45 protein-coding genes and 1 tRNA gene are annotated in these 57,082 nt (G+C 60.4%); 20 read left to right on the forward strand and 26 right to left on the reverse strand.

Annotated features, from left to right (window positions below; translation table 11 throughout):
- Positions 1–92: 92 nt before the first annotated feature.
- The 4 genes from rplT to thrS form a co-directional block, all read right to left on the reverse strand.
- A complete protein-coding gene (gene rplT, locus BN1119_RS00855; RefSeq protein WP_041992476.1) occupies positions 93–449 on the reverse strand; it encodes a 50S ribosomal protein L20 in 357 nt (118 codons plus the stop codon).
- Between the two features lie 14 nt (positions 450–463).
- Positions 464–661 carry a 50S ribosomal protein L35 gene (rpmI, locus tag BN1119_RS00860; RefSeq protein WP_005315535.1) on the reverse strand — a complete coding sequence of 66 codons (198 nt, stop codon included), beginning with the start codon at positions 659–661 and terminating at the stop codon, positions 464–466.
- A gap of 85 nt (positions 662–746) precedes the next feature.
- Entirely contained in the window at positions 747–1,295 is a 549-nt protein-coding gene (gene infC, locus BN1119_RS00865; RefSeq protein WP_041992478.1) for a translation initiation factor IF-3, read from the reverse strand.
- A gap of 3 nt (positions 1,296–1,298) precedes the next feature.
- On the reverse strand, positions 1,299–3,227 hold the full coding sequence (gene thrS, locus BN1119_RS00870) for a threonine--tRNA ligase (protein WP_041992480.1): 1,929 nt from the start codon (positions 3,225–3,227) through the stop codon (positions 1,299–1,301).
- A 376-nt stretch (positions 3,228–3,603) separates the two neighbouring features.
- Here thrS and BN1119_RS00875 point away from each other — a divergent pair, with 376 nt between their 5' ends.
- Positions 3,604–3,816, forward strand: a complete 213-nt coding sequence (locus tag BN1119_RS00875; RefSeq protein ID WP_041992482.1) for a hypothetical protein — start codon at positions 3,604–3,606, stop codon at positions 3,814–3,816.
- 4 nt (positions 3,817–3,820) lie between these two features.
- Here the strand turns inward: BN1119_RS00875 and BN1119_RS00880 are convergent, their stop codons facing one another.
- On the reverse strand, positions 3,821–4,411 hold the full coding sequence (locus BN1119_RS00880; protein ID WP_041992486.1) for a tetratricopeptide repeat protein: 591 nt from the start codon (positions 4,409–4,411) through the stop codon (positions 3,821–3,823).
- 176 nt (positions 4,412–4,587) lie between these two features.
- Between BN1119_RS00880 and BN1119_RS00885 the strand changes: the two genes are divergently transcribed.
- Positions 4,588–5,643 (forward strand): PA0069 family radical SAM protein, encoded by a 1,056-nt coding sequence (locus tag BN1119_RS00885; RefSeq protein ID WP_041992489.1) that lies wholly within the window; start codon positions 4,588–4,590, stop codon positions 5,641–5,643.
- A gap of 112 nt (positions 5,644–5,755) precedes the next feature.
- Here BN1119_RS00885 and BN1119_RS20990 read toward each other — a convergent pair whose 3' ends face one another.
- Positions 5,756–5,887 carry a hypothetical protein gene (locus BN1119_RS20990; RefSeq protein ID WP_280136458.1) on the reverse strand — a complete coding sequence of 44 codons (132 nt, stop codon included), beginning with the start codon at positions 5,885–5,887 and terminating at the stop codon, positions 5,756–5,758.
- A gap of 226 nt (positions 5,888–6,113) precedes the next feature.
- Positions 6,114–8,870 (reverse strand): DNA topoisomerase (ATP-hydrolyzing) subunit A, encoded by a 2,757-nt coding sequence (gene gyrA / locus BN1119_RS00890; protein ID WP_041992494.1) that lies wholly within the window; start codon positions 8,868–8,870, stop codon positions 6,114–6,116.
- Between the two features lie 186 nt (positions 8,871–9,056).
- On the opposite strand from gyrA, the gene ubiG reads away from it, so the two are divergent.
- From ubiG to yfaE, 5 genes are all read left to right on the forward strand, one after another.
- Entirely contained in the window at positions 9,057–9,773 is a 717-nt protein-coding gene (gene ubiG / locus BN1119_RS00895; RefSeq protein ID WP_041992496.1) for a bifunctional 2-polyprenyl-6-hydroxyphenol methylase/3-demethylubiquinol 3-O-methyltransferase UbiG, read from the forward strand.
- Complete coding sequence (locus BN1119_RS00900; RefSeq protein ID WP_041992498.1) at positions 9,773–10,459, forward strand: HAD family hydrolase; 687 nt, start codon at positions 9,773–9,775, stop codon at positions 10,457–10,459. The genes ubiG and BN1119_RS00900 overlap by 1 nt, the downstream gene beginning before the upstream one ends.
- 542 nt (positions 10,460–11,001) lie before the next feature.
- Entirely contained in the window at positions 11,002–13,269 is a 2,268-nt protein-coding gene (gene nrdA / locus BN1119_RS00905; protein ID WP_041992500.1) for a class 1a ribonucleoside-diphosphate reductase subunit alpha, read from the forward strand.
- A gap of 81 nt (positions 13,270–13,350) precedes the next feature.
- Positions 13,351–14,484 (forward strand): class Ia ribonucleoside-diphosphate reductase subunit beta, encoded by a 1,134-nt coding sequence (nrdB, locus tag BN1119_RS00910; RefSeq protein WP_041992502.1) that lies wholly within the window; start codon positions 13,351–13,353, stop codon positions 14,482–14,484.
- Entirely contained in the window at positions 14,481–14,813 is a 333-nt protein-coding gene (gene yfaE / locus BN1119_RS00915) for a class I ribonucleotide reductase maintenance protein YfaE (RefSeq protein ID WP_409337742.1), read from the forward strand. Before nrdB ends, yfaE begins: the two co-directional genes overlap by 4 nt.
- A gap of 162 nt (positions 14,814–14,975) precedes the next feature.
- Here yfaE and sstT read toward each other — a convergent pair whose 3' ends face one another.
- Positions 14,976–16,223: a serine/threonine transporter SstT gene (sstT, locus tag BN1119_RS00920; RefSeq protein ID WP_041992505.1), complete on the reverse strand. Its 1,248-nt coding sequence runs from the start codon at positions 16,221–16,223 to the stop codon at positions 14,976–14,978.
- A gap of 342 nt (positions 16,224–16,565) precedes the next feature.
- Between sstT and BN1119_RS00925 the strand changes: the two genes are divergently transcribed.
- From BN1119_RS00925 to BN1119_RS00940, 4 genes are all read left to right on the forward strand, one after another.
- Positions 16,566–18,494, forward strand: a complete 1,929-nt coding sequence (locus tag BN1119_RS00925; RefSeq protein ID WP_041992508.1) for a RecQ family ATP-dependent DNA helicase — start codon at positions 16,566–16,568, stop codon at positions 18,492–18,494.
- Positions 18,495–19,198: 704 nt separating this feature from the next.
- On the forward strand, positions 19,199–21,121 hold the full coding sequence (locus BN1119_RS00930; RefSeq protein ID WP_041992510.1) for a PrkA family serine protein kinase: 1,923 nt from the start codon (positions 19,199–19,201) through the stop codon (positions 21,119–21,121).
- 27 nt (positions 21,122–21,148) lie between these two features.
- Positions 21,149–22,420 (forward strand): YeaH/YhbH family protein, encoded by a 1,272-nt coding sequence (locus BN1119_RS00935; protein WP_041992514.1) that lies wholly within the window; start codon positions 21,149–21,151, stop codon positions 22,418–22,420.
- A gap of 8 nt (positions 22,421–22,428) precedes the next feature.
- Complete coding sequence (locus BN1119_RS00940) at positions 22,429–23,949, forward strand: SpoVR family protein (protein WP_041992517.1); 1,521 nt, start codon at positions 22,429–22,431, stop codon at positions 23,947–23,949.
- Between the two features lie 91 nt (positions 23,950–24,040).
- On the opposite strand, the gene fadR is transcribed toward BN1119_RS00940, so the two are convergent.
- Entirely contained in the window at positions 24,041–24,754 is a 714-nt protein-coding gene (gene fadR, locus BN1119_RS00945; RefSeq protein WP_041992520.1) for a fatty acid metabolism transcriptional regulator FadR, read from the reverse strand.
- Between the two features lie 334 nt (positions 24,755–25,088).
- Between fadR and nhaB the strand changes: the two genes are divergently transcribed.
- On the forward strand, positions 25,089–26,672 hold the full coding sequence (gene nhaB, locus BN1119_RS00950; RefSeq protein WP_041992523.1) for a Na(+)/H(+) antiporter NhaB: 1,584 nt from the start codon (positions 25,089–25,091) through the stop codon (positions 26,670–26,672).
- 84 nt (positions 26,673–26,756) lie between these two features.
- Positions 26,757–27,278: a disulfide bond formation protein DsbB gene (gene dsbB, locus BN1119_RS00955; protein WP_041992526.1), complete on the forward strand. Its 522-nt coding sequence runs from the start codon at positions 26,757–26,759 to the stop codon at positions 27,276–27,278.
- Between the two features lie 133 nt (positions 27,279–27,411).
- Here the strand turns inward: dsbB and BN1119_RS00960 are convergent, their stop codons facing one another.
- The 4 genes from BN1119_RS00960 to apbC form a co-directional block, all read right to left on the reverse strand.
- Complete coding sequence (locus BN1119_RS00960; RefSeq protein WP_041992529.1) at positions 27,412–28,881, reverse strand: inorganic phosphate transporter; 1,470 nt, start codon at positions 28,879–28,881, stop codon at positions 27,412–27,414.
- Between the two features lie 459 nt (positions 28,882–29,340).
- The gene (dcd, locus tag BN1119_RS00965) at positions 29,341–29,922 is read right to left on the reverse strand and encodes a dCTP deaminase (protein WP_041992532.1); all 582 of its coding nucleotides are present in this window, start codon (positions 29,920–29,922) and stop codon (positions 29,341–29,343) included.
- A 69-nt stretch (positions 29,923–29,991) separates the two neighbouring features.
- Positions 29,992–30,636 (reverse strand): uridine kinase, encoded by a 645-nt coding sequence (gene udk / locus BN1119_RS00970; protein ID WP_041992535.1) that lies wholly within the window; start codon positions 30,634–30,636, stop codon positions 29,992–29,994.
- A 109-nt stretch (positions 30,637–30,745) separates the two neighbouring features.
- Positions 30,746–31,828 (reverse strand): iron-sulfur cluster carrier protein ApbC, encoded by a 1,083-nt coding sequence (apbC, locus tag BN1119_RS00975; RefSeq protein WP_041992538.1) that lies wholly within the window; start codon positions 31,826–31,828, stop codon positions 30,746–30,748.
- Positions 31,829–31,991: 163 nt separating this feature from the next.
- On the opposite strand from apbC, the gene metG reads away from it, so the two are divergent.
- Positions 31,992–34,025, forward strand: a complete 2,034-nt coding sequence (metG, locus tag BN1119_RS00980; protein WP_041992542.1) for a methionine--tRNA ligase — start codon at positions 31,992–31,994, stop codon at positions 34,023–34,025.
- A 108-nt stretch (positions 34,026–34,133) separates the two neighbouring features.
- Here metG and BN1119_RS00985 read toward each other — a convergent pair whose 3' ends face one another.
- Together BN1119_RS00985 and yccX are read right to left on the reverse strand one after the other, a co-directional pair.
- On the reverse strand, positions 34,134–34,958 hold the full coding sequence (locus BN1119_RS00985; RefSeq protein WP_041992545.1) for a CHAD domain-containing protein: 825 nt from the start codon (positions 34,956–34,958) through the stop codon (positions 34,134–34,136).
- A gap of 52 nt (positions 34,959–35,010) precedes the next feature.
- Positions 35,011–35,283, reverse strand: coding sequence for an acylphosphatase (gene yccX / locus BN1119_RS00990; protein WP_041992547.1), 273 nt, complete (start codon positions 35,281–35,283; stop codon positions 35,011–35,013).
- A gap of 85 nt (positions 35,284–35,368) precedes the next feature.
- On the opposite strand from yccX, the gene BN1119_RS00995 reads away from it, so the two are divergent.
- Together BN1119_RS00995 and BN1119_RS01000 are read left to right on the forward strand one after the other, a co-directional pair.
- Positions 35,369–36,799: a methyl-accepting chemotaxis protein gene (locus BN1119_RS00995; RefSeq protein WP_041992550.1), complete on the forward strand. Its 1,431-nt coding sequence runs from the start codon at positions 35,369–35,371 to the stop codon at positions 36,797–36,799.
- 90 nt (positions 36,800–36,889) lie between these two features.
- Positions 36,890–38,083, forward strand: a complete 1,194-nt coding sequence (locus BN1119_RS01000; RefSeq protein WP_041992553.1) for a class I SAM-dependent methyltransferase — start codon at positions 36,890–36,892, stop codon at positions 38,081–38,083.
- A gap of 85 nt (positions 38,084–38,168) precedes the next feature.
- Here BN1119_RS01000 and BN1119_RS01005 read toward each other — a convergent pair whose 3' ends face one another.
- From BN1119_RS01005 to BN1119_RS01015, 3 genes are all read right to left on the reverse strand, one after another.
- Positions 38,169–38,570, reverse strand: coding sequence for a hypothetical protein (locus BN1119_RS01005; protein WP_244463656.1), 402 nt, complete (start codon positions 38,568–38,570; stop codon positions 38,169–38,171).
- Positions 38,571–38,701: 131 nt separating this feature from the next.
- A complete protein-coding gene (locus tag BN1119_RS01010) occupies positions 38,702–40,678 on the reverse strand; it encodes an alkyl/aryl-sulfatase (protein WP_041992559.1) in 1,977 nt (658 codons plus the stop codon).
- Positions 40,679–40,886: 208 nt separating this feature from the next.
- Positions 40,887–41,531 carry a glutathione S-transferase family protein gene (locus BN1119_RS01015; protein WP_041992562.1) on the reverse strand — a complete coding sequence of 215 codons (645 nt, stop codon included), beginning with the start codon at positions 41,529–41,531 and terminating at the stop codon, positions 40,887–40,889.
- 251 nt (positions 41,532–41,782) lie between these two features.
- On the opposite strand from BN1119_RS01015, the gene BN1119_RS01020 reads away from it, so the two are divergent.
- The 4 genes from BN1119_RS01020 to BN1119_RS01035 all read left to right on the forward strand — a co-directional run bounded on the left by BN1119_RS01020 (position 41,783) and on the right by BN1119_RS01035 (position 46,350).
- Positions 41,783–42,970: an acyltransferase family protein gene (locus tag BN1119_RS01020; protein ID WP_041992566.1), complete on the forward strand. Its 1,188-nt coding sequence runs from the start codon at positions 41,783–41,785 to the stop codon at positions 42,968–42,970.
- A gap of 554 nt (positions 42,971–43,524) precedes the next feature.
- On the forward strand, positions 43,525–44,565 hold the full coding sequence (selD, locus tag BN1119_RS01025; RefSeq protein WP_280136460.1) for a selenide, water dikinase SelD: 1,041 nt from the start codon (positions 43,525–43,527) through the stop codon (positions 44,563–44,565).
- Positions 44,562–45,677 carry a tRNA 2-selenouridine(34) synthase MnmH gene (gene mnmH / locus BN1119_RS01030; protein WP_041992572.1) on the forward strand — a complete coding sequence of 372 codons (1,116 nt, stop codon included), beginning with the start codon at positions 44,562–44,564 and terminating at the stop codon, positions 45,675–45,677. The genes selD and mnmH overlap by 4 nt, the downstream gene beginning before the upstream one ends.
- A gap of 28 nt (positions 45,678–45,705) precedes the next feature.
- Entirely contained in the window at positions 45,706–46,350 is a 645-nt protein-coding gene (locus BN1119_RS01035) for an MBL fold metallo-hydrolase (protein WP_041992575.1), read from the forward strand.
- Between the two features lie 137 nt (positions 46,351–46,487).
- On the opposite strand, the gene rplY is transcribed toward BN1119_RS01035, so the two are convergent.
- From rplY to BN1119_RS01075, 8 genes are all read right to left on the reverse strand, one after another.
- Positions 46,488–46,775, reverse strand: a complete 288-nt coding sequence (rplY, locus tag BN1119_RS01040) for a 50S ribosomal protein L25 (protein WP_041992577.1) — start codon at positions 46,773–46,775, stop codon at positions 46,488–46,490.
- A gap of 106 nt (positions 46,776–46,881) precedes the next feature.
- Positions 46,882–47,646 carry a hypothetical protein gene (locus BN1119_RS01045; protein WP_041992580.1) on the reverse strand — a complete coding sequence of 255 codons (765 nt, stop codon included), beginning with the start codon at positions 47,644–47,646 and terminating at the stop codon, positions 46,882–46,884.
- Between the two features lie 66 nt (positions 47,647–47,712).
- On the reverse strand, positions 47,713–51,627 hold the full coding sequence (hrpA, locus tag BN1119_RS01050) for an ATP-dependent RNA helicase HrpA (RefSeq protein WP_041992583.1): 3,915 nt from the start codon (positions 51,625–51,627) through the stop codon (positions 47,713–47,715).
- Between the two features lie 148 nt (positions 51,628–51,775).
- Positions 51,776–52,198, reverse strand: a complete 423-nt coding sequence (locus BN1119_RS01055; protein ID WP_041992586.1) for a CBS domain-containing protein — start codon at positions 52,196–52,198, stop codon at positions 51,776–51,778.
- Between the two features lie 72 nt (positions 52,199–52,270).
- A complete protein-coding gene (locus BN1119_RS01060) occupies positions 52,271–53,341 on the reverse strand; it encodes a helix-turn-helix transcriptional regulator (RefSeq protein WP_041992589.1) in 1,071 nt (356 codons plus the stop codon).
- A gap of 1,096 nt (positions 53,342–54,437) precedes the next feature.
- Positions 54,438–55,112 carry a pyrimidine 5'-nucleotidase gene (yjjG, locus tag BN1119_RS01065; RefSeq protein WP_041992592.1) on the reverse strand — a complete coding sequence of 225 codons (675 nt, stop codon included), beginning with the start codon at positions 55,110–55,112 and terminating at the stop codon, positions 54,438–54,440.
- 90 nt (positions 55,113–55,202) lie between these two features.
- Positions 55,203–56,696: a M17 family metallopeptidase gene (locus tag BN1119_RS01070; protein WP_041992595.1), complete on the reverse strand. Its 1,494-nt coding sequence runs from the start codon at positions 56,694–56,696 to the stop codon at positions 55,203–55,205.
- A 211-nt stretch (positions 56,697–56,907) separates the two neighbouring features.
- Positions 56,908–56,984: transfer RNA gene (locus tag BN1119_RS01075), tRNA-Met, on the reverse strand.
- Between the last annotated feature and the right edge of the window lie 98 nt (positions 56,985–57,082).

A 57,082-nucleotide genomic window follows, 5' to 3' on the forward strand; every position in this document is an offset into this window, starting at 1 on the left:
AGCAGAGAAGCAGAGAAGCCTGCGCCATAACTTGCGTGACGCCAACAAAAAAGGAGGCCTGAGCCTCCTTTTCGTTTCATAACAGAACCGGATTAGACCAGTGCTGCTTTAGCCTTTTCAACCAGGGCGGTGAAAGCCACTTTGTCGTGAACGGCGATATCGGACAGGATCTTGCGATCGATCTCGATAGAAGCTTTCTTCAGGCCGTTGATCAGACGGCTGTAGGACAGACCGTTCTGACGGGCTGCCGCGTTGATACGGGCAATCCACAGTTGACGGAACTGACGCTTCTTCTGGCGACGGTCACGGTAGGCGTACTGACCAGCTTTGGTTACCGCTTGTACCGCTACGCGGTAGACACGGGAACGGGCGCCGTAGTAACCCTTGGCGGCTTTCATTACTTTCTTGTGACGAGCGCGAGCGGTCACACCACGTTTAACTCTTGGCATTTTTCACATCCCCCTTATGCGTACGGCAGACAGGCAACAACACGTTTGTGGTCAGCAGCAGAGACCATGAACTTCGGTCCCAGCTTGCGCTTACGCTTGCTGCTCTTCTTGGTCAGGATGTGACGCAGGTGGTTATGCTTGCACTTGAAGCGGCCGGAGCCAGTCTTCTTGAAGCGCTTTGCAGCACCCCGGTTGGTTTTCATCTTCGGCATTTTATACTCCGCATTGTGAGTGACAACAAAATCGCAAGGCGAACCGACTCATGGGACGAACCCATGAGTCAATTTCTTGTGGGCCTTAAGATTTCTTCTTAGGTGCGAGAACCATCACAGCTTGACGGCCTTCGACTTTCGGGAACGACTCGACTACGGCCAGCTCTTCCAGATCGTTCTTGACACGCTCCAAGACCTTGATACCAAGATCCTGGTGGGCCATTTCACGACCACGGAAGCGCAGGGTGACCTTCGCCTTGTCCCCGTCTTCCAGAAAGCGAACCAGGTTGCGTAGTTTTACCTGATAGTCGCCTTCGTCTGTACCAGGACGGAATTTGATTTCCTTGACCTGGACAACTTTCTGCTTTTTCTTCTGTTCTTTGGTTGTTTTGCTCTTCTCGTAGAGGAATTTGCCGTAATCCATGATTCGGCAAACGGGCGGTTCAGCGTTAGGGCTGATCTCGACCAGATCCACTCCAGCTTCAACGGCTAAGTTCAATGCATCTTGGATACCAACGACACCCAAAGGCTCGCCATCTATACCAGTCAAACGAACTTCTTTCAGACGAATCTCGGTATTGATCCGGTGAGCGCGGGCTTGCGGTTGCTTGCCCAGTTTTTTTCCGCCTTTTATAGCTTATTCCTCCACTTTCTTTTGTCCGCGGGTCTGAACTTCCTGGGTCAACAGAGCAATCAGCTCTTCTACAGGATAAGTGCCCAGGTCAGCCCCTTTACGAGTCCGTACTGCAATCTTGCCAGCTTCAACTTCTTTGTCGCCGCAGACCAGCATGAAAGGTACTCGTTTCAAAGTATGCTCGCGGATTTTAAAGCCAATCTTCTCATTTCTCAAGTCCGCTTTTGCGCGAAGGCCCGCATCATTCAATGCTTTGGCCACTTTCACCGCATAATCGGCCTGATTATCCGTGATATTCATCACCACGGCCTGAGTTGGTGCCAACCAGGTCGGGAACAGTCCGGCGTACTCTTCGGTCAGGATGCCGATGAAGCGCTCGATGGAACCCAGGATGGCGCGATGTATCATCACGGGGACGTGACGCTCGTTGTCTTCGCCTACATAAGTGGCGCCAAGACGGCCCGGCAGGGCGAAATCGAGCTGCACTGTACCACACTGCCAGGCGCGATCCAGGCAATCGTGCAGGGTGAATTCGATCTTGGGTCCGTAGAAGGCCCCCTCACCCGGCTGCAGATCGTACTTCAGGCCGTTCACCTCGAGGGCTTCGGCCAGGGCGGCCTCGGCGCGATCCCAGGCTTCATCGGATCCGATGCGCTGCTCGGGACGGGTGGAGAGCTTGACCACGATGTTTTCGAAGCCGAAGGTACCGTAGACGTCATAGACCATGCGGATGCACGCAGACACCTCTTCCATCACCTGCGCTTCGCTACAGAAGATGTGGGCATCATCCTGGGTAAATCCGCGCACTCGCATCAGACCGTGCAGGGAACCAGACGGCTCGTTGCGGTGGCAGGAGCCAAACTCGGCCATGCGCAGCGGCAGATCACGGTAGGATTTCAGACCCTGGTTGAAGATCTGGACGTGGCCCGGGCAGTTCATCGGCTTGATGGCGTACTCGCGGTTCTCGGACTGGGTGGTGAACATGCCTTGCGCATATTTGTCCCAGTGACCGGATCGCTCCCACAAGACACGATCCATCATGGAGGGACCTTTCACCTCCTGATAGTCATACTCGCGCAATTTGGTGCGCATGAAGCTTTCCAGCTCGCGGAAAATGGTCCAGCCGTCGTTGTGCCAGAACACCATGCCCGGCGCATCTTCCTGCATGTGATAGAGGTCGAGCTGTTTGCCGATCTTGCGGTGGTCGCGCTTGGCGGCCTCTTCCAGACGTTGCAGATAGGCCTTGAGCTGCTTCTTGTCGGCCCAGGCGGTGCCGTAGATGCGCTGCAACATCTTGTTGCTGGAGTCGCCACGCCAGTAGGCACCGGACATCTTCTGCAACTTGAAGTGGTGGCAGTGACGCATGTTGGGCACGTGGGGCCCGCGGCACATGTCGATGTACTCTTCGTGATGATAGAGACCGGGCTGGTCATCACGGGCAATATTCTGATCCAGGATCTCGACCTTGTAGGTCTCGCCGCGGGCAGCGAACACGTCGCGTGCCTCCTGCCAGGAGACCTTCTTCTTGATGACGTCGTAATCCTTGCCTGCCAGCTCGAGCATGCGCGCTTCGAGCGCAGCCATGTCTTCTTCCGTCAGGGTATGGTCAAGGTCCACATCATAATAGAAACCATTATCGATGACGGGGCCGATAGCCATCTTGGTCTGGGGCCAGAGCTGCTTGATGGCATGACCCAGCAAGTGAGCACAGGAGTGGCGCAGGATCTCCAGACCTTCTTCGTCTTTGGCGGTGATGATGGAGAGCTGCGCATCGGCTTCGATCAGCTCGCAGGCATCCACCAGTTCACCGTTTACCCGGCCGGCAATGCACGCCTTGGCGAGACCGGGACCTATGTCCGCGGCCACGTCCATGACGGAAACGGCGTGGGCAAATTGACGTTGACTGCCGTCAGGCAGAGTAATGATTGGCATTGTGTGTTTCCTTATACAGTGGTGCCCCCTACCAAAGGGCACATGTAATAGTAAAAATTCCTTCAGATTCAAGCTCATCCCTCTGGTGTTTCACCGTAAACCAAACGGTTGGTACACAGAGAGATACCCAGGCTGTCGTGGGCCTCATGCTATCGCCTATCAGGATCCACCGAGGATTGTATCAGACGTGACAACTCAGACAAGTTACCCTGCCGATTTTGCATACCCTGTCGGGCCTGGCGCCGCCGCACATGTGCACTCTGCCGATCGGTGCGCGCACGATGACAATGCGCCTCGCTGACGACGGCCTCCTGGCGCCCTCGCCCCCTCCCTGTGCTACTTTCCAGGTAGGGACAGGCCCGAGAAGGAGAGCGCTATGTACACCTATGACGTATCGTTTGTGGAGCATGCGGAGAAGATCATTCACCCTGATCACCTGCTGACGACGCACTGCCCCGTTCATATCGGAGAGCTGGTGATCCTGAGCGATGGCAGCAAGCGGGAGGTATGCAGCATAGTGCACAGCGCCGATCGCAGTACCCTCTATGTCACCGACGTGACCCCAGGCAAGGTCAGCGCCAGTATCTGAACCCCTAACCGGCACTCAGGAAAGCGTGAGCGTCGAAGTCGAAGGTGCCGCGCCCCTCCTCGGCCAGCGCCAGCTCCTGCAATACCGTGAGTGCCAGCTTGTTGCCCTTTTGCGAGGCCTGATAGAGCCACTGCTTGGCCCTGGCCATGTCGACCCGACCGTTGACCCCCATCAGATGCAGCACCCCTACCTTCAGCATGGCGGGCACGTCGCCGTTTTGGGCGGCCTGCTCCATCCAGCGAAATGCCTCGTGCAAATCCCGCGTCACCCCTGCGCCACGCAGATAGAGCTCCGCCAGCCGATATTGACCAAAGGCATCCCCCGCCTCGGCGGACTGACGATAGAGGCGGATGGCCTGCGTCAGGCTCTGCTCGCTCCCCTGCCCCAGCTCATGGCTCCACCCCATCAGGGCCTGCGCCCTGGGTTGACCCTGCTCGGCCAGTGGCTGCCAGATACCGGTCGCCTGCTCGAAGTGACCCACCCGCCAGGCGCGATTGGCCGCTGCCAGCTCCTGCTCGGTGGAGAGCGGGATCAGACGCCAGGCGACCAGGGCGATGACGGCGATAAACAGCCAGCGGTAAGTAGTGGGGCTCATGATGATTTCCGTGATCCGGTTCGCATTTTGTCTATGTAAACGAAATGTAGCGACAGTTCAAGCAGGAGATCCCGCTCTTTGGCCGAGTGAAATACGGGAAGACTGGCCGGACTTGATGTTTGGCACTGTCCAGAGCAGAATGACTGTATATATAAACAGTATTCGTTGGTGATGTGATGGCAGGACGAAGCGCTACCCACAATATCGAGCACCGCTTCAGCGGCCCGCAGATCGAAACCGTTGACGACGGCTGGAGCCAGAGCGACTGGGACGCGGCATTTGCCGCCAGCGATCCCCGCACCGAGGTACGGGAGATAGAGGCTCGCAGCATCATCAGCCACAATCACTCGCCGGACGTCCCCTTCGGGCGCTCCATCAATCCCTATCAGGGGTGCGAACATGGCTGCATCTATTGCTATGCCAGACCCAGCCATGCCTACCTCGAACTCTCCCCCGGGCTGGATTTCGAGAGCAAGCTGTTTGCCAAGCTCAACGCCGCCGAACTGCTGCGCCGGGAGTTTGCCAAACCAGGTTATCAGCCGCAGACCATAGTGCTAGGGGCCAATACCGATCCTTATCAGCCCATAGAGCACCACTATCGCCTGACCCGCGAGCTGCTGGAGGTGATGCTGGCCCATCACCATCCGGTGGGGATCATCACCAAGAGCGCCATGATATTGCGCGATCTCGATCTGCTGGCCGAGTTGGCCCGGGAAGGGCTCTGCCAGGTGATGGTGTCGGTCACCACCCTCAATGAAACGCTGAGGCGACAGCTGGAGCCCCGCGCCAGCACGGGAACAGGACGGATCAAGGTGATCGAGAAACTGGCACGGGCCGGGATACCTGTGGGGGTGCTGGCGGCCCCCATGATCCCGCGCCTCAACGAGCCCGAGCTGGAGCAGATCATCAAGGCCGCCGTCGACGCCGGGGCGAGCTGTGCGGATTACATCTTGCTGCGACTGCCCCACGAGCTCACCACCCTGTTTTGCGACTGGCTGGAGGAGCACTACCCCGGCCAGAAGGAGGCCATCTTGAACCAGTTGCGGGCAAGCAGAGGGGGGGCGCTCAACAGTCACGCCTTCGGGACTCGTATGCGCGGAGAGGGGCAATTCGCCGACTTGCTTGCCCAGCGCTTTCGGCTCATCAGCAGGCGGCTGCAACTGGGCAAGCGCCATACCGCGCTCAACACCTCGGCCTTCATACGCCCCAACGAGCAGCTGCGCCTGTTCTGAACGTCGCCGTCAGCTTCGTGGTCTTGGCGGACAGGTACTTGCCGGATGGCGCTGTACAATCAGCTCCGCAGGCAGGCGCGATGGCTCGTGCGCCACCTCCTCCTCATCCACCCTAAGCTGCGCCTTCTCTTGCGATCCCCACATCCGGCTCCACCAGATCTCCCACATTGCCCAGCTCGTCATAACAGTGCTCCTGGCAGGCGATGCCTGCCTCTGTGGTGGTCTCATCCAACGCAGGCAGCATGGCTGGCCGTCATGACAGGGCCATGACAGCCGAGTGAAGAAACCGTGTTGATGACATGAGGCCATGCCCATCGCAAATCGGTATGGCCCCCCCAGACCATGCAAGGCTTGGGAGCTGACAGGTAAAAGGGAGAATGAACACCAGGATGGAGAGCGTCTGCAAGCAGGCGAGCCAATAAAAAGAGCGACCATCAAGGTCGCTCTTTTGCATCGGGTAAGGGGGGCGATTACTCGTCGCCCGCCTCCCCTGCATCGACGGCGCCTGTGTCCGCTGCGGTGTCTGTGCCTTCGGACACTTCACCCTCGGCGGCCAGGGCCTCGTTTTCCTCTTCGTCGCTCTCGGCGATGCGCTGCAGGCCGACCACGGTCTCGTCTTCACCGGTACGGATCAGACGCACACCGCCGGTGTTGCGACCTATGACGCTCACCTCGGCAACACGGGTACGCACCAGGGTGCCGCCGTTGGTGATCAGCATGATCTGGTCGGTATCCTCGACCTGGATCGCATCGATCACCTTGCCGTTGCGCTCGTCCACCTTGATGGAGCGAACGCCCTGGGTACCGCGGCTCTTGGTCGGGTATTCGTCCAGTGCGGTACGCTTGCCGTAACCGTTCTCGGTGGCGGTGAGGATGGCCCCTTCACCGCGCGGCACGATGAGGGAGACCACGTGGTCACCGGCGCCGAGCTTGATGCCGCGCACACCGGCGGCGGTACGACCCATGGGACGCACGCCCTTGAAGGTACCCTTGTTCTCGGTGCCTTCGCCGTTGTCGCTGCCATCCTCGTCGTTGCCGGCGTCGTCGTCGGTCTCGACCTCATCGCTGGCATCCGCATCGGCGGCATCGGCGCGGCCGCTGCCTTCATTGAAGCGAACCACCTTGCCCGCATCGGAGAAGAGCATGATCTCGTTGCTGCCGTCGGTGATGTCCACCCCGATCAGCTCATCACCCTCTTTGAGGTTGATGGCACGGATACCGGAGGAGAGCGGACGGCTGAAGTCGGACAGGCTGGTCTTCTTCACGGTACCGTTGGCGGTGGCGAAGAAGACGTACTTGTCGGCATCATATTCCTTGACCGGCAGGATGGCGGTGATGCGCTCACCCTCGTCCAGCGGCAGCAGGTTGATGATGGGACGACCACGGGCGCCACGGGACGCTTCCGGCAGCTGATACACCTTGAGCCAGTAGACCTTGCCACGGGTGGAGAAGCACAGAATGGTGTCGTGGGTGTTGGCCACCAGCAGACGCTCCACAAAGTCCTCTTCCTTGATCCGGGTTGCCGACTTGCCACGACCACCGCGGCGCTGGGCCTCGTAGTCGGAGAGCGGCTGATACTTCACATAGCCCTGGTGAGACAGGGTCACCACCACGTCTTCCGGGGTGATCAGATCTTCGATGTTGATCTCGGCACTGGACATGCTGATCTCGGTGCGACGCTCGTCGCCATACTGCTCGCGCACGGCCAGCAGTTCATCGCGGATCACTTCCATCAGGCGTTCCGGGCTTGCCAGGATGAACAGCAGCTCGGCGATGAGATCCAGCAGAGATTGGTACTCTTCCAGGATCTTCTCGTGCTCGAGGCCGGTCAGCTTGTGCAGACGCAGGTCGAGGATGGCCTGGGCCTGGATCTCGGTCAGGAAGTACTGCCCTTCACGGATGCCGAACTCCGGCTCCAGCCACTCAGGTCGTGCCGCATCGTCGCCCGCTTTCTCCAGCATGGCGGCCACGTTGCCGAGCTCCCAGCCCTTGGCCACCAGCGCCGCTTTCGCATCTGCCGGGGTCGCGCTGTGGCGAATGAGCTCTATGATGGGGTCTATGTTGGCCAGGGCCACCGCCAGACCTTCCAGGATGTGCGCCCGATCCCGCGCCTTGCGCAGCTCGAACACGGTCCTGCGGGTCACCACTTCACGGCGGTGCAGCAGGAAGGCATCCAGGATCTCCTTGAGGTTCATCACCTTGGGCTGGTTGTTGTCCAGCGCCACCATGTTGATGCCGAACGTGGTCTGCATCTGGGTGTGCTTGTAGAGATTGTTCAGCACAATCTCGCCGGACTCGCCGCGCTTGATCTCGATGACGATGCGCATGCCGTCCTTGTCGGACTCATCGCGCAGGGCGCTGATGCCCTCGATCTTCTTCTCTTTGACCAGCTCGGCAATCTTCTCGATCAGCCGTGCCTTGTTCACCTGATAGGGGATCTCGTGGACGATGATGGTCTCGCGACCGCTCTTGTCGTCCACTTCCACCTCGGCCTTGGCCCGCACATAGACGGAGCCGCGACCGGTCCGGTACGCCTGCACTATGCCGGAGCGACCGTTGATGATGCCGCCGGTGGGGAAATCCGGGCCGGTGACATAGGCCATCAGCTCGTCGACGGTGAGGTCGCCATTTTCGATCAGCGCCAGACAGCCGTTGACTATCTCGGTGAGGTTGTGAGGGGGGATGTTGGTCGCCATGCCCACCGCGATACCGGAAGAGCCGTTGATCAACAGGGTGGGCACCTTGGTGGGCATGACAGCCGGGATCATCTCGGTGCCGTCATAGTTGGGCACCCAGTCCACCGTCTCTTTGTCCAGATCGGCCAGCAGCTCGTGGGAGATGCGCGCCATCCGCACTTCGGTGTAACGCATGGCCGCAGCGTTGTCGCCGTCAACCGAACCGAAGTTGCCCTGACCATCGACCAGCATGTAACGCATGGAAAAATCCTGCGCCATCCGGACTATGGTGTCATACACGGCACTGTCGCCGTGGGGGTGGTATTTACCGATTACGTCACCGACCACACGGGCCGATTTTTTATAGGGCTTGTTCCAGTCGTTCCCCAACTCGTTCATTGCATACAGAACGCGGCGGTGAACCGGTTTCAAGCCATCACGCACATCCGGCAGAGCTCGTCCTACGATCACGCTCATGGCGTAATCAAGATAGGAACTCTTGAGCTCTTCTTCGATGTTGACCGGCGTGATCTCTCTGGCCAGATCGCTCATAGAAAGCCTTAATCCCTAATTAGTTGTTCTTTGGCTTAAACAGCGCGACATGGTAACACAGCAAGGGCGATTGCTTAAGTCGGAAATCGGGCTGGTTTGCATAAGTCGCTTCGTTATAATGCCCGCCAGGACAATAGATTGCGCGCACCCTGCCCGCTGCGCGCCCCGCCACAGGATCTTGCCAAGATGAACACTGACGCCAACGTCGATCTGACAGAAATTGCCAAATTCGAAGCCATCGCCTCCCGCTGGTGGGACATGGAGGGAGAGTTCAAGCCACTGCATCAAATCAACCCGGTGCGCCTTGACTGGATCACCGACAAGAGCGGCGGCCTGTTTGGCAAGCGCGTGCTCGACATCGGCTGCGGCGGCGGCATCCTCTCCGAGAGCATGGCCCGCCGTGGCGCCCGGGTCACCGGCATCGACATGGGCAAGGAGCCCCTCGGGGTCGCCCGCCTGCACGCCCTGGAGCAAGGGGTGGAGCTGGAATACCGCCAGATGACCGCCGAGGAGCACGCCAGCGAAGCCCCCGGCCAGTACGATCTCGTCACCTGCATGGAGATGCTCGAGCACGTGCCGGATCCGGCCTCGGTGCTGCGGGCCATCGCCACCCTGGTGCGACCGGGTGGCCGGGTGGTGGTCTCCACCATCAACCGCAATCCCAAGTCGTTCCTGATGATGATCGTCGGCGCCGAGTACCTGATGAAGATGGTGCCCAAGGGCACCCATGACCACAAAAAATTCATCACCCCCGCCGAGCTGTGTCGCATGGGTGAGCTGGCGGGCCTGCTGGTACGGGACATGAGCGGCGTGCACTATTCGCCGCTGACCGGCCACTTCAAGCTGGGGGCGAATGTCGACGTCAACTACATGGTGGAGTTCATCCGCCCGGAGCTAGGTTGATGAGCGCCCCTCACCCCATGCTCCTGCGCTGCGTGCTGTTCGATCTGGACGGCACCCTGCTCGACACGGCCCCGGATCTCGGCGCCGCCGTCAACCATGTGCTGGTGAGCGAAGGGTTTGCCCCCCTGCCCGAGGCCATCATCCGCCAGACCACTTCCCACGGGGCGCTGGGGCTGCTCAGGGCAGGCCTTGGGGACGAATTGCTGGAAGAGCTCGGTGCCAGCCGCCTGCGCACCGCCCTGCTCGACTACTATGCCGCCAACCTGTGCGTCGGCACCCGCCCCTATGAGGGGATGCTGGATCTCATCGAGTGGCTCGACGAAAACGCGCTGCCCTGGGGCATAGTCACCAACAAGCCGGGTTTTCTCACCGAGCCCCTGCTGGCCGCCCTGCCGGCACTGGCCAGCTGTGGCGTGACCGTGAGCGCAGACACCCTGCCGGTGCGCAAGCCAGACCCCGCCCCCATGTTCTTTGCCTGCGAGCGGCTCGGGATCCCGGCGAGCCAGTGCCTCTACGTGGGGGATCATGTGCGCGACATCGAAGCGGGTCGCAATGCTGGCATGCGCACCGCGGTAGCGGGCTGGGGCTATCTGAGCGAGGACGAGGATCCCGCCGCCTGGGGCGCGGATCTGCACTTTGATACGGTACAGGCCCTGCACCACTGGCTGCGCTACGAGCTGGGCTGAATCATCGCTGTCCGGGCAGGGGGTCATCATCGTCCTCCTGCCCCCTCCTCCATCGGGCCCTGACTGCGCACCATCGCCGCCGCCCCTCAACAACCGGCGAGCTCCCCCGTCAGGGGCCCGGGTATGAGCAATTCCCTGCCCCCTGTTGCGATCACTTTTGGCGCGGATCGCACAGGGATTGTGCAAGGATCCGAGGGGCGATGGCGGCTAGTAAAAAGGGTCTGGTTTCGCAAGCAAAAAAAGTTATTTTAATTTTCCATCTTTGATCCCGGGGCACGGATTTCAGGGAGCGGACGAAGGAAAACCCGTTCGCTGTGAGTAGTCACTAACAGTTGCCATGACACCCACAATTTATCCACAGCCCTCTCCCCATCCATGCGTTGCAAAGCGGTGACGACCTCACTATCTTGTAGCTCGCATTCAAAATAACACTACATCTTGTGTCTCACCGCATATCGTCCCACTAGAAAAGAGGGGCGGGTCTGCTTGCTTGTCAAGCTTTGCGATGAGTTTTTCGGGAATCAACAAAAGGTCATCAGCCAATGAACTTGTTTGTGACGAAGCGTAACGGCCACAAAGAACCCATCGATCTGGACAAGATCCACCGCGTGCTCGACTGGGCCGCCGAGGGACTCGACAACGTGTCGGTCTCCCAGGTGGAGCTCAAGTCCCACATCCAGTTCTATGACGGCATCCGTACCGCCGACATCCACGAAACCGTCATCAAGGCCGCTGCTGACCTTATCTCCGAGCAGAGCCCGGACTACCAGTACATGGCTGCCCGCCTGGCCATCTTCCATCTGCGCAAGAAGGCCTACGGCCAGTTCGAGCCGCCCCACCTCTATCAGCACGTCGCCAAGCTGGTGGACATGGGCAAGTACGACAAGCATCTGCTGGAGGACTACACCCAGGCCGAATTCGAGGAGCTCAACGCCCACCTCGACCACTGGCGCGACATGGACTTCTCCTACGCCGCAGTCAAGCAGCTGGAAGGCAAGTACCTGGTGCAAAACCGCGTCACCGGCGAGATCTACGAGAGCCCGCAGTTCCTCTACATCCTGGTGGCGGCCTGCCTCTTCTCCAAGTATCCGAAAGATACCCGTCTGAGCTACATCAAGCGCTTCTACGATGCGGTCTCGACCTTCAAGATCTCCCTGCCCACCCCCATCATGAGCGGTGTGCGCACCCCGACCCGTCAGTTCAGCTCCTGCGTGCTGATCGAGTGCGATGACAGCCTGGATTCCATCAATGCCACCGCCAGCGCCATCGTGCGTTACGTCTCCCAGCGTGCTGGCATCGGCATCAACGCCGGTCGCATCCGTGGCCTGGGCAGCCCCATCCGTGGCGGCGAAGCCTTCCACACCGGCTGCATCCCCTTCTACAAGTACTTCCAGACTGCCGTGAAGTGCTGCTCCCAGGGCGGCGTGCGCGGCGGGGCGGCCACCCTGTTCTACCCCCTGTGGCACACCGAGGTGGAGAGCCTGCTGGTACTGAAGAACAACCGCGGCGTGGAAGAGAACCGGGTCCGTCACATGGACTACGGGGTGCAGATCAACAAGCTGATGTACCAGCGCCTCATCAAGGGCGGTGACATCACATTGTTCTCCCCGTCCGATGCACCTGGCCTGTACGACGCCTTCTTCGCGGATCAGGACAAGTTCGAGCAGCTCTACGTCAAGTACGAGCAGGATCCGTCCATTCGCAAGAAGACCCTCAAGGCGGTGGATCTCTTCTCCCTGATGATGCAGGAGCGTGCCGGCACCGGTCGCATCTACATCCAGAACGTGGATCACTGCAACACCCACAGCCCGTTCGATCCGGCCGTGGCGCCGGTGCGCCAGTCCAACCTCTGCCTCGAGATTGCGCTGCCCACCAAGCCCCTCAACAACGTGGATGACGAGAATGGCGAGATTGCCCTGTGCACCCTCTCTGCCTTCAACCTCGGCGCCATCGAGAAGCTGGACGATCTGGAAGAGATGGCGGATCTTGCCGTGCGTGCCCTGGACGCCCTGCTCGACTATCAGGACTACCCGCTCAAGGCCGCCCAGAAAGGCAGCATGAACCGCCGCACCCTGGGCATTGGCGTCATCAACTACGCCTACTACCTGGCGAAAAACGGCGCCCGCTACTCCGACGGCTCCGGTCTGGCACTGACTCACCGCACCTTCGAGGCGATCCAGTACTACCTGCTGAAGGCCTCCGTGCAGCTGGCCCGCGAGTTCGGCCCCTGCCCGGCCTTTGGCGAGACCACCTATGCCCAGGGGATCCTGCCCATCGATACCTATAAAAAGGATCTGGACGCCCTTTGCAACGAGCCGCTGCACCTGGACTGGGAAGCGCTGCGCAACGACATCAAGACCGTGGGTCTGCGCAACTCCACCCTGACCGCCCTGATGCCCAGCGAGACCTCCAGCCAGATCTCCAACGCCACCAACGGCATAGAGCCGCCCCGCGGCCTGGTGTCGGTCAAGGCCTCCAAGGACGGCATCCTCAAGCAGGTGGTGCCCGAGTACGAGCGTCTCAAGGATCAGTACGAGCTGCTGTGGAAGCAGCCGAGCGTCGACGGTTACCTGCAGCTGGTCGGCATCATGCAGAAGTTCGTGGACCAGGCGATCTCCGCCAACACCAACTACGACCCGGCCCGTTTCGAAGGCAACAAGGTGCCGATGAAGCAGCTGCTCAAGGACTTGCTGACCGCTTACAAATACGGCCTCAAGACCCTCTACTATCACAACACCCGTGATGGTGCGGACGACACCCAGACCGATCTGCAAGATGACGGTTGTGCGGGTGGGGCTTGCAAGATATAACCGCCAACAAACATTGATTGACACCGAGCGGGAGCCAAGCCTCCCGCTTCCCCGTTTCTGCCTGTTAAGACATTGGATATCATGGCCTATTCAACTTTTTGCCAAACCCAGAACGACCAGCTCAAGGAACCTATGTTCTTCGGTCAATCGGTCAACGTGGCCCGTTACGATCAGCAAAAATATGACGTGTTCGAACGGCTGATCGAAAAGCAGCTCTCCTTCTTCTGGCGCCCGGAAGAGGTGGACGTCTCCCACGACCGCATCGATTACCAGGCGCTGCCGCCCCACGAGCAGCATATCTTCATCTCCAACCTGAAGTACCAGACCCTGCTGGACTCCATCCAGGGCCGCAGCCCGAACGTGGCCCTGCTGCCCTTGGTCTCCATCCCGGAGCTGGAGACCTGGATCGAGACCTGGGCCTTCTCCGAGACCATCCACTCTCGCTCCTACACCCACATCATCCGCAATATCGTCAACTCCCCTTCCCAGGTGTTTGACGATATCGTGACCAACGAGCAGATCCTGAAACGGGCCGGCTCCATCAGCCATTTCTATGACGATCTGATAGAGGCGACCGCCCTCTACAACCTGCACGGTGAAGGGACCCACACAGTCGCTGGCCGCGAGCTGACCATCAGCCTGCATGAGCTCAAGAAGAAGCTCTATCTGTGCCTGATGAGCGTCAACGCCCTGGAGGCGATCCGCTTCTACGTCAGCTTCGCCTGTTCGTTTGCCTTCGCCGAGCGCGAGCTGATGGAAGGCAACGCCAAGATCATCAAGATGATCGCCCGTGACGAGGCACTGCACCTGACCGGCACCCAGCACATGCTGAACCTGATGCGCAGCGGCCAGGACGATCCCGAGATGGCCGAGATAGCGCAAGAGTGCGAACAGGCCTGCTTCGACATCTTCAAGGAAGCGGCGGAGCAGGAGAAGGAGTGGGCCGAGTACCTGTTCCAGGATGGCTCCATGATAGGCCTGAACAAGGACATCCTCTGCCAGTACGTGGAATACATCACCAACCTGCGCATGGCTGCCGTCGGCCTGCAACCGGCCTTTGCCGGTGCCAAGCAAAACCCTATCCCCTGGATCAACACCTGGTTGTCCTCCGACAACGTCCAGGTCGCCCCGCAGGAAGTGGAAGTGAGTTCCTACCTGGTGGGTCAGATCGACAGCGAAGTGAGTCACGAAGATCTGGGTGACTTCGAGCTGTGAGGGAGTGCCTGCTGGCGCCGGCGCAACCCGGACAACGGCGCGAGGACGAGGCCAGGGGCCCCGCCCTCATCCATAGCCGGCACGGTGCCCTGGCGGCCCGACCGGGGGAGACCCTGCTCGATACCCTGGAGCGCCATGGCCAGCGGGTGGAATTCCAGTGCCGCAGCGGTTATTGCGGTGCCTGCCGCACCCCCCTGCTGGCGGGTCGGGTACACTATCCCGAGCCGCCCCTGGCCTTCGTCCCGCCGGGCCAGTGCCTGCCCTGCTGCTGTCACCCCCAGGGCAACGTCAGCCTGGATCTGGCTCACGGGACTGAGCCATCTTCATGAGCCAAGAGCCCTCAGCCGAGGGCTTTCTCTTTTCTCTCTTCTTCTCTCCCCGGCCCCCTTTTAGCCTTCGTCCCAGCGGCCCTAGGGTGCGTACACCCGCCATAAAAAATGCCCTCCGAAGAGGGCATGTTCCTTGTCGCACCAAGGGTGCCGAGTGTGGACTCAGACGTTGCGGCTGGTTGCAGGCTGGCCCTGCAGGCTCTCATCCTCGGCCATGCAGGCCGCGGCAGTGAACAGCACGTCGGTGGAGCTGTTGAGGGCCGTCTCGGCGGAGTCTTGCAGCACGCCGATGATGAAGCCGACCGCGACCACCTGCATGGCGACATCGTTGCTGATGCCAAACAGGCTGCAGGCGAGCGGGATCAGCAGCAGGGAGCCGCCAGCCACCCCGGAGGCGCCGCAGGCACTGATAGTCGCCACCACGGAGAGCAGCACGGCGGTCGCGATATCCACCTGCAGACCCAGGGTGTGCACGGCCGCCAGGCTCAATACAGTGATGGTGATGGCGGCGCCGGCCATGTTGATGGTGGCTCCGAGCGGGATGGAGACCGCATAGGTGTCTTTGGGCAGCTTGAGCTTCTCGCACAGCGCCATGTTGACCGGGATGTTGGCGGCGGAGCTGCGGGTAAAGAAGGCGGTCACGCCGCTCTCTTTCAGGCAGGTCAGCACCAGGGGATAGGGATTGCGCTTTATCTTCCAGAACACGATGAGCGGGTTCACCACGAAGGCGATGAACAGCATGCAGCCGATCAGCACGGCCAGCAGGTGCGCATAGCCGAGCAGGGCATCGAATCCGGTCTCCGCCAGGGTAGAGGCGACCAGGCCCAGGATGCCGAGCGGGGCGAAGCGGATCACCAGCTTGACGATGGTGGAGATGCCACCAGACAGATCGGAGACCAGGGCCTTGGTGGTGTCACTGGCATGACGCAGCACGACGCCAAGGGCGATGGCCCAGCCCAGGATGCCGATATAGTTGGCGTCCATCAATGCCTTGACCGGGTTGCTCACCAGGTTGAACAGCAGAGTCTGGAGCACTTCGGTGATGCCACCCGGGGGGGTGATATCGGCCGTGTTGGCGACCAGGTGCAGGCTGGAGGGGAACAGGAAACTGGCCAGCACAGCTACCAGGGCCGCCGCAAAGGTGCCAAACAGGTAGAGGCCCAGCAGCGGGCGAATATTGGTCTTCTGGCCCTGCTTGTGGCCCGTGATGGCGGCGATCACCAGCACGAAGACCAGGATGGGGGCCACGGCCTTGAGGGCTCCGACGAACAGGCCGCCGAGCAGGCCGGCGGATTTGGCCCACTCAGGCGCAAACAGTGCCAGCAGGATACCGGCAATCAGGCCGACCAGGATCTGGCTGACCAGGCTGGTACTATTTACCAAACGAAGGAGGGGGTGTTGTTGTGTCATCTATATAGTCCCTGTACACACGCGGTGTTTGAATCATTGAGTCCTGTGGCGACCATCTTCATTCGGCACTGACCGAACAAACCTCCTGCTGCGGGCAGACCTTCTCTTGATGGGGTCCGTATTCCAGGCGGGGTCGCACCAAGGGAATATCCCATCTACGACAGGTTTTTTCCACACATACACCACGAAAATCCCATTTTACATCACAAAAAACCACAACAATTGAGTAACGCAATATCAACACCCGGATAAAGAAGGCTAAATATTGCCCACTCGGCACCAGGCAGCCCCCGGGTCATGGGTCAGGTGGTATCATGGTCCCTTTACTCAGGATGGCGCCCCATGATCTCCTCTTTGCTGCAACAACACTTCGGTTTCACCCAGCTCAGACCCGGCCAGGAGGCGGTGATGGCGCAGATCCTGGCCGGCCGCAGCGCCGCCGCCATCTTCCCGACCGGCTCCGGCAAGTCCCTCTGCTATCAACTGCCGGCCCTGGCCCTGCCCCACCTCACCCTGGTGATCTCCCCCCTCATCGCCCTGATGCAGGATCAGCTGGCCTTTCTCAAGAGCAAGGGCATAGCGGCGGCGGCACTGGACTCGAGCCTGAGCCCGGCGCAGAGTCGGGAGGTGATGGCCCAGATAGGATCGGACCAGCTCAAGATCCTGATGATCTCGGTCGAGCGGCTCAAGAACGAGCGCTTTCGCCGCTTCATCGCCACCGTGCCCATCTCCCTGATGGTGGTGGATGAAGCCCACTGCATCTCGGAATGGGGCCACAACTTTCGCCCCGACTACCTCAAGCTGCCCGAGCACAGGCGTGCCCTCAAGATCCCCCAGGTGCTGCTGCTGACCGCCACCGCCACCCGCGCCGTGATGCAGGACATGCAGCGCAAGTTCGACATAGACGATGACGGCCTGGTGGTGACCGGCTTCTATCGTCCCAACCTGGACTTGAATGTCTTGCCCATGGCGCCCGGGGCACGAGACGCCTGGTTGACGGAGGAGATGGCGCGCGCCCCCTCGGATCCGACCATCGTCTATGTCACCCTGCAGCACACCGCAGAGGCGTGCGCCGACAGGCTGGCCAAAGCCGGCATCCGCGCCCGTGCCTATCACGCCGGACTTGGCGCCGATCTGCGCCAGACGATCCTGCACGACTTCATGAGCGGTCGACTCGACTGCATCGTCGCCACCATCGCCTTTGGCATGGGCATCGACAAGGCCGATATCCGCCGGGTCATTCACTACGACTTGCCCAAATCCATCGAAAACTACAGCCAGGAGATAGGGCGCGCCGGACGGGATGGGCAGCTATCCCGCTGTACCGTGCTGGCCAACCGCACCCAGTTGCCCGTGCTGGAGAACTTCGTCTATGGGGATACGCCGGACAAGGCCGCCATCGCCCAGCTGCTGGCCCAGCTCCCCCCGGCTGGCGAGGCCTGGGAGTTCGTGCTGCTGCGCATCTCGAACGAGACCAACATCCGCCAGCTTCCCTTGAAGACCCTGCTGGTCTACCTGGAGCTCAATGGCATCTTGAGCCCGGCCTACAGCTACTTTGCCGAGTATCGGTTCAAGTTCATCGCCGACAGGGACGCCATACTCGCCCGTTTCGATCAGGGGCGCCGTCACTTCCTCGAGGCCCTGTTCGCCAGCGCCCCCCAGGCCCGCAGCTGGTGCACCATGGATTTCGAGGCGCTCTGGCAGGGTTATCAGGGGGAGCGTGGCCGCGCGGTGGCCGCCCTCGACTATCTGCAGCAGCAGGGCCTCATCGAACTCGAGAGCAAGCAGATGACCGAGGTCTATCAGGTACAACGCACGCCCGCCTCCCTGGATGCCCTCGTCGACGAGCTCCATGGACTGTTCGTGCAAAAAGAGCAGAGCGAGCTGGCCAGGTTGCAGGCCCTGCTCGCCTTCTTTACCTCATCGGCTTGCCTGAGTCAGACCCTGGCCCGCCATTTTGCCGATGAGCAGGCCCCCGCCCGCTGCGGCCACTGCTCGGTTTGCCGCGGTCAGGTGGCCCACTTGCCCCCAGAGCCGATGGCGCCACTGCCCAACGAGGCGGGGATCCGCGCCTGGTGCGATCCCCTGGCGAGCCAGTTGCCAAGCCCCGAACCCAGGATCCTGACCCGCTTCCTGTGCGGGATCAGCACCCCCCTCACCACCCGCCTCAAGGCGGGCAAACTGGCCGGCTTTGGCCGGCTGGGCGACATCCCCTTCGCCCGGGTGCTCACCCTGGTCGCACAGGCCTATGGGCACCACGGCCCCCACTAGGCGCCACAGCGAGCGTGGCGGCCCTCACGCACTTGCCACACCATCTAGCGTCCGCACAGGGCGCGTCTGCGACATGACATCGATCGTCATCAGCGACACAGGGGATCATAAGAAGGGGGTCTGTGGCTCCCCCGGCATCGGTCTGGAGACGCTGAAAAAATAAGACCCTCGCGGATGCGAGGGTCAAGCCAACGGAAACGTGCTTAAACAGAGCTTTGTTTTCGATACCGAGACACTCTCTTGCTAAAGCGGCTCAGCACCGAACACAGGTGCCAATCTAGAGCAGTGAAAATGTAGCGTCAATGTAAAAATTAGAGCTTTGACACCAATTTAAGAACATTACGTTTACGCTCTCGTAAAGCATATTCCACTATCCAGGCGCCCCGTGCCAGAGCCCGCCAGCCCTGGCGTCCTGCGATCCATCTGGGTTTTCCGCTCGTACTTCCCTTGGCAGTCATGCTGAAACATTTATTTTTATCTCTTTGACATTGCCCCGACTAACGTGGCAAAAATAATTTAACAGTCAGTAACATACAGACACCGCTTGCCTGGTGCCGCTCAAGGCGCCGGGATCCGGGCCAACCGATTTAAAGCCGTGCACTGTAATGGATTACTGGGGGCTGTTGACTAGGCTTAAGAGGAAAGCACAACAAGAGTGATAAACCGATCATTTTAGGGTAAGCGACTATAACGAGGGCTAAGTTATGGGCATCTTCGAGCATTACCAACAACGTTACGAGCAAGCCAGGGAAGAGGAGTACAGCATTCAGGAGTTCCTGGACATGTGCAAACAGGACAAATCCTGCTACGCCTCCGCCGCCGAACGTCTACTGGTTGCCATCGGCGACCCGGAGATGGTTGATACCGCCACCAATCCGAGACTCAGTCGTCTCTTTTCCAACCGGGTCGTCGCCCGTTATCCCGCCTTCAAGGATTTCTACGGCATGGAAGACGCCATCGAGCAGATCGTCTCCTACCTCAAGCACTCCGCCCAGGGCCTGGAAGAGAAGAAGCAGATCCTCTATCTGCTGGGTCCGGTCGGCGGCGGCAAATCGTCTCTGGCCGAGAAGCTCAAATCCTTGATGCAGAAGGTGCCCATCTACCGGATCAAGGGATCCCCGGTCAATGACCACCCCTTCTGTTTGTTCGACATGGAAGAGGACGGCGAGCTGCTGGAGAAAGAGTACGGCATCCCGCGCCGCTATCTGCGCCCCATCATGTCCCCCTGGGCGGCCAAGCGCCTGACCGAATTTGGCGGTGATATCACCAAGTTCAAGGTGGAAAAGGTCAACCCTTCCATACTGCACCAGATTGCCATCGCCAAGACAGAGCCCGGCGATGAGAACAACCAGGACATCTCCTCCCTGGTCGGCAAGGTCGACATCCGCATGCTGGAGCACTATGCCCAGGACGATGCCGATGCCTACTCCTACTCGGGGGCGCTGTGCAAGGCGAACCAGGGCATAATGGAGTTCGTCGAGATGTTCAAGGCCCCCATCAAGGTACTGCACCCGCTGCTGACCGCCACCCAGGAAGGCAACTACAACGGCACAGAGGGGCTCTCCGCCCTCCCCTTCGACGGCATTCTGCTGGCTCACTCCAACGAATCCGAATGGCAGCACTTCAAGAACAACCGCAATAACGAGGCCTTCCTCGACCGTGTCTATATCGTCAAGGTGCCTTACTGCCTGCGGGTCTCGGAAGAGGTGAAGATCTACGAGAAGCTGCTCACCAACAGCGAGCTGACCGAGGCCAAATGTGCCCCGGGCACCCTGGAGCTGCTGGGACAGTTCTCCGTGCTGTCACGACTCAAGGAGCCGGAAAACTCCAGCCTCTACTCCAAGATGCGGGTCTATGATGGCGAAAGCCTCAAGGACACGGATCCCAAGGCCAAGAGCTATCAGGAGTACCGGGACTACGCCGGGGTGGATGAGGGGATGAACGGCCTCTCGACTCGCTTCGCGTTCAAGATATTGTCACGGGTCTTCAACTTCGACCATGCCGAGGTGGCGGCCAACCCGGTTCACCTCTTCTATGTGCTGGAGCAGCAGATAGAGCGCGAACAGTTCCCGCAGGAGATACACGATCGCTACCTGGAGTTCATCAAGGGCTATCTCACCCCGCGCTACGTGGAGTTCATCGGCAAGGAGATCCAGACCGCCTACCTCGAGTCCTACTCCGAATATGGCCAGAACATCTTCGATCGCTACGTCACCTATGCGGACTTCTGGATCCAGGATCAGGAGTACCGGGATCCGGAGACGGGGCAACTGTTTGACCGCGCCTCTCTCAACAGCGAGCTGGAAAAGATTGAGAAACCGGCCGGGATCAGCAACCCGAAGGACTTTCGCAACGAAATCGTCAACTTCGTGCTGCGGGCCCGGGCCAACAATGCCGGTCGCAACCCGAACTGGACCAGCTACGAGAAGCTGCGCACCGTCATCGAGAAGAAGATGTTCTCCAACACCGAAGAGCTGTTGCCGGTCATCTCCTTCAACAGCAAGACCTCGGCGGAAGAGCAGAAGAAACACGATAACTTTGTCGAGCGGATGATGGAGAAAGGCTATACCCGCAAACAGGTACGGCTGCTCTCCGAATGGTATCTCAGGGTACGCAAGTCATCCTGATCCTGACGGCTTTGCCAAGGGGGAGTTATGGCGCACTTTATCGACCGCAGGCTCAACGGCAAGAACAAAAGCGCTGTCAATCGGCAGCGCTTCATCCGCCGCTACAAGAAGCAGATCAAACAAGCGGTCTCGGATGCCGTCTCCAAGCGCAGCATCCAGGACGTGGACAAGGGCGAGAGCATCAGTATCCCGACCCGGGACATCGGCGAGCCCCATTTTCATCAGGGGCATGGGGGCAAGCGGGAGATGGTGCATCCCGGCAATGATCAGTTTGTCTCAGGGGACAAGATAGACAGACCCAAGGGAGGCGGCGCCGGTCAGGGGGCGGGAGAAGGACAGGCATCCAACCAGGGGGAAGGGAGCGATGACTTCGTGTTCCAGATCTCCAAGGATGAATACCTGGATCTCCTGTTCGAGGATCTCGAACTGCCCCACCTGCAAAAGACCCAGCTCAACCAGCTGATGGAGATGAAGACCTACCGGGCCGGTTATACCTCCAATGGTGTACCGGCCAACATCAACGTGGTGCGATCCTTGCGCAACTCGCTGGCACGACGCATGTCGCTGCAAGCCGGCAAGAAGCGCAGCCTGCGGGAGCTGGAGGAGCGGCTCCTGCTGCTGTCGAAAGACCCCAGCGAACACTTCGCCGAGATAGCGCTGCTGGAAAAAGAGATCCGCGACCTGAAAAAACGCATCGAAGCCGTGCCCTTCATCGACACCTTCGATCTCAAGTTCAACAACTTCGTCAAGCGGCCCGTCCCCTCCAGCCAGGCGGTGATGTTCTGCCTGATGGACGTCTCCGGCTCCATGGATCAAGCCACCAAGGAGATGGCCAAACGCTTCTACATCCTGCTCTATCTGTTCCTGAGTCGTACCTACAAGAATGTGGAGGTGGTCTATATCCGCCACCACACCCAGGCCAAGGAGGTGGACGAGCACGAGTTCTTCTACTCCCAGGAGACCGGGGGCACCATCGTCTCCAGCGCCCTCAAGATGATGAGCGACATCATGGATGAGCGTTATCCCACCAACCAGTGGAACATCTATGCCGCCCAGGCCTCAGACGGGGACAACTGGGCCGATGACTCGCCCCAGTGCCGCGAGATCCTGCTGCAGGAGATCATGCCGCGGGTGCGCTACTACTCCTATATCGAGATCACCACCCGGGCCCACCAGACCCTGTGGCACGAATACGAGTCGGTCGCCAGCCAGTATCCCTACTTTGCCATGGAGCACATTCGCAAGGTGGAGGACATCTACCCGGTGTTCCGGGAACTGTTCAAGAAACAAGCGGCCTAGGGGGGCATATGACGGAGACAGCCAACACCTTTGCGCCCTTCGATGACGGGCCTGACTGGAATTTTGACCTGCTGGAGATCTATCACCGGGAAATAGCGCGCGTCGCCAGGCACTACCGGCTCGATACCTACCCCAACCAGATAGAGGTGATCACCGCCGAGCAGATGATGGATGCCTACTCCAGCGTCGGCATGCCCATCGGCTATCAGCACTGGTCATTCGGCAAGCGCTTCATCCACACCGAGCGCAACTACAAACGTGGTCAGATGGGGCTCGCCTACGAAATCGTCATCAACTCGGATCCCTGCATCGCCTATCTGATGGAGGAGAACACCATGCCGATGCAGGCACTAGTGATGGCCCATGCCTGCTATGGCCACAACTCGTTTTTCAAGAACAACTATCTGTTCAAGACCTGGACCGATGCCTCCTCCATCATCGATTACCTGCTGTTTGCCAAGAACTACATCACCGAATGTGAGGAGAAGCACGGTATCGATGCGGTGGAGCGGCTGCTCGATGCCTGCCATGCCCTGATGAACTTCGGGGTCGATCGCTACAAGCGGCCCCAGAAGATCTCCCTGGCCGAGGAGAAGAGGCGCCAGAAAGCCCGGGAAGACTACCTGCAGACCCAGGTCAATGAGCTGTGGCGCACCCTGCCCCGGCAGCACAAGTCCGCCAACGTGGCGGATCGCCGCTATCCGCCAGAGCCCCAGGAGAATCTGCTCTACTTCATCGAGAAGAATGCGCCCCTGCTCGAGCCCTGGCAGCGGGAGGTGGTGCGCATCGTGCGCAAGATCAGCCAGTATTTCTATCCCCAGAAACAGACTCAGGTGATGAATGAAGGCTGGGCCACCTTCTGGCACTACACCATACTCAATCACCTGTATGACGAGGGAAAACTGAGCGATCGCTTCATGATGGAGGTGCTGCACAGCCACACCAATGTGGTCTTTCAACCCCCCTACAACAGCCGCTACTACTCGGGGATCAACCCTTACGCCCTCGGTTTTGCCATGTTTGTCGATCTGAGACGCATCTGTGAGCACCCCACCGAGGAGGACAGACGCTGGTTTCCGGACTATGCCGGTACCAACTGGGTCGACACCCTTCACTTTGCCATGCAGAACTTCAAGGATGAGAGCTTCATCAGCCAGTTCCTCAGCCCCAAGGTGATGCGGGACATGAAGCTCTTTGCCATCGACGATGACGATCTGAAGAACTACCTCAAGATAGCCGCCATTCACAACGAGGAGGGCTATCATCTGGTGCGCAATGCCCTGTCATCCCAGTACAACCTCAGCAATCTGGAGCCGAACATCCAGGTCTATGACGTGGCGGTGAAGGGGGATCGCGCCCTGACCCTGCGTTATGTGCCCCATAACCGCATCCCCCTTGGTGACTCCTATCATGAGGTGCTCAAGCACGTGCATCTGCTGTGGGGCTTCGATGTGGTGCTGGAACAGGACAATGGCGAACTACCAAGCGATCTCATCGGTCGCTGCCCGGAGCGGCGCCCCCTCCCTTGACCCTGCCCATGACGCCATAATGCAAAGAGCGCGCCCGAAGGCGCGCTCTTTATATCCTCTCGCTCTGGGCTGGGCCCGAGTCAGGACGTCATCAGTTATCGCACAGGTTGCTCGGCATGTCGGTGCGCAGACGGGTCCACAGCTTGCCGGACTCTATCCCGTACTGGCGCACCGTCTGGTACACCTCTTCGTGATTCTTGGTCTCGGCCAGTTTCAGCAGTGTCTTGTAGTAGGCATCTGCGGTGGCACGGGCCTGGGTGTCGGAGAAGTAGTAGCGCCCCACCCGGCTATAGAGCCCTTTGAAGCCATTGAGGATCAGGGCGTAGATGGGGTTGCCGGAGGCGAAGGAGAGCTGATGGTGCAGACGGTAGTCAAATTCGGCATAGGCTTCGGCGCTGTTCTCCACTTCGTCGGCACACCGCAATATCTCTGCCGCCTGCTCCGGGTTGTTGCGGATCGCGCCCCGGATGAAGATGGTGCAGATGTTGGTGCGCGCCGACAGCAGCTGGGCCACCAGATCGGGCACCTTGTCCTGATCCAGGCGAGCCAGCGTCTCCAGAATGTTGAGTCCCGAGGTTTCCCAGAAGTTGTTGACCTTGGTCGGCTTGCCATGCTGTATGGTCAACCAGCCATCCCGGGCCAGACGTTGCAGCACTTCACGCAGCGTTGTGCGGGTCACACCGATTAATTCGGACAGCTCGCGCTCCGCCGGCAGTATGGATCCGGGGGGGAAGCGATTGTTCCAGATGGACTCGATGATATATTCCTCGGCAAACCCGGCTGGGCTCTGCGCTTTTATAACCATGAAGTGACTCGATTCTCGTGCGTAAAAAGGCTCCCGAATAATAGCAAAGCGAGGAGGTCTGGCAAGCAGAAGGTCGGTCCTCTGCTCACATAAACACGCAATTTTGTTACCAAATTGTATGTAAAACCACCAACCATCGAGTTCGAGACTCAGGATTGCCCCTTTTAATCCGCACCAGCCATGGGCAAGGCTCATTATGTAATTTATAGTTAGCCGCCCGTTTGATTAAAATCATGGGGGATCAAGCAAATAAGCGACAGCATCTTGGTATATGCCCACCTCAGGTTGTGGGTATGAACACAGCATCCAACCATAATTACTGAGACCCATTACTATGCCGATTAGTCTAGGGCAGGCCTTTGCGAAGAACTTTTTAGGGCATGCTCCTCACTGGTACAAGAGCGCCATCATTGCCTTCTTGATCATCAATCCCATCGCCTTTCATCTGGATCCCTTCTTTGCCGGCTGGTTATTGGTGGTGGAGTTTATCTTTACCCTGGCCATGGCCCTCAAGTGCTACCCGCTGCAACCGGGTGGCCTGCTCGCCATCGAAGCCGTGCTGATCGGCATGACCTCGGCCGAACAGGTCAAGCATGAGCTGGTGGCCAACATAGAAGTCCTGCTGCTGCTGGTCTTCATGGTGGCAGGCATCTATTTCATGAAGCAGTTGCTGCTCTATGTGTTCACCAAACTGCTGATCCGCATTCGCTCAAAGAGCCTGCTCTCCCTGGCGTTTTGCCTGGTGTCGGCCTTCCTGTCCGCCTTCCTGGATGCCCTGACCGTGATCGCCGTGGTGATCAGCGTCGCCACCGGTTTCTACGCCATCTATCACAAGGTCTCGTCGGGCAAGGAGTTTGGTCACGACCATGACCACACTGACGACCTGACCGTCGCCGAGCTCAACCGCCAGCATCTGGACGATTTTCGCGCCTTTTTGCGCAGCCTCATGATGCATGCCGCCATAGGTACCGCCCTCGGTGGCGTCTGCACCCTGGTCGGCGAGCCCCAGAACCTCATCATAGGGGAGCAGGCTGGCTGGCACTTTGGCGAGTTTGCCACCCGCATGTCGCCCGTGACCATTCCCGTGTTCTTCTGTGGCCTGCTCACCTGCGTACTGGTGGAAAAATGCCGCTGGTTCGGCTATGGCGCCCGCCTGCCCAACACGGTGCGCCGCATCCTGGAGGATTACAGCCGCTACGAAGATGAACGCCGCTCCCCCCAGGAGAAGGCCAAGCTCATCGTCCAGTCCCTCATCGCCGTCTGGTTGATCGTGGGTCTGGCCATGCACCTGGCCGCCGTCGGCCTCATCGGCCTGTCGGTCATCGTGCTGGCCACCTCCCTGACCGGGATCACCGAGGAGCATGCCCTCGGCAAGGCGTTCGAGGAAGCGCTGCCCTTCACCGCCCTGCTCGCCGTCTTCTTCAGCGTGGTGGCCGTCATCATCGATCAGCAACTGTTCAAACCTGTGATCCAGATGGTGCTCTCCGCCGATCCTGACGATCAGCTGGCCCTCTTCTATCTGGCCAACGGCCTGCTCTCCATGGTGAGTGACAACGTCTTCGTCGGCACCGTCTATATCAACGAGGTGAAGACGGCCCTGCTCAACAATGCCATCAGTCGGGATCAGTTCGACATGCTGGCGGTCGCCATCAACACAGGGACCAACCTGCCCTCCGTCGCGACCCCCAACGGTCAGGCCGCCTTCCTGTTCCTGCTCACCTCGGCCCTGGCCCCGCTGCTGCGTCTCTCCTACGGCCGCATGGTGTGGATGGCGCTCCCCTACACCCTGGTACTGGGGGGGGTCGGCTTCATCGCGGTGGAGTTCTTGCTCACTCCCCTCACCCACTGGTATTACGAACTGGGGTGGTTGATGCACCACTCCAGCGCCGCCAGCACAGTCCTGCCGCTGGCGCATTGAGCCAAGAGGGCCCCGGTGGGGCCCTTTTCTTTTATGGCTCGCTCTGCTCTAATCCGTTTCACCTTCCCCTTCAGGATCAATCAGATGATTGCATTTCTTCGCCATATCGCCTGCCAGCGCTGGGCCTGGGGGCTGCTCGCCGCCTCCGCCCTTTTCCTCGAGCTGTGCGCCCTCTTCTTCCAGCACATACTGGGACTGCACCCCTGTGTCATGTGCATCTATGAGCGCATCGCCATCCTGGGGGTGCTTGCCGCAGGCCTGACAGGCCTGGTCAATCCGCAGAAGTGGTACCTGCGCTGGAGCGCGCTGCTGCTGTGGGGCTTTAGCGCCGTACGGGGCCTGCAATTGGCGCTGCAACACGTGGATTATCAGCTCAACCCCTCCCCCTTCAACGTCTGCAGCCCCTATGCCGATTTTCCGAGCTGGCTGCCCCTCGACAGCTGGATCCCCTGGCTCTTCTTCCCGGATGGGGACTGCAGCGAGATCAGCTGGCAGTTCCTCGGCTTCTCCATGCCCCAGTGGCTGGTCGCCATCTTCGCCGCCTACCTGCTGGTGGCGACCGTGGTGATCATCGGCAACCTGGCCAGGGGACGCTGCTGCGACTGATGCGGCCACCCATCACCCAACGATGACAAAGAGGCGCCCATGGCGCCTCTTTTCATGGCCTTCCCAAGACCACGCCAGCCCTGTCAGCACCCCATGAAAAAGCCGCCCGAAGGCGGCTTTTTCATGGCATCCGTTACCCCAACAAGGCGTGGGTGAGGACAAAGAGCCCGCCGGACAACAACATGGTCAGCGGCAGAGTCAGCACCCAGGCCATCAATATGGTCTTGATGGTCTGGCTTTGCAGGCCGGAGCGATTGGCCACCATGGTCCCCGCCACCGCCGAGGAGAGAATATGGGTGGTGGAGACCGGCATCCCGGTCAGGCTGGCGATCCCTATCGAGGTCGCCGCCGTGATCTGGGCCGCTATCCCCTGGCTGTAGGTCATGCCGCTCGAGCCTATCTTCTCTCCCACCGTGTACACGATGCGCCGCCAGCCCACCATGGTGCCGCAGCCCAGGGCCAGGGCGATGGAGACGATGACCCAGGTCGGGGCATACTCGGCGGTCGAGGTCAGATCCTTGCGCCACTTGGCGAGATCGGTCAGCTCCTTGGCGGGCAGAGGCAGCTTGGTGGCCTTGCGGGCGGTGTCATCGACGCAGAGCAGCAGACGACGCACCTCGCGCCGCTCCTCCTGGCTCAGGCCATCATAACTGCGTACCTTGCCCAGCCGATCGTCCAGGGTCGCCATCACGGAGAGGGCGGCTCCCGCCTCGCAGTGACTCACGGGGGCATGATTCACCCGCACGGGACGCTGGAAGTCGATAAGCCCGGTCAGTACCCCCTGGTTGCGCTGATAGATCTCGGTGATGCGCCTGTTGGCATCCTGGGTCCTGTCTATGTCGTAGGGCCGGCTGCCCATGTCGAGGGCAAAGTAGGCGGGGGCCATGCAGATCAGCACCAGCATCACCAGGCCTATCCCCTTCTGGCCATCGTTGGAGCCGTGCACGAAGCTCACGCCCATGGCGGATGCCACCAGGGTCAGCCTTGCCCAGAAGGGCGGATGTTTCTTGCCATCCACCAGCAACCGCTCTTCCGGGGTCTTGTGGATCTTGCTGCCCAGCCATACCCGCTTGAGGGCGAGCAGCAGACCAGCCGCGATGATGAACCCCAGGGTGGGTGAAACGATGAGCGAAAGCATGATGTCGATGGCTTTGCTCACATTGATCCCTTGGGTCAGGGGCTGATCGTTGATCCAGGCGTAGGCACCGCCCACTCCCAGAATAGAGCCAATCAGGGTGTGGGAGCTGGAGGCCGGGATCCCGAAAAACCAGGTGCCCAGGTTCCAGACGATGGCCGAGAACAACAGGGAGAACACCATGATCAGACCCTGGCTCGAGTCCATGCCCAGCAGCAAGTCGATGGGCAGCAGATGAACGATGGCATAAGCCACCCCCAGGCCGCCGAGCATGACCCCGGCAAAGTTGAACAATCCTGAGGCCACCACCGCCATGTGGGCCGGCATGGCCTTGGTGTAGATCACGGTCGCCACCGCGTTGGCGGTATCGTGAAACCCATTGATGAACTCATACGCCAGCACAAAGAGCACCGCCAGCGTCAGACCGATGAACCACCACACACCCAAACCGTTAATCATTTCCAGCATAAAGACGAACCTGTTGATGAGTTGCGCCGGATTATGCTCAGTTGACTCGGGGGACAATAGCCATCACTGCAATATTTCAGTCATAAAAATAAAGGGTATTTTCCATAACCGGGCGCGAAACCAGGCGCCACGAGGCTATCAACAACTCGATAAAAAAAGGCCCTACATTGGCCTGTAGGGGCCATCTTTGGATGGTGCGAGCAAGATCGGCGATAGTGGCGCTATCGCGCGATAAAAATCGTAAAAAACCACTACTTTATTGCAAAAAATATCGGCAGGATGCGCGCCTGTTGCCGTCAATCTTCCGCCAGGAGAGACGCCCCCGGACCGGGGCCCCCATGCGCTGGCGAGGAGGCGCCACTGAATGCCCAGGCCTGCAAGGTCACTCGTCACGGCAGTGACAAAACGACAGTGACAAAAAAGGCGCCACGGGGGCGCCTCGAGCAACACGACAGGGGATCAGTCTTCACTGATGCGGCTCGCCACCGCCCCCTGCTGGCTCTTGTACTTGGCGTTCTCACGCTTGTTGTAGGGCCGGGCGGCGGGGCCAGAGAGCATCTCGAAGTTGAGTGCCCCTATCTTCATCTTGGGACGCAGCGCCAGCGGCAGCTTGCCGCCGTTGTAGAACTCCAGCACGATGCGGCCGGACCAGCCCGGATCGATCCGGTGCGCGGTCACATGCACCATGAGTCCGAGGCGTGCCAGGGAAGAGCGCCCATCGAGCCAGCCGACGATGTCGGCGGGCAGGGTCACGGATTCATAGGTCACCGCCAGGGCGAGCTGGCCCGGGTGCAGATAGAAGGCCTCGCCATCGGGAATATGGATCTCGTCGCTCATCACCCGATCGATGGCATCGGCCATCTCGCTGCCCGGGCCGCTCAGATCGATATACGGCGCCGTGTGGTCACGAAACACCCGAAACTCGTTGCCGAGCAGCACATCGACGCTGACTCCACTGATCCGCTCCACCCCGGGCCTGGGCTCGATGACAATCTTGCCCAGGTCCAGATGACGTTCGATATCGGTATCACAAAGACGCATTGCGCGACTCTCCTGACAAAAATGGCATGTAAAAAGAGCCGGGTCGTGACCCGGCTCCCTGATATGTGCTCAACCGACCAGCATGTGGCGGATGCGCGCCTTGAGCATGTCGATGGCGATGCGGTTCTTGCCGCCTCTGGGCACGATCACGTCGGCATATTGCTTGGACGGGTCGATAAACTGCAAGAACATGGGGCGCACCGTCTTCTGGTACTGCTTGAGCACGGAATCCATGGTACGACCCCGCTCCTGCACGTCACGCACCAGGCGACGCACCAGGCAGATGTCGAGGGGGGTATCCATGAAGATGGACGCATCCATCAGCTCACGCAGCCGGCTATCGGTCAGCAGCAGTATCCCTTCGAGGATGATCACCTTGCGGGGCGCGAAGTGACGGGTCTCGCTCATCCGGGTGTGTTCGGTGTAGGAGTACTGGGGGATCTCGACGCCACTGCCCTTGATCAGCTGCACCAGATGCTCCACCAACAGGCTGTGATCCATGGCGCTGGGGTGGTCATAGTTGGTCTTGACCCGCTCTTCCATGGTCAGATGGGTCTGATCCTTGTAGTAACAATCTTCGGAGATCACCCCGATCTCACCCGCCCCCAGTTCGGCCACCAGCTCTTCATAGATGGTCTGGGCGATGAGGCTCTTGCCGGACGCGGACGCCCCTGCAATGGCGATGATCACACACGAGTGTTGAGTATCAGACATGACAAATACCTAAAAAAGAAGCGCTGCGGGAAAGGTTTAAACCGATCCATTATATGGAAAAGGGGGGGAGCTGCCCACCCCAAATCCCCACCGAACCGCCAACCGCCGATTATTCATCCACCGCCAGGGTAAACAGGGGGGTCGCAATCGGTTTTCCGCTGAAATAGAGGGCGGACGCCACCCGCCTGGCCAGCTTCATGTAGATCTGTGCCAACTCCCCCTCGGGGGCGAAGAAGACGGTCGGGCAACCATCGTCCAGGTGCTGGCGGATGTCGATGTGCAGGGGAAGCTGGCCAAGCAGCTCCAGGTGATACTGCTCCGCCATCTTCTGGCCACCGCCCGTGCCAAACAGGGGTTCATGATGTCCACAGGCGCTGCACACGTGGTAGCTCATGTTCTCTATGATACCGAGCACGGGCACATTGACCTTGTTGAACATGGCGATCCCCTTGCGGGCATCGGCCAGGGCCACGTCCTGGGGGGTGGTGACGATGAGGGCCCCCGAGGTCGGCACCTGCTGGGCCAGGGTGAGCTGGATATCCCCTGTGCCCGGCGGCATGTCCACCACCAGATAGTCCAGCTCGCCCCAGCGGGTCTCGTGCAGGATCTGCGCCAGCGCCTTGCTCGCCATGGGGCCGCGCCAGATGGTGGCATCCTGCTCGGCCACCAGATAGCCGATGCTGTTGCTCTTGAGACCGCACGCCTCCACCGGCAACATGGTCTTGCCATCATGGCTGCTGGGGCGCTCCTGGCGCGAACCCAGCATGGTGGGAATGGAGGGGCCATAGATGTCCGCATCCAGGATGGCGACCCGCGCCCCCTCTTTTTGCAGCGCCAGCGCCAGATTGACCGCCGTGGTGGACTTGCCCACTCCCCCCTTGCCGGACGCCACCACCAGTATGTTGCGAATGCCCTGCACCGCATTGAGCTGCTGGGCGCGGGGCATGCTGGCCACCTCGATATCGCACTGCCACTCTATCTGCTGCGCGCCGGTCAGGGTGCGCAGTCTGGCGTCAAACTCTTCCTTGATCTGTTCAAACCAGGAGAGGCCGGCAAAGGGGAGCACCAGCCTGATCTGCAATGTCTGCTCCTGCTCGCTGACGGCGCGCACGAATCCGGCATCCACCAGATCCTTGCCCCACCCCATGGGTTTAAATTCGGCAAGTAGCTGTTTAACTGAATCAATCACCATGAAATCCCCATTCGACTGTCTTTATGCTGAGGGTGGCCAGGGCGCCCGATGCAAAAGGGCTGGCCCCGTGCCCATCCAGGGCCACAGACCTAGGCAGGCTGCCCCCAATTCGGGTAACATGCACCGCACTGTATCATCCCAACAGGCACATCAAGAACGTATTATGGCAACTGATCCCCGTACCATGCTGGTAACCTGCGCCCTCCCCTACGCCAATGGCTCCATTCACCTCGGCCACATGCTCGAACACATCCAGGCCGATATCTGGGTTCGTTATCAGCGAATGCGCGGCCATCAGGTGCATTTCATCTGTGCCGATGATGCCCATGGCACCCCCATCATGCTCAAGGCGCAGCAGATGGGCGTGACCCCGGAAGCGATGATCGCGGCCGTCTCCCAGGAGCATCAGACCGATTTTGCCGGTTTCAACATCAGCTTCGACAACTATCACTCCACCCACAGCGACGAGAACCGCGAGCTGGCGGAGCTGATCTACGGTCGTCTGAAGGCGGGTGGCTTCATCAAGGGCCGCACCATCACCCAGCTGTTCGATCCGGAAAAATCCATGTTCCTGCCGGACAGATTCGTCAAGGGTACCTGCCCCAAGTGCAAGTCCCCCGAGCAATACGGTGACAACTGCGACAGCTGCGGCGCCACCTACAGCCCGACCGAACTGATCGATCCCAAGTCCGCCGTCTCAGGCGCGACCCCTGTGATGAAGGATTCCGAACACTTCTTCTTCGATCTGCCCCAGTTCGAGCAGTGGCTCTCTGGCTGGGTGCGCAGCTCGGGCGCCATCCAGGAAGAGATGGCCAACAAGATGCAGGAGTGGTTCGAATCCGGCCTGCAGCAGTGGGACATCACCCGTGACGCCCCCTACTTCGGTTTCGAGATCCCCGGGGCACCGGGCAAGTACTTCTACGTCTGGCTCGATGCCCCCATCGGCTATATGGCGTCGTTCAAGAACCTGTGCAACAAGCGCGGCGATATCGACTTTGACAGCTACTGGCGCAAGGACTCCAGCGCCGAGCTCTATCACTTCATCGGCAAGGACATCGCCTACTTCCACTGCCTGTTCTGGCCCTCCATGCTGGAAGGGGCGGGTTTCCGCCAGCCGACCAAGGTGAACGTACACGGCTATGTAACCGTCAACGGCGCCAAGATGTCCAAGTCCAAGGGCACCTTCATCAAGGCCTCCACCTACCTCAATCACCTGGATCCCGAGTGCCTGCGTTACTACTACGCCGCCAAGCTCAACAGCCGCATCGACGATCTGGACCTGAACCTGGATGACTTCGTGGCCCGGGTCAATGCCGACGTGGTCAACAAGCTGGTCAACCTGGCGTCTCGCAATGCCGGCTTCATCGCCAAGCGTTTCGACGGCAAGCTGGCCGCCACCTGCACCGAACCCGAACTCTACGCCGAATTCGCGAGCGCCCGCGCGTCCATCAGCGAAGCCTACGAGACCCGCGAGTTCAGCCGCGCCATCCGCGAGATCATGGCCCTGGCCGACAAGGCCAACCGCTACGTGGACGACAAGGCTCCTTGGGTATTGGCCAAGAAAGAAGGCATGGATGACGAACTGCAGGCGGTCTGCTCCGTCGGCATCAACCTGTTCCGGGTGCTGATGGCCTACCTCAAGCCCGTCATGCCCAAGCTGGCCGAGCGCGCCGAAGCCTTCCTGGGGGAGACCCTCAGCTGGGACGGTATCGCCGCGCCCCTGGTCAACCACACCGTTGCCCCGTTCAAGGCCCTCTTCTCCCGCATCGAACCGGCCAGGATTGAGGCCATGATCGAGGCGTCCAAGGAAGATCTGGCCAAGGAGCAGGCACCGAAAGTGACCGGTCCCCTGGCGGACGACCCCATCAGTGACACCATCAGCTATGAGGATTTTGCCAAGATTGACCTGAGGGTGGCCCTCATCAAGAAGGCAGAAGCGGTACCGGAAGCGGACAAGCTGCTCAAGCTGCAACTCGATCTCGGCGGCGAGACCCGCCAGGTGTTCGCCGGCATCAAGTCCGCCTACAACCCGGAAGATCTGGAAGGCAAGCTGACCGTGATGGTGGCCAACCTGGCGCCGCGCAAGATGCGTTTCGGCATGTCCGAGGGCATGGTGCTGGCGGCGGGCCCGGGCGGCAAGGATCTCTGGATCCTGGAGCCCCAGGCTGGCGCCCAGCCTGGCATGCGGGTCAAGTGATCACGCCAGGGCAATAGCCATGAGATGACGAAGCGAGGGGCAGATGCCCCTCGCTTTTTTCATGCTTCCCCACGGCGCTCCCCGCTGGATGGTCGTGGGCCTCCTGTGCTACTCGTCCCCCTTGAGCATCAGCAGGCTGAGCCCCACCAGCTCGCCGCGCTGGCAGGAGAGCCGTTGCAACTGCCAGCGCCCCTTCTTGCGCAGGGCCCGCAACAGGCGCTGCTGCTTGGGGGTGCTCTTCTCCCGGCGCAGCCGCTTGTACCACTGCCGACCATCCTGCAACTGGCCGAGCTGCTCCTGCCAGCGTCCGAGCAGGGCGAGCCACTCGGGATCCCCCGCCCCCATGGCCACCAACAACTCGGTGCCATAACGAATCTGCTTTATCTCCAGCCTGACCTTGTGCCACTGACGCAGCAGCTTGTCGTTGCTGAGCTTGCGGGATTTGGCGCTCTGCTCATCCTCTATCCGGTTGAGCAGCAGGCTCAGGCGCAGCCCAAGCTGGAGCCGATACCAGGGCAGTGGATCGAAACCGGCCGGCACCTGCGCCACCCCATCGAGCCACTCATCGAGGGAAACCGCCAGCATGGGCACCCTGGGCTGCGCCTGTACCATGGCTTGGGACACCCTGCCCGCCTTGCTCTGCTCCTCGCTCCTGGCGCCGGTCCGCTTGTGGACGAACTGGCTGGCATAGACCTGCTCATCGCGCAGGGCAGAGAGGCGAGTCACCGCCTTTTGCAGCCGACGCTCCAGCCTGGGGTCATGGATGAGCGGGCGCCAGAGCGCCAACAGGGCATGGAGTCGACGGGCCGCGATGCGGTAGCCATGCACCTGCTCCATGTCGGCCTGCTGGCGCAGCGCCAGGGTCGAGGCCCAGTAGTGATTGATGAGGGTATGCGCCTGACCGAGCAGCCGCTCCCGCAAGGGGTCATCCATGAATCTCTCCTCTGCTTGTCCATGCTCGCCACCTCATCGGTCGGGATGGCGTCTAGTTGGTATGAAAGCCCGCTCGCACCTCTCCTTCATGGGGCTGGCATGAGATGTGACTCACCTCGGCGGTGCGGGGGCCATGTTCGAGCCAGCCGAGCATCATCTGGACCTGCTCGGCCGGGCCGCACAGCAGGACCTCCACCGAGCCATCCTCCAGGTTGTAGGCATGTCCCCTCAGTCCCAGTTGCAGGGCCCGCTCCTGGGTGAAATAGCGAAACCCCACCCCCTGAACCCGTCCAAACACCCGGACGGAAAACGCTTGCTCTCCCATTTATCACACCTTTCGCTTTAGCAATGAGACAGGAGGCCGATAGTGATGGCCGACACTCTCTGTTGTGCAGGATGCAAATACCATTATGAAAGAAGTTAAGTTTCGCTGGGTTGACCGCTATCTCATTCATCTCACCATCAGTGAAAAATTCCTCATCACCTTCTGGTGTCCGCTCATCTTCATCGCCCTGCTCTCCTGGTATCTGCTCAGCCATGGTCATGACAGACAGATGGAACTGCGCCTCGAGGCCCTCAAGAGCCGGGTCGAGACCACGGCGCAACTGGTGAGCCAGCAACCCAGCCTGAGCCTGCCAGCGGACTTGCGCCTTGGCGCGGCCAGCGCCCCTGGCCTGAGCGAGCAAGGGGGGATCTATCAGATCAGCGCCAGCGCCGGCCAGGCCGGTTACCTCACCGGAACCCTGGATGCCAGCCAGTTCTCCCCCTGGGATAACCAGGGCAGCACCCTCACCATCATAGCCCTGGTCGCCGCCCTGTTGGCGCTGGTGACCCACTATCTGATGACCTTCGTCTCCGGCGCCCTCTACTCCACCAACAAGGCGCTGCAGACCGTGGCCGATGGCGACCTGACCCATCGCCTCAACTTCTTTCCGGTACGGGACGAGTTCTCGGTATTGGCGGGCAGCATAGACAGGTTCACCGATCGCCAGCACAAGATAGTGCAACTGGTGGAGGAGTCTGCCGAGGCACTGGGTCTGGCCGCCGACGAGTTTCGCGACCATGCCAGCGAGGGGGAATCCCTCGCCATGGCCCAGCGCCAGCACATGGACTCCCTGGCCGCCGCCATGGAGCAGATGTCTGCGGCGATCCGCGAAGTGGCACGCAACGCCAACGACTCCCTGAGCCAGACCCGCCAATCGAGCGAAGAGGCGGCCCAGGGGGCAGACAGGGTGGCGCGCACCATTTCGGCCATCACCACCCTCGCCACCGAGATTGGCAATGCCTCCGGCGCCGTGGAGCGGTTGACCCACAACGCCAATCGCATCAACGAGGTGATCGCCGTCATCAACGCCATCTCCCAGCAGACCAACCTGCTGGCCCTCAACGCCGCCATCGAGGCCGCCCGCGCCGGGGAGCAGGGTCGCGGCTTCGCGGTGGTGGCCGACGAGGTGCGCACCCTGGCCAGCCGCACCCAGCAGGCCACGGTGGAGATCCAGCAGATGATAGAGGAGCTGCAGGGGGGCACCAACGCCCTCAACGACATCATGGAGAAGACGGTCGAGCGGGCCGAGCACAGCCAGCGCCTCATCAGCGAGGTGGGCCTGGATATCGACAAACTCAGCCACCACAGCAGCGCCGTGCTGGAGATGAGCACCCAGATAGCCACCGCCTCCGAGCAGCAGAGCTCGGTGGCCGAGGAGATCAGCCGCAACCTGGATCAGGTGCGCAGCGAGGCGGGTCAGGTGGAAGAATCCGCCAGTGCCGCCGTGGCGGGCACCCAGGGTCTCAAGGGCACCGCCAGCGAACTGGCCCAGGCCCTGCGTGGTCTCAAGATCTGAGGCTGGACCTCAGTGCGACGTTTTCTTTGAGTTTTCAGGAGGGGCCACATAGAATGTGGCCCCTTTTCTTTCGACCATCTGGCAACTCCCATGAGCGCTTCCATCTATCTCGTCAAAGGCCGCGAAAAATCCCTGCTGCGCCGTCACCCCTGGATCTTCTCCAAGGGGATCGACAAGGTGCAGGGCCACCCCATCGATGGCGATACCGTCGAGATCTACTCAAACGATGGCAAGTGGCTCGCCCGCGGCGCCTGGTCCGGCAGCTCCCAGATCCGTGCCCGGGTCTGGACCTTCGACAAGGACGAAACCGTCGATCTCGACTTCTTTATCCGTCGCCTCAAGTATGCCCAGGAGTCACGGGACCCGCTGATCAAGCGTCAGGGCCTCACCGGCTATCGCCTGTGCGCCGCCGAATCCGACGGCCTGCCGGGCCTGACCATAGACCGTTACGCCGATTTCCTGGTGTGCCAGATCCTCTCTGCCGGTGCCGAGTTCCAGCGGGACCTCATCACCCAGGCCCTGCGTACCCTCTACCCCGAGTGCAGCATCTATGAGCGCTCCGACGTGGCGGTGCGCAAGAAGGAAGGGCTCAAAGAGCGCACCGGCGTCATCCATGGCGAGACCCCGACCGAGCCTGTGGTGATCGAGGAGAACGGCGGCGTCAAGATCCTGGTGGACATCCGCAACGGCCACAAGACCGGCTTCTATCTGGATCAGCGGGACAACCGCCAGGCCGCCGCCAAGTACACCGAAGGCAAGCGGGTGCTCAACTGCTTCTGCTACACCGGCGGCTTTGGCGTCTATGCCCTCAAGGGCGGCGCCCGTGAGGTGGTCAACGTCGATCTCTCCCAGAATGCCCTGGACATAGCCCGCCAGAACGCCGAGCTCAATGGTCTGGATACCAGCACCACCCAGTTCGTGCGCCACGACGTGTTCAAGCTGCTGCGGGAATACCGGGAGAAGGGCGAGAAGTTCGATGTCATCGTGCTGGATCCGCCGAAATTTGCCGAGAGCAAGGCCCAGCTGCTGGGTGCCTGTCGCGGCTACAAGGACATCAACATGCTGGCGTTCCAGCTGCTGGCGCCGGGTGGTGTGCTCTTGACCTACTCCTGCTCCGGCCTGATGGAGCAGAGCCTGTTCCAGAAGATAGTGGCCGATGCGGCCCTCGATGCCGGTCGCGATGCCCAGATCCTGGAGCTGCTCTCCCAGGCTTCCGATCACCCCATCGGCACCGCCTACCCGGAAGGCTTCTACCTCAAGGGGCTGGTGGTGCGCGCCCGCTGATCCTGGCGACGACACCAATCTGCATTGCATGAATGTCGCCAATAAAAAGGCCGCCCAACAGGCGGCCTTTTCGTTATCGGTTGTATCAACGACGGGCGATCTCCCTTGCAAGGGCCTGATCCAGCCGTTGCAACAAGACACCACCAGCATCCTCATCGATCCGCATCACGCCCAACGCCACGGCGTCGCTCGCCGAGAGACGTCCCGCCAGCAAGGCATCAATAGCAGCCTCGCTCAGCAGCACCACCCTGTCACCCTCGACGGGCCCCTGAGTGTGACTCTGCAACAACAGCGTCTGTTTGCCCCTCAACCTGGACCAGAGCCCTGAATCCACCAGCAGAATGGACACATTGCCCGGAATACCAGTCGTTTTCAGACTCGCTCTCAGTTGATTGAGCCACTGGTAGCTGCGGGAAAACCCCTCCTTGCCCATGATGGCGGGGATGGGGTTCAGCTTGTCCGTCGAGATGGCTGCCGAGGTCGCCATTGCGATGTCCAACGAGCCTGGCCAACTGAGCTGGAAGGGATTATCCCAGGCCATGTCATAGCCGCAAGCCCTGGTCGTGGGGGAAGCCCCCAGGACCAGGGCGCAGAGCAGGAGTCGAGCTAATGGCTTGATCATGGGGTAACGATGTTGAACCAGAACTCGAAGTTGTCCAGATAGCTGAGCACTTCCTTGAGTTTATCGGCATTGCCGTTGATCTTAATGTCCCCTGCAGCCACCGCCTGTTCGAAGGTGGTCTGCTTGAGCAGCAGGTTATTGAGCACATCGCGCGAGAGCGTGATGGTCGCATCGGCCTTATCGTCCTGGGCATTGGCGGTGTTGTTGAGCACACCATTTTCCAGCTCGATCTTGTACTTACCTCCCTGATCCCCGAAGTCGAAGTTCAGCACCGCATGGGCATTGCCCGCCTTTTCACTGTTCAGACGCACTGCCAGGTAGTCAAAGAACATATCCAGTGACATGGCACGCACCGTATCCGGGCTGGCGGTATTCGGGGTAGCCAACTGCTTGACACCACCACGCAGCTCCTTGGCACCGGTCAGGTAGAAGTTGCGCCACGGGCCGGATTCGGCCTGATAACCCATTTGTTCGAGGGCATCGGCTTCCAGGGCGCGAGCCGCCTGGTTATCCGGATCGGCAAACACCACTTTGCTCACGACCTGAGCCACCCAGCGATAATTGCCTTGAGCAAAATCCTCTTTCGCTTTTTTCAGGATATTGTCGGCACCGCCCATGTAATCGACATACTTCTTGGCGGCCTCCACCGGCGGCAGCTCATCCAGGGTCGCCGGGTTACCGTCAAACCAGCCCAGATAGAGCACATAGGTCGCCTTGACGTTGTGGCTGATGGAGCCATAGTAGCCCCGGCTTGACCAGGTGTTGGCCAGGTTGTCCGGCAGCTTGAACTTGGCGGCGATTTCGTCACGGGTATAGCCGTGGTTGATCATCCGCAGGGTTTCATCGTTGATAAAGCGATAGAGGTCACGCTGGGACTTGAGCAGTGTCGTGACCTCCTCGTTCCCCCAGGTAGGCCAGTGGTGCTGGGCGAAGATCACCTCAGCCTTGTCGCCCCACATGGTCAGGGCCTGATTCAGGTATTTGGACCAGGGCAGCGGCTCACGGATCTTGGCGCCACGCAGGGAGTAGGTGTTATGCAGGGTATGGGTGGCATCTTCGGCCGCAGAGATGGCCTTCTTCTCTTCGATGTACCAGAGCATCTCGGCTGGCGCTTCGGAGCCCGGTGCCATCATGAACTCATAGGTCAGGCCATCGATACTCTCTTTCTGACCCGTCTTGGTGATGTAATTCGTTGGCGCAATCAGGGTCACGGTACCGGCGGACGTGGTGGTACCAAGCCCGGCCCCCACCTGCCCCTTGGCATCAGGCGGCAGCAGGTTGCCATACATGTAGCTGGCGCGGCGACTCATGGCGTTGCCTGCCATGATGTTTTCGGCTACGGCCGCCTCCATGAAGCCCTCGGGGGCATAGACCTTGACCTTGCCGGACTTGACGTCCTCTTCATTGACTACCCCTTTGACGCCGCCATAGTGGTCGACGTGGCTGTGGGTGTAGATCACGGCCTTGACCGGTTTGTTGCCGCGATGCTTGTAGTAGAGATCCAGACCAATTTTGGATGTCTCCGCCGAAATCAAGGGATCCACTATGGTGATGCCATCCTTGCCTTCGATGATGGTCATGTTGGACAGATCGAGGTTGCGCACCTGGTAAATGCCATCCGTGACCTCAAACAGACCACTGATGTTGATCAACTGCGACTGACGCCAGAGGCTGGGGTTGACGCTATCGGGTGCCTTGTCCCCCTCCTTGATGAAAGCGTATTTGGTCGGATCCCAGATCACATTGCCTTGCTCGCCCTTGATCACTGCATCTGGCAGCGCGGCGATAAAGCCTTTGTGGGCATTGGTGAAATCTGTCTTGTTGGCGAAAGGGAGCTGCTTGTAGAGAGCATCATTGGCCGCTTTGGTCGCTGTCGTCGCCTCTTTGGGGCTCTCTTGAGCAAAGCCTGGCATGGCCACGGTGACGAGCATACCCGCCAATGCAACACTCTTGGCAATCTGGGTCAGTCTCATGCATGAATCCTCAATTGGTTAACCTGTTTGTTGTCCGTACCAATACGAGTTGGTAACGAAATGATAACGGCGCAACCAATATAGTGAACTGGAATCGATTGACAACCCTTTGTTTACATTAACTTATCGTTTTATCACTCTATGGTGCTGGGCCTTCGTCATAAAATGACGCCGACAACCCCCACTAAGTCCATGAGCAAGGCTCATCTCAGTCACGGGCCGGCGCCCCCAGGGGGAAGTAGTGGCGATAGGGCCGTGCCTCATCCACCACCCGGACTATGGAGGGGTGACCCAGCAGACGGGCACGGTAGGCACACAGCCTGGTGAGTGAGTGCGGGATCTCATGAGCCCAGTCGGCATAGAAGAGCGAAGGGGCGGCGGCACAATCGGCCAGAGTGAACGCCTCCCCTGCTGCCCAGGTGCGTCCGGCGAGGCGCTGGTCCAGCCAGGGGTAGATCTTGTCCAGCAGCTCCCGGGCCTGGGCGACGCCGTAACCATCGTGATCCCCCGACGGGCGCATCCTGTCGTGGACCATCTTCTGCATGGGCGTCATCACATAGTTGTCGAACAGACGATCGAGCATATGAACCTCGATCCCCGCCTCCCCCTCAGGCACCAGGCAATGGGGACCGGGATGGGCCCATTGGAGATATTCGATGATGGTGCTGCTCTCAAACAGGACTCGCCCCTGATCCACCAGCACCGGAAAGCGCTTGAGGGGCCAGAGGCTGGCCAGCTCCGCCTTCACCGTCGCCGCCTCCAGGTTGAGGTAGTCGAACGAGATCTCATTCTGGTAGAGGGCGATCAACACCTTCTGACTGTAGGACGAAAAGGGATGGGCATAGAGTTTCATCGGGCGGGCTCCTTGTGATCAGATGGGCGATATCCCTAGTCTAGATCCCCTCTTCACCTTCGATGCAGCGCTTATTCCGTGCTGGTTTTTGGATGATAAATGCACATTCATGACGAAAATCACACCCATATGACTCTCATTTTGTTACCTTGATCCCGCCTGTGACCGCCACGAGTCGAGGCTGCGGGCCCAGGGCCTGCACAACAACAAAATCGATGTCAGGCCAAGCTGAACATCGCAAGGGTCCCAACATGAATCAATCATTGCCACTGTTGACGCCGCTGCGGGGCATCGCTGCCCTGATGGTGGTGCTGTTCCACGCCCGCCTGCTGCTCTTTCCACAGTGGATGGAGTCCATCGCTGGCCACACCCAGCTCATCGAGAACGGCTACCTCTGGGTCGATCTCTTCTTCATCCTGAGCGGGCTGGTGCTGGCCCACGTCTATGGCAAAACCTTCACAGACTCCCACCGCCGCACCGTCGGCTACGGCCGCTTCCTCTGGCTGCGGTTGACCCGGGTCTACCCCCTCTATCTCGTCACCCTGTTGCTGCTGGTAGGCTGGGAACTTTACAAGGCCCGGCACGGGGTGGGCTTCTACGCCGGCCCCCTGTTCAAGATGTGGGAGTGGGAAGGGATGGCTCCCTTCGGTTCCCCCTTCACCCCAATCGAGGCGCTGCCGAGCGCCTTCCTGCTGTTGCAGGTGGTGACGGATCAGGGGCTGACCTGGAACTTCGCCGCCTGGTCCCTCAGCGTGGAGTGGATAAGCTATCTGCTGTTCCCGCTGCTCATTCCGCTCGCGGTGACCCGCAGCCGCTGGAGTCACCTCGCTCCCCTGCTGGCGCTGACGGTACTGGCCTTTATCGTGTACAGCCGCGGCACCCTGGATGTCACCAGCGGCGCGCTGGCGGTGGGACGAGGGGTGAGTGAATTCGTGCTAGGACTCTGGCTGCTGCCCAGGGTCAAGACCGCCCGCCAGTGGCCCATGATGCAGCGGGACCTGCCACTGCTGCTCGCCTTTGTGCTGCCCTTCGTGCTGATGCAATTCACCATGACGCCGCCACTGACCCTGCTGCTGATCGGTGCCTACGTGTTGCTCATCTGGATTGCGGCTGCCCAAGGGAAGCGCCAGAGCCCGCTGCTGCGCCTGCTGGACAATCGTTTCACCAACTGGCTGGGGGATCTCTCCTACTCCATCTACCTGCTCCATGCCCTGGTGCTGCTCATCGGTTGTGAACTGATCCACTACCTGGCGCCCGAGTTCACCACATGGTGGTATGGCCAGACCGACCCGCTGTTGGGGGTGGTGGCGACCCTGCTGATGCTGGGGGTACTGATCGCGCTTTCGGCGGTGAGCTACCACCTCTTTGAGCGGCCACTGCAGCGGCGCCTGCGCCGCGTTGGCCAGGCCCGCCAACCGGCGCTGGAGCAGGCCCTGTGATGGGCTGAGTCCAAACAGCCTGGCCGGTTAACGCCGTTTATCCAGGCTGTTCTTGACCCAGCCCCCGGGATGCTGGTCAATACCGAGGCGGGGGAGTCATCCACTGCCTCGGTGTTATCCAGCATGCCTCGAATGCTCGACACAGGATGCGTGGGGCGCCTGACTCCCACAAGGGCCTGCTTCCGTCACTGGAGGCAAGCATCTGCCGTGATGGGATGATTGACCCCGGCATGATGTCCACTCGAACGCCTTGTGATGTGCCATCCATGACCCGTTTCTTGCGATAACCGGGTAGCGTGCCCAGCAATTGGTCATATCTGGCATGAATTCCTGTTCGAACCCCCTATCACCTTTGTGGCATAATGCTCCGTCCTGTGGCCCTTGACGGGGCTGCGCTGGCGCATCTGATCGCCCCCTTCTCCCCGTCCGGCTTGGCAGCCCTGTACGACTGCCTGCGGCGCCGCCTTTATGACAGCCGAGGCCATCCGTTTTTTGCGGTGCATTCCGCCCGTTTATCAAGACGCCCCACCGGGCGCCTGCACAAACAAGGGGTAATCATGTCTTCCATTCGTCTGACCCAGTACAGCCACGGCGCTGGCTGTGGCTGCAAAATCTCCCCCAAGGTGCTCGACACCATTTTGAAGAGCCAGATCCCGGGCTTTGACGATCCGACCCTGGTGGTGGGCAACAGCAGCAAGGATGACGCCGCCGTGGTCGATATCGGCAACGGTCAGGGCATAGTCTCCACCACCGACTTCTTCATGCCCATCGTCGACGATCCCTTCACCTTCGGTCGCATCGCCGCCACCAACGCCATCAGCGACATCTACGCCATGGGCGGCAAGCCCATAGTCGCCATCGCCATCCTCGGCTGGCCCATCAACACGCTGGCGCCTGAAGTGGCCCAGCAGGTGATCGACGGCGGTCGTCAGGTGTGTCACGAGGCGGGCATCTCGCTCGCCGGTGGCCACAGTATCGATGCCCCCGAGCCCATCTTCGGCCTCGCGGTGACCGGCATAGTACCGCTCGATGCCATCAAGCAGAACGACACCGCCAAGGTGGGTGATGTGCTCTATCTCACCAAGCCCCTTGGCATCGGCATACTCACCACGGCCCAGAAGAAGGGCAAGCTCAAACCCGAGCACGAGCAACTGGCCCCCGACGCCATGTGCACCCTCAACAAGATTGGCCAGCAGTTTGCGGCCCTGCCCGGCGTGCACGCCATGACGGACGTCACCGGCTTCGGCCTGGCCGGCCACCTGCTGGAGATGTGCGAAGGCTCGAAGGTGCGTGCCCGCCTCGACTTCCAGGCACTGCCGCTGCTCGATGAAGTGGATTATTACCTGAATGAGGGTTGCGTGCCCGGCGGCACCCTGCGCAACTTCGACTCCTATGGTGACAAGCTCGATGCCATGAGTGATCGCACCCGCAACATACTGTGCGATCCCCAGACCAGCGGCGGCCTGCTGGTGGCCGTCAGCAAGGAGAGCGAAGCCGAGCTGCTTGCCATCGCCCGCGACGCCGGGCTCTCGCTTGCCCCCATCGGCGAGATCCTGGCCCTCGAGGGCAACCGCTTCATCGAGGTCATCCAATGAGTGACTTGCCCCTCGCCACGGATCTTGCCGCCATCTTCCTCGAAGATGTGCCCCTCATCGATCTGCGGGCGCCCATCGAATTCAAGGAGGGTGCCTTCCCCACCGCCACCAGCCTGCCGCTGATGACGGATGAGGAACGTGCCCAGGTGGGGACCTGCTACAAGCAACAGGGGCAGGCGGCGGCCATTGAACTCGGCCACCAACTGGTAGGGGGCGCCGTGCGCGCCGCCCGCATGGAAGGCTGGCTGGCGCAGATAGCGGCCGAGCCCGATGCCCTGCTCTACTGCTTTCGCGGCGGCCTGCGCTCGCAAACCGTGCAGCAGTGGCTGGCCGAGGCCGGCGTCACCCGCCCTCGGGTAGCCGGCGGCTACAAGGAGCTGCGCCGCTTTCTCATCGACACCCAGGACAAGGCCAGCGCCCAGTGTCACTGGAGCGTGCTGACCGGCATGACAGGCTCCGGCAAGACCCATATGCTGGCCGACATTGCCCAGGCGGTGGATCTGGAAGGACATGCCCACCACAGGGGCTCGTCGTTCGGCCAGCTGCCCGGCGGCCAGCCCAGCAACATCAACTTCGAGAACACATTGGCCATCGAGCTGCTAAAACGCCGCCACCGGGGTGAACAGGCGTTCGTGGTGGAGGACGAGAGCCGTCTCATCGGTCGCTGCTGCCTGCCCCTCTCCCTCTACGAGACCATGGGCCAGGCCCCCCTGGTGGTGGTGGAGGTGCCCCAGCACGATCGCGCCGAGCAGATCCGCGCAGACTATGTGCATGATCTCTGGCTGCGCTACCAGGCCATGTTCGGCAGCGAGGCTGGCTGGCCCCTGTTTGCCGCCTACCTCACCGACGCCCTGGCCCGGCTCAAGCGCCGCCTCGGGGATCAAGCCCACCGCGAGCTGGACGCCCTGATGCAGACTGCGCTCAAGGAGCAGGCTCTAAACGGTTCGACCGAACTGCATCTGGCCTGGATCCGCCTGCTGCTGACCCGCTATTACGATCCCATGTATCTCTATCAGCTTGGCAACAAGCGCGAGCGCATCGTGTTTCAAGGCGACAAGCAAGCCTGCCTCGACTACTTCGCCGAGCAGCACGCGGCGCAACAGGCCGGCTGATCGACTCCGTCAATCAAGAGGACTCCCTATGTTGAAATTCGAGGTGATTCCGGTCACCCCTTTCGCCCAGAACTGCTCCCTCATCTGGTGTGACGAGACCCATGAGGCGGCCCTGATCGATCCGGGAGGCGAGGCGGACAAGCTGCTGGCTGCCATCGCCAGGCACGGCTTGACCCTGACTCACATCCTGCTGACCCACGGTCATCTGGATCACGTGGGCGCCGCGGCCGAACTGAGAGACAGAACCGGCGTCACCATCACGGGCCCCCACAGGGAAGATGCCTTCTGGCTCGACATGCTGCCCCAGCAGAGCCAGATGTTCGGCTTTGCCCACACCCCCACCTTCACCCCGGACTGCTGGCTTGCCCAGGGTGACAAGGTGCAGCTGGGCCGGTGCGAGCTGGCGGTCTATTTCTGTCCGGGCCATACCCCGGGGCATGTGGTGCTGGTCAGCCATGAGGCCGGTCTCGCCTGGGTGGGGGACGTGTTGTTCGCCGGCAGCATAGGCCGCACCGATTTTCCTCGCGGCGATCATGCCACCCTGATCCGCTCCATTACCGAGACACTGCTGCCGCTCGGGGACGACATCGTCTTCATCCCGGGTCACGGCCCCAGCTCCACCCTGGGACGGGAGAAGGCAAGCAACCCTTATCTGACCCAACCCATCTGGTAGCCAAGGTCGGCGGCGCATGAAAACAAAGAGGGCGACCCACTGGGTCGCCCTCTCGCATATCTGACCGCTCTTAGCGAAGGCCAGACAGCAAAAAGCCACTCCAAAGAGTGGCTTTTTCTCAACCGGATGGTCCGCGATTAGACGCGAACGAAGTCCAGGTGAACCAGCTTCGGCTTAACCGGGTGACGCTGGATAGCCTTCACTTTTACGTTGACTTCTTCACCGTTGACAACCAGGGTCAGCACGGACTCGTAGAACTCCGGCTTGGCCTGGGCGATGATGAATTTGCTGTGGTCAACAGTGATGGATTGAGCTTCTTTGCCGGCACCGTAGATGATGGCAGGAACTTGGTCAGCGTGACGCAGGCGGCGGCTCGCACCTTTCCCCAGGTCAGAACGGACTTCAGCTTGGAATACGAAAGACATAGTAGTTATCTCATATGGATGAATTTATGGTGCTGACTGCGACCGGTCAGCACCTCGCAAAACGAGCGCGGATAGTAGCATGGCTGGCCGGGCAGAGACAAGCGGGTTACAGGCTGCCATCGAGCCGATTGAACAACTGATGTCGCTCCCCCGGGCTCAGCGCCTGATAACGGGCCAGCAGCCGGGGTGGCGGGCAGAGCAGGGCATCCCCCGTCTTGACCTGAGGCCTGGGTCCCAACCGCTGACGATTGACTTCATACAAGGCCAGCACATGGCTGTAGGTATCCCCTCCCTGTCCCTGGGCCAGGGTAGCGGCGATGCGCCACAAGGTCTCGCCGGGAGCCACCCTGTGGCAGATGCCTTCCCCGGGCGCCCCGCTCCCCTCCCCCGCGGTAAGAGCCTCGGGCCGCCCCACAGATGCAGTCAGGAGACGGTCATGGACACCGGCAAGCGGCGACAGCAGGCCATATTGATGGGGCAGACTGAACTCGGGCAACACGGGTACCGGCTGGTTGGGGCCAGCCCCTTGCGCCTCACCGTCGGCCTGGGGGGCCAGTTGCACGCTGGCCACCCCATAGGCCATCTCGTCGATGCGCTCCAGCCTGGCCAGATAGGCACGGGAGAGCTGGGCCTCCCCCTCGAACAGATCGAAGGGGGGCACCAGGCGCGCCGGAAACAGGATCTGCCAGTGCCCCTTGTGCTGGCGACGGGCCAGGGGGGGATACTGGTTGCCGTGCCAGGCCGCGAAAATCGCCGGCGGTTCGCGGCGCAGTGGATAGTATTCCGGATTCAGACTGACCCACGTCTGCTCGGCAATGGGCTGATACCCACTGATGTTGACCAGGGCCATCCCTAACCAGAATCCCAGCATGTCTGCTCCTTTTTCTCGCAACGGATCAGGTGACAGCCGAGCCCGCCGGGGCTCGACTGTGTCAGGTTAGCACTGGGCGATGGCGCTCTGCACCCGTTTATCGGAGATGGGATAAGGGGTTCCCAGCTGCTGGGCAAAGAACGACACCCTCAGCTCCTCTATCATCCAGCGGATATTGGCCACCTCGGGGGGGATCGGCTGGGATTTGGGGAGCTTGGCCAGCAGCGCCTTGTACTCGGACTCCACGCTGTGCACCTTGAGCATGTAGACCCTGTCCCGGTTGGGATCGATGGCGAGTTTCTCCAGGCGCCGCTCGATGGCCCGCAGGTAGCGCAAGAGATCCGGCAGCCGCTGCCAGCCGGTCTCGGTGACGAACCCCTTGTGGATGAGGTTGCCCAGCTGCTGCTGGATGTCCGACATGGCAAAGGCGGTGTCGAGCTGCATCTTGCCCTTGAGCCGCTTCTTGATCTCATGGGACAGCGTCAGCACGGCTTCCACCTGCTTGGCCACCTCCACCACCGCATCGTTGAGCTCGGCGCGGACATACTCCTTGAGCGCCTCGAAACCGGCCTCGTCCCAGGCCAGGCCGCCGTGCTGCTCGATGAGCTTGTCGCAGCCACAGGCGATGCAGTCGTCAATCAGCTCGGCCACCTTGCCGAAGGGGTTGAAGTAGAGCCCGAGCTTGGCCTTGTTCGGCAGCTTCTCCTGCAGATACTTGATGGGGGACGGCACATTGAGCAGCACCAGCCGGCGCTGACCCGCCCACATCAGCTGCTGCTGGGCCACCGGGCTCTCCACCAGCTGGATGGCGACCGAGTCTTTCTGATCCACCAGGGTCGGATAGGCCTTCACCTCGAAGCCGCTGCGCTTCTGGCTGTACTCCTTCGGCAACTCGCCAAAGCTCCACAGGGTCAAGCCCGACTGCTCGATGTCGTCGTCCGCCACCTGGGAGAGGGTCTCCTGCACCTTGCCGCGCAGCGACTCTTTCAGCGCCTCCAGATCCTTGCCTTCCGCAATGGGCTTGTGCTTGTCGTCCACCACCCGGAAGGTGAGTTTCAGGTGATCGGGCACCGATGCCCAGTCCCAGGCTTCCCGGGGCACGGTGACACCTGTCATGCGGCGAAGTTGACGCTCCATCTCGTCCAGCAGCGGACCCTGCTCGGGGTTGAGGCTGGCGAGCAGCGCATCGGCGTAGTTCGGCGCCGGCACGAAGTTCTTGCGCATCGGCTTTGGCATCGACTTGATGAGGGCCACCAGCAGCTCATGACGCAAGCCTGGAATAAGCCACTCGAACCCTTTGACTTCCACCTGGTTCAGGAGCGGCAGCGGGATATGCAGGGTGACGCCATCGGCGGCTTCTCCCGGCTCGAACTGGTAGGTCAGCTTGAGCTTGAGGCGCCCCTGCTGCCAGAAGTTGGGGTAGTCGAGATCGCTGATGTGGGCCGCATCCCCCTTCATCAGCATCTCTTTTTCGAAGTTGAGCCGCTCGGGATCCTGCTTTTGCGCCTCCTTCCACCACTTGTCGAAGTGGCGGGCGGAGATGATTTCTTCCGGCAAGCGGGCATCGTAGAAGCGGAACAAGTCCTCGTCATCCACCAGGATGTCGCGACGGCGCGACTTGTGCTCCAGCGCCTCCACCTCGGCCAGGAGCTTGCGGTTCTCGCCAAAGAAGCGATGGCGGGTCTCGAAGTCCCCCTCCACCAGGGCGCGGCGAATGAAGAGCTCGCGGCACTGGGCCGGATCGATGCGGCTGAAGTTGATGGTGCGCTCGGCAACCAGTGTCAGGCCATAAAGCGTCACCTTCTCCTTGGCCATGACGGCGCCGTTTTTCTTCGACCAGTGGGGATCGCTGTGGTGCAGCTTGATGAGGTGCGCCGCCAGCGGCTCCACCCACTCGGGTTCAATCCTGGCGTTGATGCGGGCGTAGAGGCGGGAGGTCTCCACCAATTCTGCGGCCATCACCCACTTGGGCGGCTTCTTGAACAGACCAGAGGCCGGGAACAGGTGGAAGCGGCCGTTGCGAGCCCCAAGGAACTCGGGCTTCTCCAGATCCTTGTTGCCGATATGACTCAAGAGGCCGGTCAGCAGGGCGCAGTGCACCGTCTTGAAATCCGCCGGTTCCTGGTTGGCTTTAAAACCAAGCTCTTTCACCGTCTGGCGCAGCTGGAAGTGGATATCCTGCCACTCGCGCACTCGCAGATAGGAGAGAAACTCCTTCTGGCACATGCGACGGAACGGGTTGCTGCCCAGCAGATCCTGCTGCTCTTTCAGGTAGTTCCACAGATTGACGAAGGCGAGGAAGTCGGAATCCTTGTCTTCAAAGCGCCTGTGCTGCTCGTCGGCGGCCTGTTTTTTCTCCATGGGCCGCTCGCGGGGATCCTGGATGCTGAGGCCCGCGGTGATCACCATCACTTCGCTCAGACAGCCGGTTTGCGCCGCACTGATCACCATCTTTGCCAAACGTGGATCAAGCGGAATGCGCGAGAGCTGGCGACCGGTCTCGGTCAGCTGCAACCTGCCCTCGCGATCGCCGGTGGCGGGCAGCTCGCGCACCGCCTCCAGCTCTTTCAAGAGAGTCAGGCCATCCTTGATATGGCGGGACTCCGGCGGCTCGACGAAGGGGAATTCTTCCATGTTGCCAAGGCCGAGCGCCAGCATCTGCAAGATGACGGACGCCAGGTTGGTGCGCAGGATCTCGGGATCGGTGAAGGCCGGACGATTGTTGAAATCCTCCTCCGAGTAGAGGCGGATACAGATACCGTCCGCTACCCGGCCGCAACGCCCCTTGCGCTGGTTGGCACTGGCCTGGGAGACCGGCTCGATGGGCAGGCGCTGCACCTTGGTGCGCCAGGAGTAGCGGCTGATGCGGGCGGTACCCGGATCGATGACGTAACGAATGCCCGGCACCGTCAACGAGGTCTCCGCCACGTTGGTGGCCAGCACGATACGCCGTCCGGCGTGTTGCTGGAACACCTTGTTCTGCTCGGCGTTGGAGAGGCGGGCGTAGAGCGGCAGCACCTCGGTGTCCCGCAGGTTGAGCTTGCGCAGGGCATCGGCGGTATCGCGAATTTCCCGCTCGCCGTTCATGAAGATGAGGATATCCCCCAGCCCTTCGCGAGCCAGCTCCTCCACCGCATCGAAGATCCCCTGCAGCTCGTCGCGCTCCTCCAACCCCTCGCTCTTGTCGCCGCTCTTTTTATCAGCAAACAGCGGGCGGTAGCGCACTTCCACCGGGTAGGTGCGCCCTGAGACTTCTATGATGGGCGCCTGGTTGAAGTGACGGGAGAAGCGCTGGGGGTCTATGGTGGCCGAGGTGATGATCACCTTGAGATCCGGGCGCCTTGGCAGCAGCTGCTTCAAGTAACCCAGGATGAAATCGATGTTGAGGCTGCGCTCGTGGGCCTCGTCGATGATGATGGTGTCGTACTGGGTCAGCATCCGATCATTCTGGATCTCCGCCAGCAGGATGCCGTCTGTCATCAGCTTGATGTGGGTCTGCTCGCTCACCTGATCGGTAAAGCGCACCTTGTAGCCCACGTAGTGGCCGAGCTCGGACTCCATCTCTTCGGCGATACGGGCGGCCACCGTGCGGGCCGCGAGGCGCCGCGGCTGGGTGTGGCCGATAAAGCCCTTCACCCCGCGCCCGAGCGAGAGGCAAATCTTGGGGATCTGGGTGGTCTTGCCCGAGCCGGTTTCCCCGGCGATGATCACCACCTGATGCTCTTGAATCGCCTTGGCGATTTCTGCCTGCTTCTGGCTGACCGGCAGATTCTCCGGATAGGTGACCCTGGGCACCCCCGCCAGACGGGACTGGTAGCGCGCCTCGGCCACATCCAGGTCGGCGGCTATGGTCTCGAGCACAGATCCTTGCTTGCCTTGCGGCAGCTTCTTGACCCCGTGCAGACGGCTGGAGAGACGGCGGGCGTCGAGGTTCATGCAGGCAGAAAGACGGCGGCGCAGCGCCTCGATAGAGAGAGACAAGGTAGGCATTCCTTAAAATAAGTGCCCAGAGGGGCCATATCGATAAGCTGGGAGCGATCCTAAAGAGCGAGCGGAGTCGGTGCAAGTATTAACGCCGTCAGCAAAAACAGGGAGAAAGGCAGGGAGACCCCCTGCCGTTTCGGGAGACTCAGGCGTGAGCCTGGGGAATGAAGCAGGTGTCGAGCTGGTTATGGATGGCCTTCATCACGTCGTGGCGACTGATGACCCCCACCAGACGCCCCGCCTCCAGCACGGGATACATCTTGGGCTTTTGCCCGATCATCATCTCGGCCAGCTCCAGGATGCTGGTCTGCGGGCTCACCGTCAGCACATCCTGGCGCATCACATCCTTGACCTGGGCCACCTGCTCGCAGTGATAGGCCTCCTTGAGCATGACGGCGATGCAGTCCTGCTCCGACACCCAGCCGATGAGATGACCGTTGGCGTCGATGACGGGCCCGCCCAGTTGATTGCTGTTGACGAACTTGGCCACGGCAGATTGCACCATCATCTCCGCCTTGAAGGTGATGGGCCTCACCTGCATATAGTCCTTGGCAATTAATGCTTTCATCTTGAACCCCCTAAGGAACCTGGTTCAGCCGCCTTATGCTGGCGTCCTCGTTTCAAGCATAGCTCGCCCGCCTCAGGAGATGGATTGCAGCAAGAGCAGCAATTCGCTCTGACTGTGACAATCCGTCTTCTTGAAGACCCCCTTGAGGGTGGAACGCACGGTTTCCACCTTGACGCCGCGCAACTCGGCGATGTCGTTGCTGCTGTAGCCCTTGCTCATCAGCATCAGCAGCTCCTTCTCCCCCACCGTCAGGGGATAGAGGCTGGCCAGGGCTTCAATATCGGGATTGAAGGCGTGCTCGGGGTCACGCAGCACCAGCTCCACGAAACGTTCGTATCGCGTCAATCCGCTCATCAGGGTGCACTGGATCAATAAGGGCCTGAGATTGGCCTGACGGGGTACGCAAAGATAGGCACTGGCTCCCGGCAGCAGATAGGCGAAACCGGCGAGCATCTCTTTAAATTGACGCTGCTGATCCTTGCTCTGCAAGGAAAACAATCCGGACAGGGTACGCAATTCCACATTCTCATCCGTGATGCGGTTAAACGCCGTATTGGAATAATGGATATAACCCTTGTCATCTATGATGGCGCTGGGTTTATTGTGATTGCGCACCAATTGTTGCAGTTGATAATTCTGGGTTTCCAGGGCCAGCAGATTCCAATAATGCTGACTCCAGGCGGCGAAACCGGCATACATGTCCGCCACCAGGTGCCGCTCTTGCACGGTAAAGTCGCTCTGGGCGCCACTGCGGTAGCCGCACAGGGAGCTCAGGCCATGATCCTTGACCCGGCACACGCCCCCCAGGGCGAACTGGGCACCGAAACTGGCCAGCAGCCCGGCGTTGTCGGAGATCTCATTGGCGCTGACCACCCCCTGGCAACCCTTGTCCAGATAATGATTGAACCAGACATCCTGGCGATGATGCTGCAGATAGAAATGCTGCTGCGCCTCGCTCAAGCCACTGGCAAACAGCTTGAGCCCGTCGCTCTTGTCATCATCACGTAATAAAAGCAGGGTTGAACTGCCACCGAGATCGTAGCGAAACTTGTCTACGACCAGCTTAATGTCAGAATCATTAATACCACACTCATATAATTGACTTATATATGGCGATACCCTCTCGCTTACTAATGTTTTCACACCCGAACTCCTAATTCTTATTTTTATTGAGCAGGCATCTTACTCTGCATTGACTACAGCGAAAAGTAGTCAAATGAACAATTACCTTCCCCCTTGCGTCAATATATTCCCCCTCACGCTTGTATCAGAAATTCCTTATTTAATGCCTCGCCATCCTGAGGCGGCAACCCCTCTTCCTCTCCACCCACCTTATTGCTTCCCCATGCTTTCCCAGCCACTTCCGCCTCTGGCGGGCTCGCCTCGCACTGGCAGTGCCTCCCATTGATACCGATCAGCAGGGGCAAGGAGCGAGCAGTAGATAAAACAGACAAGAGGGAAATAGTGGCTTTCAGTCGAGTTAACCCAGGCTGAACCGCAAAAATCAGTGTCGATGACAAGATTTGTCAGGCACCGCCCCCATTTCTTGCCCAGTAAAACTGCAAAAATGAAAAGAGCGTCATTCAAGACCCATCAATAAACAGCACGCCACTGAATCATAACACCATGTTTTAATTGATAAAAAATTAATTTCCACTCGAAACGCTTTCTTGACAAAGCCGCTTAGCTCGCATTTCACCCGCCAGCTTTAAAAAATGTCGCGTTGACGCACCACCATCAGAAAATGCGCCATTTATTACAAAATGACCATTGTTTTAATCTCCTTGTATGGTATCTTGTATTCATCAGCCGTCAGCCAGGGAGAAAAAGTATGACTGAGTTCTTAGTTACAGCCGTCTTCACCGTGTTTTTCACTCTGGTCGCAGTTTCTCTGCCTTCACTGTCCCAGTTTTGAGCCATGAGGGGCGCATGCCGCCCCACTGACTGACCAGACAACGACTGTTTTATCGACACCAACTGCGACTTTCTCGCCGTTGGTGTTTTTGTTTGTGGTTTCCCCCAATTTACCCACTCTTTCTCTCTTCCTTGCTGGCCCGGCGCCTCATCACACCGGGGATCTCGGCTGGCTCAGCCCTCCTCAGGCCCCCCCTGGTCTCTGCTCTTGTCCTCCTCGAGTTCCCTCATGATCCATGAGCCGCACCCACGCCAGGCCAAAAAAAAGCAGGCAGCCCGAAGGCTGCCTGCTTGCTCAGTGCCGGTCACGCCGGGCGTGGCCAGCTTATCCCAGCACTATCTCGGCCAGGTGGCTGAAGTGGCGGATCTCATGGGTCGGCGCGCACTCCCCCTCCTGACCATGGGGGTTATACCAGCAGGTCGCCAACCCCATGGCGGCCGCACCGGCAATGTCCGTCTTGGGGTTATCCCCCACCATCAGCACCCGGGCAGGATCCGGGCGCCCCATAAGGGCCAGGCTCTGCTCGAAGATGGCGGCAGACGGCTTGGTGACCCTGACCTCGTCCGAGATGATCAGCGGCTCGAACCAATCGTGCCAGCCCAGCTTGGCCAGGCGGCCGCGCTGGGGCAGGCTGAAGCCATTGGTGATGATCCCCATGCTCACCCTCTCTTTCAGGCTCAGCAGGGTATCGACCACCCCCTCCAGGGGCTGGCTCAGGGCGATGATCCGGGTGAGAAAGGTGTCATTCATGGCCAGGGGATTGACCCCGGCGGGGGCGAAGGGGGAGAAACGGGTCTGTTGCAGCTGCTCGGCATCGATCTCGCCACTGTTGTACTGACCCCAGAGTCTGTGATTGAGGGCCTGATACTCCTGCATCCGCTCCTCGCTGGCCACTATGCCGTGCAGTTGCAGGGTCTGCTCCAGGGCGCGGCTCACCGGGAAATCAACCAGAGTCTCATCGAGGTCAAACAGAACCCAGTCATAGCGTGGCGTCTTCATATCACTCCTTTACTGCATGAGAAACCCGAGGCGGCCCGCCCATATGGCGGACGGGACGCCATTATCGGTCAGGCGGGCGACGGGATCCAGTCAGGCATCCAGCTCGCCAGTCTGCCAACGGGCCAGCAAACGCAGGGTAAAACGCACCCCGAAGCCCGTCACCTCGCTGCCCACGACCCCATTGCCCCCCTTGTTGCGATAGCCGGACAAATCCAGGTGCAACCAGGGCGTCGTGGCGGGCACGAAGCGACCGAGGAAGCGGGTCGCGTCTATGTGATCCGGCGAGGCCCCGGGGGCACACTGCAGCAGATCCGCCCACTCGCTCGTCAGGTTGTCGTCATAGTCCTCGTCATGGGGGAAGGGCCAGACCCGCTCCCCGCTCTCCTGCCCCAGGGCGATGAGGGGGAGCAGCCAGGCGGGCTGATTGGTGAAGGCGCCGCTGTAACCGCTGCCCAGCGCCCGCTTGCAGGCCCCGGTCAGGGTGGCGTAATCGATGATAAGGGATGGCTGGTCCCGGGCTGCCAGAGCCAGGGCATCCGCCAGCACCATGCGTCCCTCGGCGTCCGTGTCCACCACCTCTATGGTGGTGCCATTGCAGGCGGTGACCACCTCCCCGGGGCGATAGGCCCTGGGGCCTATGTGGTTCTCGGCGATGGCGAGCCAGCAGTGAACCCGGACAGGCAGGCGGGCACGGCTGATGGCAAGCAGGGTGCCCAGGGCCACCGCACTGCCTCCCATGTCCAGGTGCATGCCATACATGGATCCTCCCACCTTGAGGTTGTAGCCACCCGAGTCATGGCAGATCCCCTTGCCCACCAGAGCCAGGGTGCGCTCGGCGCCGGCGGGTTCATAGCTCAGCTTGACGATGGCGCCCTGGCCATCCTCGGATCCCCGGCTCACCGCGAGAAACGCCCCGGCCCCCAGCGCCTGCAATGCGGCCTCATCATACTCCTGACACTGCCACCCCTCTTGTCGGGCCAGCGCACGCACCCGCTGGTGATAACCAGGGGCATCGAGCACGGAGGCGGGCAAGACCCCGAGATGACGAGCCAGGGCATTGCCCTCGGCCTCGGCGCACAGGCGCGTCACATCCAGGGGAAAGGCGGGCGAGCTGACGAGCCGCTCATAGGCGCACACCGCTTTAGCCTCGCGTTTTTGGCTCGGCAGGCTGACATTGGCGGCCAGCAGGCTGGCCAGCAGCGCCTCGCCGAGGCGGGCCGTCTCGTCGCCGTCGAACCCTTCCAGATGCAGGGCCAGCAGAGGGCTCTGGTATGACGCCAGGGGGGCAATCCAGTGCCGGATCCGGCGATAGCGCCCATGGCCTTCGCCCAGGGCATCGCTGAATACCAGCAGCAGCAGCCCCTGCTCATCGGGCGATCCGATGATCGGGCACAGACAAGGCCCTTCCTGCCCCAAAGCTGACTGCAGGGCCGCCGGGGCCAGCTCGGGTCGCACGAGCAGGGTTGCCTTTAGATTCTGATGGCAGATCAACAACTTGAGGGGGGCATTCAGCCCCATGAACTGATCAAGATCCCGGGGAGCATTCTCTATCCTGGGGGCCTGGTAGCAAAAATCGAGCATGATGGGGCAGCCTCATCCATGAATACACAGCGAAGAAAACAGGAAGGCGAGATGATACTACCGAGGGAAAGGGATCGCCATGACGCCCTGCCATAGGGGTTGGCTTTGATGCGCCCGACCATGGGGCAAGTCGCCGCAGGTCCTGGGCAATGGGGGTCGGCATCGGCGGCCATGTTCAGAGAGAGAAAACAGGATAACGAGGGGAAATAAAAAGTGGTTGCGGGGGCTGGATTTGAACCAACGACCTTCGGGTTATGAGCCCGACGAGCTACCGAGCTGCTCCACCCCGCGTCCGAATTGTCCCGATCTGGCAGAGCAGTTGCCATCCCGGGTGCGCCTTCCTGTTCACGGATGAACAGCAAGACTGTATGTGGTTGCGGGGGCTGGAT

It is taken from the genome of Aeromonas bivalvium (genome assembly GCF_000819765.1).
Lineage (GTDB): Bacteria > Pseudomonadota > Gammaproteobacteria > Enterobacterales > Aeromonadaceae > Aeromonas > Aeromonas bivalvium.

Excerpts from the sequence above, each read along its gene's own strand:
- rplT (WP_041992476.1), bottom strand. The coding sequence starts at position 449 with ATGCCAAGAGTTAAACGTGGTGTGACCGCTCGCGCTCGTCACAAGAAA.
- rpmI (WP_005315535.1), bottom strand. The coding sequence starts at position 661 with ATGCCGAAGATGAAAACCAACCGGGGTGCTGCAAAGCGCTTCAAGAAG.
- thrS (WP_041992480.1), bottom strand. The coding sequence starts at position 3,227 with ATGCCAATCATTACTCTGCCTGACGGCAGTCAACGTCAATTTGCCCAC.
- BN1119_RS00875 (WP_041992482.1), top strand. The coding sequence starts at position 3,604 with ATGTACACCTATGACGTATCGTTTGTGGAGCATGCGGAGAAGATCATT.
- BN1119_RS00880 (WP_041992486.1), bottom strand. The coding sequence starts at position 4,411 with ATGAGCCCCACTACTTACCGCTGGCTGTTTATCGCCGTCATCGCCCTG.
- BN1119_RS00885 (WP_041992489.1), top strand. The coding sequence starts at position 4,588 with ATGGCAGGACGAAGCGCTACCCACAATATCGAGCACCGCTTCAGCGGC.
- BN1119_RS20990 (WP_280136458.1), bottom strand. The coding sequence starts at position 5,887 with ATGCTGCCTGCGTTGGATGAGACCACCACAGAGGCAGGCATCGCCTGC.
- gyrA (WP_041992494.1), bottom strand. The coding sequence starts at position 8,870 with ATGAGCGATCTGGCCAGAGAGATCACGCCGGTCAACATCGAAGAAGAG.
- ubiG (WP_041992496.1), top strand. The coding sequence starts at position 9,057 with ATGAACACTGACGCCAACGTCGATCTGACAGAAATTGCCAAATTCGAA.
- BN1119_RS00900 (WP_041992498.1), top strand. The coding sequence starts at position 9,773 with ATGAGCGCCCCTCACCCCATGCTCCTGCGCTGCGTGCTGTTCGATCTG.
- nrdA (WP_041992500.1), top strand. The coding sequence starts at position 11,002 with ATGAACTTGTTTGTGACGAAGCGTAACGGCCACAAAGAACCCATCGAT.
- nrdB (WP_041992502.1), top strand. The coding sequence starts at position 13,351 with ATGGCCTATTCAACTTTTTGCCAAACCCAGAACGACCAGCTCAAGGAA.
- sstT (WP_041992505.1), bottom strand. The coding sequence starts at position 16,223 with ATGACACAACAACACCCCCTCCTTCGTTTGGTAAATAGTACCAGCCTG.
- BN1119_RS00925 (WP_041992508.1), top strand. The coding sequence starts at position 16,566 with ATGATCTCCTCTTTGCTGCAACAACACTTCGGTTTCACCCAGCTCAGA.
- BN1119_RS00930 (WP_041992510.1), top strand. The coding sequence starts at position 19,199 with ATGGGCATCTTCGAGCATTACCAACAACGTTACGAGCAAGCCAGGGAA.
- BN1119_RS00935 (WP_041992514.1), top strand. The coding sequence starts at position 21,149 with ATGGCGCACTTTATCGACCGCAGGCTCAACGGCAAGAACAAAAGCGCT.
- BN1119_RS00940 (WP_041992517.1), top strand. The coding sequence starts at position 22,429 with ATGACGGAGACAGCCAACACCTTTGCGCCCTTCGATGACGGGCCTGAC.
- fadR (WP_041992520.1), bottom strand. The coding sequence starts at position 24,754 with ATGGTTATAAAAGCGCAGAGCCCAGCCGGGTTTGCCGAGGAATATATC.
- nhaB (WP_041992523.1), top strand. The coding sequence starts at position 25,089 with ATGCCGATTAGTCTAGGGCAGGCCTTTGCGAAGAACTTTTTAGGGCAT.
- dsbB (WP_041992526.1), top strand. The coding sequence starts at position 26,757 with ATGATTGCATTTCTTCGCCATATCGCCTGCCAGCGCTGGGCCTGGGGG.
- BN1119_RS00960 (WP_041992529.1), bottom strand. The coding sequence starts at position 28,881 with ATGCTGGAAATGATTAACGGTTTGGGTGTGTGGTGGTTCATCGGTCTG.
- dcd (WP_041992532.1), bottom strand. The coding sequence starts at position 29,922 with ATGCGTCTTTGTGATACCGATATCGAACGTCATCTGGACCTGGGCAAG.
- udk (WP_041992535.1), bottom strand. The coding sequence starts at position 30,636 with ATGTCTGATACTCAACACTCGTGTGTGATCATCGCCATTGCAGGGGCG.
- apbC (WP_041992538.1), bottom strand. The coding sequence starts at position 31,828 with ATGGTGATTGATTCAGTTAAACAGCTACTTGCCGAATTTAAACCCATG.
- metG (WP_041992542.1), top strand. The coding sequence starts at position 31,992 with ATGGCAACTGATCCCCGTACCATGCTGGTAACCTGCGCCCTCCCCTAC.
- BN1119_RS00985 (WP_041992545.1), bottom strand. The coding sequence starts at position 34,958 with ATGGATGACCCCTTGCGGGAGCGGCTGCTCGGTCAGGCGCATACCCTC.
- yccX (WP_041992547.1), bottom strand. The coding sequence starts at position 35,283 with ATGGGAGAGCAAGCGTTTTCCGTCCGGGTGTTTGGACGGGTTCAGGGG.
- BN1119_RS00995 (WP_041992550.1), top strand. The coding sequence starts at position 35,369 with ATGAAAGAAGTTAAGTTTCGCTGGGTTGACCGCTATCTCATTCATCTC.
- BN1119_RS01000 (WP_041992553.1), top strand. The coding sequence starts at position 36,890 with ATGAGCGCTTCCATCTATCTCGTCAAAGGCCGCGAAAAATCCCTGCTG.
- BN1119_RS01005 (WP_244463656.1), bottom strand. The coding sequence starts at position 38,570 with ATGGCGACCTCGGCAGCCATCTCGACGGACAAGCTGAACCCCATCCCC.
- BN1119_RS01010 (WP_041992559.1), bottom strand. The coding sequence starts at position 40,678 with ATGAGACTGACCCAGATTGCCAAGAGTGTTGCATTGGCGGGTATGCTC.
- BN1119_RS01015 (WP_041992562.1), bottom strand. The coding sequence starts at position 41,531 with ATGAAACTCTATGCCCATCCCTTTTCGTCCTACAGTCAGAAGGTGTTG.
- BN1119_RS01020 (WP_041992566.1), top strand. The coding sequence starts at position 41,783 with ATGAATCAATCATTGCCACTGTTGACGCCGCTGCGGGGCATCGCTGCC.
- mnmH (WP_041992572.1), top strand. The coding sequence starts at position 44,562 with ATGAGTGACTTGCCCCTCGCCACGGATCTTGCCGCCATCTTCCTCGAA.
- BN1119_RS01035 (WP_041992575.1), top strand. The coding sequence starts at position 45,706 with ATGTTGAAATTCGAGGTGATTCCGGTCACCCCTTTCGCCCAGAACTGC.
- rplY (WP_041992577.1), bottom strand. The coding sequence starts at position 46,775 with ATGTCTTTCGTATTCCAAGCTGAAGTCCGTTCTGACCTGGGGAAAGGT.
- BN1119_RS01045 (WP_041992580.1), bottom strand. The coding sequence starts at position 47,646 with ATGCTGGGATTCTGGTTAGGGATGGCCCTGGTCAACATCAGTGGGTAT.
- BN1119_RS01055 (WP_041992586.1), bottom strand. The coding sequence starts at position 52,198 with ATGAAAGCATTAATTGCCAAGGACTATATGCAGGTGAGGCCCATCACC.
- yjjG (WP_041992592.1), bottom strand. The coding sequence starts at position 55,112 with ATGAAGACGCCACGCTATGACTGGGTTCTGTTTGACCTCGATGAGACT.